Here is a 57,167-nt window from a genome sequence, read left to right on the forward strand (position 1 = left end):
ACCGACGTCAGGGCAGCGCCGGTGCCTCGGGGAAGCGGCGCCGGGGGGTTGCGCCGCTGGTCCTCAACGGTGGTCATGACACGGCCGGCACCCGTCGGTGCACGGCAATACGGGCGGATACGGGGGAACTTGGGCTTGTCCGGCATCGTGCTGGATGACCGTGGGCGCCCGCAACCGTTCGGCCCGGCCCTTATGAAATTTTGCATATATCCGGGTTCCTGGATCCAGGTTCCCGTCGGCCGGCCCCGGGCGTCCCCGGAGCCGGCCGTTCTCTTGGGTGACCGGGCTGCTGTCCCCTGCCGTCCGGTCACTTCCCTGGAGCGAGGTCCCACGACGCACGGCACGAGCCGTACGTCTCATCGCTCCAGCGAGCCACGCGTGGTTCGTTCGGGCCCGCCCCTGGCTGGCACGGACATCGGTACCAACGAAGCGGCCCGGCCCCGGTCACGCTCCGTACGGGTGAGAGCGGATGCGAACGCAGGAGCGACGGGCGACGCGGGGCTCAGATGCGACCCCGGCACAGTTCGAGCATCGTCATCGCGAGCGCGGTGCCCGGCTTGCCGAGCGCGTCCCGGTAGCGGCCGAGGATCTCCAGCTCGCGGGAGAGGTTCACACGGCGGCCGCCGGAGGTGATCCGGGCCTCCTGGACCACGGCGGAGACGGCCATGCGTTCCTGGATCAGGCCGATGATCCGGTCGTCGAGCGCGTCGATGCGCTCCCGGGCGCCGGTGATCACATCGGCGGCCTCGGCGGTGTGCGCGCCGGTGACGTCGGTGGCGGTGGTGGTCATAGGGGGCTCCTCGTCGGACGGGGTGTGCCCCGGAGCGGCAAGATCCGGAAAACACCAGGCGCCCCGGACCTTGTCGGCCCGGGGCGCCTGGGAAGTCGCTTGTCAGTTGCTCAAGCAGCACGACCATGGCAGCCGGCGGGCCGGTTGCCATAGGTAAAGACGAAGGTCTGGTGCTGGAGCATGGGGCCAGTATGCCGTGCCCGGCGGGGGTGTCCAACATCGCCCGGATCGTGAGATGCGCGACTGTCGCGCACGCAGCGGGCCGCGCGGACCGCTTCGCGCGCCCACCTCGGTAGAATTGGCCAGCACAGAGACCCCGCCCCACCGCCGGAAGGCTCCCGTGTCATCAGCGCCCCCCGCTGCCGCCGCCCCCGACACCGTTCTGGTCGTCGACTTCGGCGCGCAGTACGCCCAGCTCATCGCCCGTCGCGTCCGCGAGGCCCGGGTCTACAGCGAGATCGTGCCCGGCACCATGCCGGTGTCCGAGATGCTCGCAAAGAACCCGGCGGCGATCATCCTTTCCGGCGGCCCCTCGTCCGTGTACGAGGAGGGCGCCCCCCGCCTGGACCGCGAGATCTTCGAGTCCGGCGTCCCCGTCTTCGGCATGTGCTACGGCTTCCAGCTCATGGCGCAGGCCCTCGGCGGAACCGTCGACAACAGCGGCGCCCGCGAGTACGGCCGCACCCCGCTGCACGTCTCGCGCGCCTCCTCCACGCTCTTCGAGGGCACCCCGGCCGAGCAGTCGGTGTGGATGTCGCACGGCGACGCCTGCTCCGCCGCTCCCGAGGGCTTCACGGTGACGGCCTCCACGGACGTCGTCCCGGTCGCCGCCTTCGAGAACGACGACAAGAAGCTCTACGGCGTCCAGTACCACCCCGAGGTCATGCACTCCACGCACGGCCAGCAGGTGCTGGAGCACTTCCTGTACCGCGGTGCGGGCCTGGAGCCGAACTGGACCACGGGCAACGTCATCGACGAGCAGGTCGAGGCGATCCGTGAGCTGGTCGGGGACAAGCGCGCGATCTGCGGCCTGTCCGGCGGCGTCGACTCCGCGGTGGCCGCCGCTCTCGTGCAGAAGGCCATCGGCGAGCAGCTGACCTGCGTCTACGTCGACCACGGTCTGATGCGCAAGGGCGAGACCGAGCAGGTCGAGAAGGACTTCGTCGCCGCGACCGGCGTCAAGCTGAAGGTCGTCGACGCCGAGGAGCGCTTCCTCACCGCGCTCAAGGGGGTCACCGACCCCGAGGAGAAGCGGAAGATCATCGGCCGCGAGTTCATCCGCGTCTTCGAGCAGGCCCAGGCCGAGATCGTCGCCGACGAGGGCCCGGCCGTGGAGTTCCTGGTCCAGGGCACCCTGTACCCGGACGTGGTCGAGTCCGGCGGCGGCACCGGCACCGCCAACATCAAGTCGCACCACAACGTCGGCGGGCTGCCCGAGGACCTCGAGTTCAAGCTGATCGAGCCGCTGCGCAAGCTGTTCAAGGACGAGGTCCGGATGGTCGGCCAGGAGCTCGGCCTGCCGGAGGAGATCGTCCAGCGCCAGCCCTTCCCGGGCCCCGGCCTCGGCATCCGCATCGTCGGCGAGGTCACCAAGGAGCGCCTGGACCTGCTGCGCGACGCCGACGCCATCGCCCGCGAGGAGCTGAGCGCGGCCGGCCTCGACCGCGACATCTGGCAGTGCCCGGTGGTCCTGCTCGCGGACGTCCGCTCGGTCGGCGTCCAGGGCGACGGCCGCACCTACGGTCACCCGATCGTGCTGCGCCCGGTGTCCTCCGAGGACGCCATGACCGCCGACTGGTCCCGGCTGCCGTACGACGTCCTCGCCAAGATCTCCACGCGGATCACCAACGAGGTGCGCGACGTCAACCGCGTCGTCCTCGACGTGACCTCCAAGCCGCCGGGGACCATCGAGTGGGAGTAGTCCCCGCTTGAAAGAGCCTAGGTGCGCTTGATCGTGCGCAGGGGCTCACCGGGCTTCCAGACCTGGACGACGAGGTACTTCTCGTCCTCCACACAGGTTCTGACGACCTCGGTCAGCTCGGTACGGAAGAGGTGGAACGGCTGCGGCGGTTCCACCTCTTTCGTGTAGGCGGACTTCTCGGGCCCGTCCGGCACCTCGTAGGCCCGGCCGCTGATCCGTACGTCGCCGCCGCCCATCCCGGTGCCGTCCCCGGGGTTCGCCTGGAGCGCGAAACGCGGGTCGCGGTGCAGGTCACGCGCCTTGAGCGAGCCATGCATCATCCCCAGCCACAGCTCGCCGTGCCGGAAGTCGACCTCCAGGCCGGAGGTGCGCGGCGAGCCGTCCTTGCGCAGGGTGACGAGGACGTGGTGGGTGAAGGCGCGGAAGCGCTCCTCGACGGTCTCGGCGAGGTCCGGCTCGGCGGTGGTGAAGACACCCCAGTTCGCAGTCATGCCGCGAGTCTGACAGTCAAAGGCGACATCTTCTGTCGTCTTTCGGCAAGGTCTGTTCTCCTTGACCGACCGGCGGTAACTTCCCGCCGTACAGCAACCGAGTGCCGGAGGACCAATGCCCGGGCCCACTCCGCCCCCACCCCTGCCCACGGACCGGCTGCGGTTCGCCATGCCGCCCAAGCACGACTCCCTGGAGGACGAGCGCCGGTACCGCAAGGAGCGGCTGGCGGGCGCACTGCGGATCTTCGGCCGGCTCGGCTACGAGGACGGCGTCTCCGGGCACATCACCGCACGCGACCCCGAGTTCACCGACTGCTTCTGGGTCAACCCGTTCGGCCTGTCCTTCCGCCACGTCACCGTCAGCGACCTGGTGCTCGCCAACTCCGACGGCCAGGTCATCGAGGGCCGCTACCACGTCAACCAGGCCGCCTTCAGCGTCCACGCCCAGGTGCACGCGGCCCGCCCCGACGTCGTCGCCGTCGCCCACTGCCACTCCGTGCACGGGCGCGCGCTCGCGGCCCTGGGCGAGCTGATCGACCCCGTCACCCAGGAGAGCTGCGCCTTCTACGAGGACCACGCGCTGTACAACGCCTACACCGGCGTCGCCGTCGACGCCGACGAGGGCCGTCGTATCGCCGCCGCGCTCGGCACCCACAAGGCGCTCGTGCTGCGCAACCACGGGCTGCTGACCGTGGGGGACTCGGTGGACGCCGCCGCGTGGTGGTTCGTGACGATGGAACGCTCCTGTCAGGTGCAGCTGGCCGCCAAGGCCGCCGGGCGGCCCCTGCTGATCGACCACAAGCTGGCGACCGCGACGCGTGAACAGCTCGGCGGCGATCTGGTGGCGTGGATCAACTATCAGCCGATGTGGCAGGACATCAGCCGCAGCGAGCCGGACCTGCTCACCTGAGACCTGCTCACCTGAGACCTGCTCACCCGAGACCGCCGGCACCCTCGCCCGTGCTCACCGGAAGCCGCGCAGGACGGCCGCTTTCGTCATCGCGAACTCCTCGTCCGTCAGCACTCCGCTGCGGTGCAGCTCGCCCAGCTCGCGCAGTCTGCGCAGCAGCATGTCGTGGTGGTCGCCGGGCGGGGGCCCGGCCGGCTCGGCGAGGACACCCGGCCGGTCGCCGTCGGCCAGGGGGTGGGCCGTGCGGGTCGACGGGTGCGGCAGCCGCGCGGTGACCGCGGCGGCCACCAGCGCCGTCAGCAGATCCCGGCGGGCGCTGCCCCACAGGTCCAGGGCGTACGGATCCTTCTCCGGCGGCAGCTTGGAGAACGCCGTCTCCCGCGTGACGAACCTCAGGAAGCCGTCCTCGTAGCCCGCGTTCGGCAACCACTCGACCTGCACCAGGTCACCGACGGCGATGATGCGCGGGCCCGTGGCGCGTTTGACCCGGTCGGAGGTGTCGGCCCAGTCGATGCGCACCTGTGCCCCGTCGAAGGACACCGTGCCGTCGGAGGTGCGCACCGACACGGGCACCGGTGGCCCGGGCAGCAGAAAGGACGTCGCGGGCTCCTTCGGGACCTGGTCCAGCAGCAGCGCGTGACGGATCTCCTCGGCGACGTACTCCGCCACCCCGGAACGGTCGGGGTCCACCGCCAGCCGGTAGGGATCGGCGGGCTGCGGCAGCCGGCCGCCCGTCGCCTGCAACAGGGGATCGGCTCCCTCGCGCAGGGTCAGCCGCAGCCGGCCGCGCTTGCGCTCCGGCTCGTAGACGATCCCGGCGACGGCCTCCAGCGGCACGGCGATCTCCCCGTACGTCTGCCGGAACAGCGGCACGGAGCGGTGCAGGCCCGGCGTGATCCTGACCGTGGTGCCGTCGAAGGCCCAGGTCCCGTCACGCTGGATGATCTCGGCCATAAGGGAATTCTCCCAGCCGGGTCAACACGGTGGGGCGGGCTTCACCCGCGCTGACCAGAGCTGGTGCCGCGGACCGTGCCGCGTAGGGCACAATGCGCTGTCGCCGCGGGGGAGTTGTCCGCCGGCGGCCGGCAGGCCGACCCGGGCCGCCGGTCAACAGGGTGATGGGGAAGGCAGGCTCGACGTGGCGGTGCAGGAGGCGAGAGGCGGCGCGCCGGCGGGCGCGCACGAGGGCGGCTGCACCTGCGGGGACTGCCCGCACGGCGCCAGAGAGGGACATCGGCGCGCGGTCGCCGCGTTCCTGAGCAGGCGGGACGAGTACGCCGCCGGACAGGGGCTGCCGACGGCCGTGGCGCACTCCGCGTCGGCGTCCCGGCAGTGGGTCTCCGAGGAACTCACCCAGTCCGCCGCGCTCGTCGCCGAACGCGGCCGTGCCGAGGGCGAGGCCTGGCTGACCGGGCTGTGGCGCCGCAGCGTGTGCACGGTGTGGGCGGCGGCCGTCGTCCTGCTGCTGGTGCAGGCCCTGACCGCGATCGGCGCGGGCTGGAGCGGAGCCCGCACGGCCGGGCTGCTGGCCGCCCTCGCCGTCGCCGGTGCGCTGACGGCGGCGTCCTGGTTCCACCGGGCGCGCGGCGGCGTGCTGGCCCCCGTGATCGGCGAGGACAACCGGCTGTCGACCTCGCGCGCGGTGGCCGCCTGCTGGGTGCTCTTCGTGGCCTACGCCGTGCTCGTGCTGGCCGGGCGGCTGGCCGCGGCCTCCGGGCACCGGGAGCGGGACGCCCTGATCGCCGGTCTCGGACTCGCCCGGGGCGCGGGCGTGGTGACCGTCCTCGCCGTGGTGTGCGGGATCGCCGTGCTGGTGCGGCGCGTGGTCGCGCTGCGGGTGCTCGGGCAGCGGCTGCAGAAGGTCCGCGCGGACCGCCCGCGCGCCGCCGACCTGCTCACCGACGACTGCGGCCGGGGCTCCTTCACCGACCTCCAGTACGTCGCGATCAGCGCGGTCGCCCTGGTGTTCGCGGCGGTACGGCTGGCCCGGCGGCCCGACCGGCTGCCGGACCTGCCGTGGGGGCTCGCGGTGGTGGTGCTGGTGTCGGCGGCGACCTATGTGGCCGGCAAGTACGCCGAGGGCGGCCGGCCCGTGATCCTCTCCGTCGTACGGGCCCGGGAGGCCGGCGACCTGGACGGGCCGATCCGGCAGGGCGACGACATCGAGATCCGCGGCGCCGGGTTCGTCCCGCCGGGCGCCCAGGGCGCCGACAGGCTGTCGCGGATGACGGTCCGCATCGGAGCCGTCCATGTGCACGTGCCGCTGATCCCGGTCACGGGCGGCTTCAGCAACCCCACCGACACCGCCCTGACGGTGCCGGTCCCGGCGGACGTCGAACCCGGCCGGGTGGAGGTGCAGGTGGTCACGGCGGCGGGCGTGGAGACCAACCGCTACACGATCGACGTGACCGAATGACACGCCCCCGTCGACGGTCCGCCGCCGGTGGTGAGTCGATCTCCTTTTCCGTTCGCCGGAATTGAGCCGATCGCCGCTTGCGTACGTATCGTCGGGTGACGGCACCGGCGGGCGAGAGGCGGCTGGCAGCGATGACTCACAGCATGCGCACGGAAACACACACCCCCCACCTCGGCCGTGGCCCCGGCCGGCGGGAATCCGCCGCCCGCTACGCCCTGCTCCCGCTCCGCTTCTTCCTCGGCATCACCTTCATCTACGCGGGTCTCGACAAACTGACGGACAGCGCCTTCATGCACGCCTCCGGCGCCGGGTCCATCGGCGACACCATGCGCTCGGTGCGGGACTCGGCGGCCATACCGGCGCTGGTCGACCTGGCGCTGAAGAGCCCCGTCGGCTTCGGCTACGCCATCGCCCTCGGTGAACTCGCCGTCGGCATCGGCGTCCTGCTCGGCCTGCTGGGCCGTCTCGCCGCCCTCGGCGGCGCCCTGATCTCGCTGAGCCTGTGGCTCACGGTCTCCTGGGCGACCAGCCCCTACTACTACGGCAACGACCTCGCCTATCTGATGGCCTGGCTGCCGCTCGTGCTGGCCGGGACCCCGCTCTTCTCGATCGACGCGATGCTGCGACGCCGCCACCGGGACGGCGGCTATCGATAGGGCGCCCTGCGCGAGCGGCGCCCGGCGGCCGCCCCGCTGAGGGAGGGCGGTCGCCTCGCCGCCACCGGGTGAGCGCAAGGGTGGCCCGGGCCGGGGACCGGCCGGCACGCCGGCCGGCCCCCGCCTCAGCCGTGGTCGCGTCGGCGTATCGCGTGGGTGACCATTCCGACCGCACCCGCCAGGCACAGGCCGCCGACGACCCAGGGGATCGCCGTGAACCACGGGGTGCGCCACAGGCCGGCCGCGTCACCGGCGTAGAGGATCCCGGTGACGGTCAGGGCGAGACCGGCGACCAGCCGGCCGGGCTGGAACTCATGACGCAGCACGGGACACCTCCACCTGGCCGACGCCGACCTTGAGGTCCAGCTCCAGCGTGCCGGCGCTCCGGCCGGCGCCTGCCGGTCTCAGGGTCACCTGCTTGTGCCGGCCCGGCTGCACGTCCACGTCCTTCGCATCCTCACCCGGCAACTGGATGTCACCCACCCCCACGTCGATGTCCGCCTTCACCGTCACGCCCTGCGGCACGATCACCCGCACCCGGCCCACGCCCACGTCGGCCAGCGTGCTCACCGTGCCTCCCGGGGGTACGGCGACCCGGGACAGGTCGAGCGTGCCGACGCCGGTGCCGACGTGGTACTTCGGCCGGACGTCCGCCGCCGCGGCCGGCCGCCATGTCGTCTGCACCCACTGCGTGCCGATGTCGTGCGGCAGCGCCGCCGACGCCGTGAGCAGCGCGGCCGTCACGACCGCCCAGAAGACCGAGCCCGCTCCCGTGCGCCCGAGGAACGCGCTGACGGCGATGCCGAGCCCGAACACGGTCAGCGCGCCGGCCAGCCCCACCTGCAGACTGGTGCCGAGCGGATGGTCCCGCCAGGTCAGGCCCGTACCGAGACCGCCCGCGGCCAGGGCCAGCAGGAACACCCAGCCGCCGATCCAGCGCGGGCCGCGCGGCGCCGGCCGGTCCGTGCCGGCCGGCGGTGCCGGGCGCTGCGGGGTCACCCCCCGGCCGATGTCGACGGCCGCCGCGATGTCCCGGTCGCGGGGGTCGCCCGGACCCCACAGATATCCCGTGCCCCCGACATGCGTGCCGTCCTTGACGATCGGGTCGCGCCACCAGGACGGGTAACCCGCCGCGGCCGGCGGCGCCTGCGCTTCCGGTGGAGCGTCCGCCACGGCCTGCGCCGCCAGCGGGTCGGGGCCCGGCGCGTCGCGCCGCTGCTGCCAGTACCCGGCGCCGGCCAGCAGCAGGGAGAGGGCGACGGCGAAGGTCAGCACCCCGCCGTTGCGCAGCATCGACAGGAACACCCCGCAGCCGACCAGCGCGAACAGCACGGCGGCGAGCGCCTGCCCGTCCACCCGCCCGGTGAGCAGCTTGCGGACCTCGTTCTCCTCGTCGTCGTCGTAGGGGACGAACAGCCAGAAGAAGCCGTAGAAGATCAGACCGACGCCGCCCGCGGCGGCCAGCACCGCGAGCGTGATCCGGAAGATGACCGGGTCCATGTCGCACCGCCGCCCCAGCCCGGCGCACACCCCGGCGATCGTCCGGTGCCGGCGGTCGCGACGGAAGAGGTGCGGGCCATCGGCCGTGGCGGTGCCCGGCTGCCCGGACCCGGCCGCCACGCCGGAGACGGACGGGACACCCTCGCCGGGAACCCCGTCCGCCGCGTGCTGGTGATCGGTCATGCGTCCATGGTGACGGGCGAGGCGGCCCGGCGGCAGCCGGGACGACCCTGGCCGGACCCTGATATCGCCCCTGAGTCCGGCGGCCGCACCGGCCGTACCGGCCAGGGGCGAAGATCAGGGGCATCCCAGGGGCAGACCCTGATGCTCCGGGCCGCCCGCCATGTGACCATCGATGGCATGCCGGAAGCCGCAGCAGCGCCCCTCGTCGAACCGCGGCCGCCGCGCAAGCTCTACCGCAGCAGCGACGGACGCTGGCTGGGTGGCGTGGCGCGGGGGCTCGCCGGGCACCTCGGGCTGCCCGTGATCTGGGTCCGCCTGGTCTTCGTGGGCCTGTTCATGGCGGACGGCCTGGGTGCGCTGCTGTACGCGGCGTTCTGGTTCTTCGTGCCGCTCGGCGTCGGCGGAGTCGACCAGCAGAAGCCGCCGTCCCTGGTGAGCACCGAGGTCTCGCCCGACGGCCGGCGCAGACTCGTCGCCCGCAGACCGGACCGGGGCCAGATCGTCGCCCTGCTCCTCATGGTCGTCGTCGCCCTGATCTTCGTCGGCAGCGTCAACATCGGCAACGGCGCCAAGGCGTATCTGCTTCCGGCGGTGCTCGTCGCCGCCGGTGTCGCCCTGGTGTGGCGGCAGGCGGACAACGCCCGCCGGGCCCGCTGGGTCGAGGTGGGCCGCCGCAAGCGCACCCTGACGCTGCTGCGGGCCGTGGCCGGGGTACTGCTGGTGACGGCCGGCGTGTCCGGGATCTTCGTCCTCCAGGGCTCCGCCGCCCACCTCGGCTCGGTGCTGCAGGCGGCGCTGGCGGTCCTGGTCGGGATAACGCTGCTGGCCGGCCCGTATCTGGTGCGGATGACACAGGACCTGTCCGAGGAACGCCTGATGCGCATCCGTGCCCAGGAGCGCGCGGAGGTCGCCGCCCATGTCCACGACTCGGTGCTGCACACCCTGACCCTGATCCAGCGCAACGCCGACAACGCGGGCGAGGTGCGCCGCCTGGCCCGCGCCCAGGAACGCGACCTGCGCACCTGGCTGTACAAGCCGGAGGGCACCGGCAAGGACGAGGCCGACGAGCCGGCCACCCTCGCCGAGGCGGTCAAGCGCAACGCCGCCGAGGTCGAGGACAAGCACGGGGTGGCCATCGAGGTGGTCGTCGTCGGCGACTGCCCGCTCGACGAACGGATCGCCGCGCAGATGCAGGCCGCGAGGGAAGCGATGGTGAACGCCGCCAAGTACGGTGGCGAGGGCGGCCCGGTCCAGGTCTTCGCCGAGGTCGAGGGCAGGACGGTGTTCGTGTCCGTACGGGACCGGGGCCCCGGCTTCGACCTCGACGCGATACCCGCCGACCGCATGGGCGTGAGAGAGTCGATCATCGGCCGGATGGAGCGCAACGGCGGCACGGCGCGGCTGCGCGCGGTGCCGGACGGCGGCACCGAGGTCGAGCTGGAGATGGAGAGGGCGGAGAAGACGTCATGAGCGACCCGACCGAGGCGAACGGTACGACGCAGACCGGCGGCACGGGCGAGCGCCGGGTGCGTGTGGTCCTCGTCGACGACCACCGCATGTTCCGCACCGGCGTGCAGGCCGAGATCGGCCGTACCGAGGAGACCGGCGTCGAGGTCGTCGGCGAGGCCGCCGACGTCGACCAGGCGGTCACGGTCATCACCGCGACCCGGCCCGAGGTCGTCCTGCTCGATGTGCACCTGCCGGGCGGCGGCGGGGTCGAAGTGCTGCGCCGCTGCGCCCCGTTGGCGGCCGACGCCGAGCGGCCCGTCCGCTTCCTCGCGCTGTCCGTGTCGGACGCGGCGGAGGACGTGATCGGTGTGATCCGCGGCGGCGCCCGTGGCTATGTCACCAAGACCATCACCGGTACCGACCTCATCGACTCGATCTTCCGGGTCCAGGAGGGCGACGCGGTGTTCTCCCCGCGTCTGGCCGGGTTCGTCCTGGACGCCTTCGCCTCCACCGACGCCCCGCCGGTCGACGAGGACCTGGACCGGCTCACCCAGCGCGAGCGCGAGGTGCTGCGGCTGATCGCCCGCGGCTACGCCTACAAGGAGATCGCCAAGCAGCTGTTCATCTCGGTGAAGACCGTCGAGTCGCATGTCTCCGCGGTGCTGCGCAAGCTCCAGCTGTCCAACCGTCACGAGCTGACACGCTGGGCGACGGCCCGCCGGCTGGTCTGAAGCCGCGGGCGCCCGCCGGGTTCACACCACCCGCGTCGCCCCCGCGAACGGCATCTGGTCGATCGGGGCGAGGCGGACCGGTGCCGAGGGGTTGGGGGCGTGGATCATCTGCCCGTTGCCCACGTAGAGGCCGACGTGGCTGATGCCGGAGTAGAAGAACACCAGGTCGCCCGGGAGCAGTTCGGAGCGCGAGACGCGGCGGCCGGCGCCGATCTGCGCGTAGGTCGTGCGCGGCAGGGAGACCCCCGCGGACCGGTAGGCGGCCTGCACCAGGCCCGAGCAGTCGAAGGCGTCGGGGCCGGTCGCGCCCCACACGTACGGGCTGCCGAGCTTGCTGTAGGCGTAGGCGATGGCGGCCGCCGCACGCGCGTCGGGCGCCTGGGCGGTCGCGGACCCGGGTGCGGTCAGCTCGTCGCGGGCCCCGGCGTCCGCGGCCCGTGAGGCGCGGTGCGTGCCGGAGGCGTCCCCGGCGGGGGTGTCCGCGGCGATCTGCCGCCGCTCCTCGGCGGTCAGCCGGGACAGCAGCCGGCGGGCCTGGTCCAGCTTGCCGGTGACGATCTCCTTCTGCCGCTTCAGCTCGGCCTGACGGGAGTGCAGCGCGGCCAGCTCCACCCGCGCGGCGCCCCGCAGCCGCTCGATCTGGCGCAACTCGCCGCGGACCAGGGAGACGGCCTGCGCCTGCCGGTCACCCGCCCGCTCGGCGAAGGCGGCGCCCTCGAGGTACCGCTCGGGATCGTCGGACAGGGCGAGCTGCACCGCCGGGTCCAGGCCGCCGCTGCGGTACTGCGCGCTGGCGACGGCCCCCAGGGCGTCCCGGGCCTCGTTCAGCCGCTGCTGCTTGCGGGCCGTCTCGTCCTGCAGGTCCTTCAGCCGGCGCCCGGCGGCCCCCGCCTCCTCCTTCGCGCCGTTGTACTTCTCGGTGGCCGCCTCGGCCTCCTGGTACAGCTTGTCGATCTGCGCCTTGACCTGGGCCGGAGTCGGATCGGGCGCGGCGTGGCCGGTGCCGTCGAACGCCGTGGCCGCCGCCGCGCCCGCGAGGGCGACCGTGAACGCCGTACGAGCCGTCCGGCCGCCGGGCGGGCGCTGCCGATGCTTGCCGTGTGCTGCCACGGGGACCGCACGTCCTTTCCTGTGACGCCTGTGGCCGGCTCGGAGCCGGCCGCGGGGTGCGTGCCCGGCGGCGTCCCGACAGGGGAACAGGGCGCCACCGGGCTCTTCGGCGGATGACCGACGGCCGCCCCTGGCCCGGACGGCGGTGGGGAGCCGGTCATCTGGGGGAGGACGCTAAACCCGAAAGTGACGGGATGGTGACGGCCTGTACGGAAGTGATGCGAGCGGACCGCGAGATGACCGTATGTGACCGTGATCCCGTTCCGGTGACGGCGACTTCACACAGCGCACCGACCGAAGCGCCGATTCGGCCCACGGGAGGGGCGCCGGACTGCTACGGAACACCCCTGGCTAGGCTCCGGCCCCATGGACGTACTCATCCATCTCTTCGTCGGCCTGCACATCATCGGCATCGCCTCGCTCCTGGGCGGCTTCCTCACCCAGATGAAGGCGATGGGCCGGGGCACCGCCCGCTTCGTCCCGGCGATGCTGCACGGCGCGCTGACGATGCTGGTCACCGGTGTGATCCTGGTCGGCCTCAACCAGGCCGACGACCACACCGTCAACACGATCAAGATCGGCGTGAAGCTGGCGCTGCTGATCGTGATCCTCGGCCTGGTCTACGTCAAGCGCGACGACGAGAAGGTGGACAAGCCCCTCTTCGGCCTCGTCGGCCTGCTGACCGTGGCGAACATCTTCATCGCGGTGCTGTGGACCTGAGCGCGTCCCGGCCCGCCAGCACGGCACCGGCGGCCACGGCAAGCCACGCGGCCACCGAGAGCCACAACAGGGCCTGACCCGGGTCCAGCAGCCACGACACGTCGACGGCGGCGGCGACGGACAGCGTCGCCGCCGCCGTCATGCCCAGCGGGAACACCGTGGCCCAGCGGCGCGTGTCATAGGTGAGCCGGGGCCGGACCACCTCGGCGACCGCCAGCACGACGTACCAGGCCAGGTCCAGGACCAGCAGCGCGACGGTCGCGAAGCGCAGGACGCCGCGGTCGTCGTCGTTCCACAGGTACAGCCGCCCGCTGTCGGCGGCCAGCAGCTTCGCGCCGGCCAGCGCGGAGATCGCCAGCGCACCGCCCGCGATCCAGTGGTCGCCGGGCCCCTCAAGCACCTGCCGCAGATCGAACCGGGTCAGGGCGATGCCGTAGAGGACCAGGCCGAGCCCGAACAGCACCAGCGCGGCGTGCGCGAGCCAGGCCGTCGCCAGGGCGCCCGCGAGGACGGCGGCCAGCACCGCCAGCCCCTGCGTGGCCACGCAGGCGAGGAACACCGCCCCCGGCATCCGCGGCTGCCAGTTCCGTACGACGGTCACGATCAGCACCGGCCACAGCACCGCCGCCAGCGCCAGCAGCGCCTCGGCGAGCGTGATCCACCCCAGCAGCACGAACCGGGTGCCCAGCACCGTCGTCGCGGCCACGGACGTCAGCGCGCCCGGAGTCTGCGCCTCCGACACCCACCGCGGCCGGTCCGCCAGCAGCCGCGCGACGAACTGAGCGGCCAGGCCCAGCCAGAAGGCGCAGGCCGCGGCCAGCCAGATCCGGGACAGCAGCTCGTACCCGGTCAGCCGCAGCCCGACCGACACGATGCCGGTCGCCATCACGGCCGCCCCGGCCGCCGGGGTGCGCTGCGACCACCAGGCGCGCAGCGGGGGCGGGGAACCGGACGTGGCGTGCCGACGCGAGGAAACGGACATGCCGTCGATGCTATGAACCCGCCGTCGCGCGTCGGCAGGGCCACGCGCACCGACGGCCGTAAACCGTCAGGCCGGGCGTACGCGCGCGTGCGGCGTGGGGCGGCGGCTTCGCGCGCGTGGACCGTCAGGCCGGGCGTACGACGCTGTGGACGGCCGACTCGCCGTCGTAGTAGATGGACTCCTCGCGCACATAGGCGCCGGGCTTCGGGGCGTGGATCATCATGCCGCCGCCGATGTAGATGCCGACGTGGCTGATGTCGTCGTAGAAGAACACGAGATCGCCCGGCCGGGCCTGGGACAGCGGGACGGTCGTGCCGGCGTTCACCTGGTCGTAGGTGGTGCGCGGCAGGTCCACGTCGGCGGCCTTCCAGGCGGCCTGGGTCAGGCCGGAGCAGTCGTAGGAGCCGGGGCCGGTCGCGCCCCACACGTACGGCTTGCCGATCTGCGCGCGGGCGAAGGCGAGCGCCTTGTCGGCCTGGGAGCCGGTGCTCGTGCTCCCCGTGCCGGTGCCGGTTCCGGTGTTCGTGCCGCCGTTCTCGGTGCCGGTGCCGGTGCCGGTGCTCGTGCCGCCGGTCGAGGAGCCGGCCTGCTGCCGGTCCTGCTGTCGCTGCTGTGCCGCCTGCTGCCGGGCCAGCTCCGCCGCCTTGCGCGCCGCCTCCTCCTGCTGGTGCCGCTCGATCGCGGCGAGCCGTGCCTTCTCCTCGGCGGTCAGCTTCGACAGCAGCTCCCGCGCGTCGGCGAGTTTCTTCTGAACGGTGGCCTTGGCGGTGCGCAGATCGTTCTGCGAGTCGGTGAGCGTGCGCAGCCCGTCGGTGGCCTCGCGGCGCTGCTTCATCGTCTCCGACTGCTGGGTGACGTAGTCGTCGACGGCGTCCTTCTGGTGGCTGGTCAGCCGGTCCATCAGATGGCTCTGGTCGAAGTACTGCTGCGGAGAGTCGGCGAGCAGGAACGTGGCCGTGCTCGGGAGGGACGCGCCGCCGGTGCGGTACTGCGCGGCGGCGTAGGAGCCGAGCTGCTCGCGCGCCTCGTTGAGCTTCTCGGTGCGCCGGGCGACGTCGTCCATCAGGGAGTCGACACGGGTGCGCTGCTTGGCGGTGCGCTCCTTGGCCGCGTTGTACTTGTCGGTCGCGGACTCCGCCTGCCGGTAGAGGTCGTCGACCTTCTTCTCGACTTCCTCGAGGCTGGGCTTGTTCTCTGCGGGGACGGCGTCGGCCGTCTGGGACAGCAGGGCCACGGAGGTGAGGGCGGCCGTGGCCAGGGCGGGGGTCCGTATGCCGGCGAGGGTCCCCGCGGGACGCGACTTGCGGTGCGACGCCAAGGGAGGCGACTCCTTCCAACGCGCCGCCTGCCGGGTTGGCGATGGGGGCACCTCCCAGGCCCATAAGGCTCTGGGGGAGGGTTCGGGCGGTGGGAAGGGTCGCCCTACGGCTCCCGTCGGGACGGGTGGGCCGATTCACCCCAGGTCTCTCGGGTGGGTCCCCGGCTCCGGGCGCTGTGCGGGCGTTCCGGACTCGGCGGAGGCCGCGCGGCCCGGCGACGTTCGCCGGTGGAGTTCGTACGGCCTGGGCGGCACGGTAGCCAACTCGTGTGCCTGCTGTGAAGGTTGGTGCGTGATATGCCCGATACATTTCCGTGACCATCGCGTAGTGTCGCGGTCCGGTGATGGACGGTGACGTGTGATGTTTCCCGGACTGGCCCGGGTTGTCAGTGGGGCGCCCTAGACTCGGAGAGCGATGAGCAGCCTCTTTGACGACAGCTTCCTGGCGGACCTCCAGGCCCCGCGGGCCCACGCGGAGGAGCACCCGCCGCCGCCCGAGGACGAACACGCTCCGGAACCGTTTCCGGACGATCTGTTCGGCGGGAAGTTCGACGCGCCCCCACCGGACCGAGAGACGCACTACCGCGACGGCGCCCCGCGCCCCGCGCTCGACGCCGCCGCGCTGCTGGAAGGGCTGAACGACAACCAGCGCGCCGCCGTCGTCCACTCCGGCTCCCCGCTGCTCATCGTGGCCGGCGCCGGCTCCGGCAAGACCCGGGTGCTCACCCACCGCATCGCCCATCTGCTCGCCGAGCGGAACGTCCACCCGGGCCAGATCCTCGCGATCACCTTCACCAACAAGGCCGCGGGCGAGATGAAGGAGCGCGTCGAGCAGCTCGTCGGCCCGCGCGCCAACGCGATGTGGGTGATGACCTTCCACAGCGCGTGCGTGCGCATCCTGCGCCGCGAGTCGAAGAAGCTCGGCTTCACGTCGTCCTTCTCGATCTACGACGCCGCCGACTCCAAGCGTCTGATGGCCCTGGTCTGCCGCGACCTGGACCTCGACCCCAAGCGCTTCCCGCCGAAGTCCTTCAGCGCCAAGATCAGCAACCTGAAGAACGAGCTGATCGACGAGGAGGACTTCGCCGCGCAGGCCGCCGACGGCTTCGAGAAGACCCTCGCCCAGGCCTACGCCCTGTACCAGTCGCGGCTGCGCGAGGCGAACGCCCTCGACTTCGACGACCTGATCATGACGACGGTCAACCTGCTGCGCGCCTTCCCGGACGTCGCCGAGCACTACCGCCGCCGCTTCCGGCACGTCCTGGTCGACGAGTACCAGGACACCAACCACGCCCAGTACGCGCTGGTCCGTGAGCTGGTCGGAACCGGAGAGCACGACGAGGACGTCCCGCCCAGCGACTACGACCTGCCGCCCGCCGAGCTGTGCGTGGTGGGTGACGCCGACCAGTCGATCTACGCCTTCCGTGGTGCGACGATCCGCAACATCCTCCAGTTCGAGGAGGACTACCCGGACGCGACGACGATCCTGCTGGAGCAGAACTACCGCTCCACGCAGACCATCCTGTCCGCCGCCAACGCGGTCATCGAGCGCAACGAGTCCCGCCGCCCGAAGAACCTGTGGACCAACGCCGGCCAGGGCGCCCGCATCGCGGGTTACGTCGCCGACACCGAGCACGACGAGGCCCAGTTCGTCGCCGACGAGATAGACCGTCTGGTCGACGCGGGCGAGGCCAAGGCCGGCGACGTCGCCGTCTTCTACCGCACCAACGCCCAGTCCCGTGTCTTCGAAGAGGTCTTCATCCGCGTCGGCCTGCCCTACAAGGTCGTCGGCGGTGTCCGCTTCTACGAGCGCAAGGAGGTCCGGGACGTCCTGGCCTACCTGCGCGTCCTCGCCAACCCCGAGGACTCGGTCCCGCTGCGGCGCATCCTGAACGTGCCCAAGCGCGGCATCGGCGACCGCGCCGAGGCGATGATCGACGCCCTGTCCCAGCGCGAGAAGATCAGCTTCCCGCAGGCGCTGAAGCGGGTCGACGAGGCGTACGGCATGGCCGCCCGTTCCACGAACGCCGTCAAGCGGTTCAACACGCTGATGGAGGACCTGCGTACGATCGTGGAGTCCGGCGCCGGACCGGCCACCGTCCTCGAAGCCGTCCTGGAACGCACCGGCTATCTGGCCGAGTTGCAGGCGTCCACCGACCCGCAGGACGAGACCCGCATCGAGAACCTCCAGGAACTCGCGGCCGTGGCCCTGGAGTTCGAGCAGGAGCGCGGCGAGGGCGAGCCGGTGGGGCTCGCCGACTTCCTGGAGCAGGTCGCCCTCGTCGCCGACTCCGACCAGATCCCGGACGAGGACGAGGACGGCTCCGGAGTCATCACTCTGATGACCCTGCACACCGCCAAGGGCCTCGAATTTCCGGTGGTGTTCCTCACCGGCATGGAGGACGGCGTCTTCCCGCACATGCGGGCCCTCGGCCAGACCAAGGAGCTCGAGGAGGAGCGCCGCCTGGCCTACGTCGGCATCACGCGTGCCCGCGAGCGGCTGTACCTGACGCGGTCGACGATGCGCAGCGCGTGGGGACAGCCGTCGTACAACCCGCCCTCCCGGTTCCTGGAGGAGATTCCGCCGCACCACGTGGAGTGGAAGCGCACGGGCGGGGCCGCGCCCGTCTCCTCCGGTCCGGTCTCGGGGATCGCCGCCTCGCTGTCCTCGTCCCGCTCGCGTTCCTCGGCCGCCGGTGCGTCCGGGTTCGCCACGCGGCGCGCCGGGGACAAGCCGGTGGTCTCACTGGCGGTGGGGGACCGGGTCACCCACGACCAGTTCGGGCTGGGCAGCGTGGTCGAGGTGCGCGGCACCGGCGACAAGGCCGAGGCGACGATCGACTTCGGCGACGACAAGCCGAAGCGGCTGCTGCTGCGGTACGCGCCGGTGGAAAAGCTGTAGGGACACGGGAGTTCCGGGGGCTTCGGCCCCCGGGAACCCGGTCGCTCACGCCGGGGCGCTTGCGGTGGGCTGCTTGCGTCGGGTCGCTTCGGCCGGGTCGCTTGCGGCGGGTCGCCTACGTCGGGTCGAGGCCGTGGCTGCGCAGCCACGGCAGCGGGTTGATCGCCGCGCCGCCGCCCGGCCGGACCTCGAAGTGCAGGTGCGGGCCGGTGGAGTTGCCCGAGTTGCCGGAGTACGCGATCGGCTGCCCGGCCTTGACGCTCGTACCGGAGGAGACGCGGTAGCTGGAGAGGTGGCAGTACCACGTCTCCGTGCCGTCCGGGGCGGTGAGGATCAGCATGTTGCCGTAGGCGCTGTTCCACTGCGTGCGGACGACGCCGTCGGTCGCGGCCATCACGGTGGTGCCGTACGAGACGGGGAAGTCGATGCCGGTGTGCACCGACATCCAGTTGATGCCGGCCTGGCCGAAGTAGGCGCTCAGCCCGTGCTGGAGCACCGGCAGCGCGAACTTGGGGCGCATGCGCTCCTTGCGCTCCGCCTCCTCCGCCGCCTTCTTGCGCTCCCTCTCCTGCTGCGCCTTGAGGTCGATGCGCTCCTGCGTCCGGCTGGCCCGGTCGGCGAAGTCGTCGGCGCCGGCGGACAGGCTCGCGAGCTGGGTGTCCAGCTTGTTGTTGGCGGCGGACGGTTTCACCGCGTGCCCGTCGGCGGCGGAGGCGCTGGTGTCGCTGCCGCCGTCGCCGCTCAGCGAGCCGACGGAGGCAACCGCGATCCCGGCGACACCCATCACACACGCCGACGGTACGGCGATGGTCAGCAGCGCCGACCGCTTGGCGGGCGTACGGCGACGGGAGCGTCCGGAGTTCCGGGCCGCGGCGCGCGACGACGGGCGGGGGGCGGTCTCCTCCTGCTCCTCCAGCAGCGGCGCGGAGCCGGGGTCGACGGCGGGCAGCTCACCGGTGGCGCTCAACTCGCCGTCCTCGTGCCCGGGTTCCTCGTAGGAGACCTGGTCGAAGGCGGCGGTGGCGTCGGCGGCAGGCTGTTCCTCGAAGGCGGCGAAGGTGCCGGTGCCCTGTTCCTCGAAGGCGGCGAAGGTGCCGGTGCCCTGCTGGTCGAAAGGTTCCGGCTGGTGTTCGTAGCCGCCGGTCGTGTCGGCGGTGCCGCCGCTGTTCCACTGCGTGGCGTCGTAGACGCCGGTGTCGAAGCTCTGCGTGCCCCAGTCCCACTGCTGGGTGGCGTCGGCGGTCGCCTGGTCGGGCTGGAGCCAGGCGGACGCGTCCCACTCGCCCGAAACCTCGGCGGGGGCGGCCTGCGGCGGGATGGCCGACAGATGCTGGTAGTCGGTCGTCCAGGCCGTCGTGTCGTAGGCGCCCGTGTCATAGGCGGCGTGGTGCTGGGCCGCGTACGGGTCCTGGTGCACCGCCTGGTGGCCACCCGTGGCCCACTGACCGGTGTCGTAGCCGCCCTCGTCCGGGAGGCTGCCGAAGAGCGGGTCGGCCGCGAACGTCCCCGTGGTGTGCGCCGGGTTTGAAAAACCGCTCGCGTCATACCCGTTGGGGGTGGTGAAGTTGCCGTACGGGGCGTCCTGCGCGCCGTACGACGACGCGTACTGCGCCGAGGAGGCGTCGGAAGCCGGAGCCGGGGTGGTCGTGGTCCCCGACGGGTGACGGTCGTTCACCAACTTCTCTTTCGCCTCGACAACAGGGGCTGCCAGAGCAGTGCGGCGACTGTACCCGGCGGTACGCGGGCGCGACAATCTTCGTCAGGTTTCATGCGCGCAGGAAACGGGCATTCGGCCGTCTTTTGGCCGTCGCAGACCCGGGCTTGGCCTTGCGTTCGATGACTGTTCGACTTTGTGTTGCCGTAGAGGCGTTTGCCGGGGCCGTGCGGGGTGTTCCGGAACGGAGCGATCCGGTCACACCGTGTGACCGGATCGTCGGATGAGCCGGACGTCCTGCGGTCGTCCTGCGACGTCAGGCGACGGTCAGGCCGCCCGCGTGGGTGCCGGTGCCGGCTCCGGGGAGCTCCGCGTCGAGCGCCTGCCGTATGCCGGCCGCCACGGTCGGGTGAACCGGCAGGGCCAGATGGCCGATCCCGGTCACCCGGACGTTGTGCGCCAGCAGGTCGGGATGGTCGATGCAGGCGCTCTCCAGCGGGTCCATCAGATGGTCCAGGTCGCTCCAGAAGCTCACGAAGTGCGTACGGCAGCCGGGCGCCGGCTGGGCCAGCTCCTCGAGCACCGGCGAACCGGGCCGCATCTGGCGCACGATCGGGTGGGCATTGGCCAGCGGTGCCACCCGGGTGCCGGAGTGCGGTGTGCCCAGCGTGACCAGCGTGCGCACCCGGTGGTCGCCGCCGAGCCGCTGGACGTAGTACCGGGCGATCAGGCCGCCGAGACTGTGCCCGACGACGTCCACGCGGTCACTGCCCGTGCGCTCGCAGATCTCCTCGATGTGCCGGCCGAGCAGTTCGGCCGCGATACGGATGTCGCAGGTCAGCGGGGAGTAGTTCAGTGACTCGACGCGCTGCCTGCCGTGCTGGGCGAGATTGCGGCGCAGCAGCACGAACACCGACCGGTTGTCGATGAAGCCGTGCAGCAGCACCACGGGCGGCTGGACCGGTACCGGCAGCCGGGCCGGATCCGGGGCCTCGGAGGTCACGTCGTCGCCGGCGGGCCCGGGCACGGCGGCGGGGGAGACGCCTCGCCCGCGCACGGGCGGGGCGGGCAGGGGGCGGCTGCGGCGCTCCTGCACGATGCCGGAGGGATAGAGCAGGAGATGGCCGGTGAGGATCGCGACTTCCAGGGCGGTCGCCTTCAGCAGGGCCGCCGAGAGCCCGGCCAGCCTGCTCGGCAGGAGGCGCTGACAGAGGGGGAGAAAGGGGTAGAGGACCCTGGTGACCGTCATGGCCGACCTCCTGTCGGCACCTGGGAGGACTTCTCTGTCTTCCCTGTGCCCTAGTGGGAAGCCGGGGCCGAGGCCGTCGACGGCGTGTCCTGCGGCGTCTGCGATGTGCTCCTGTGTCGATACCGCCGTGCCCTCGCGTCGCGTGGCCTGCGGCGCGCTGACACGGCGACCTCGTAGCGGCTCCCGTGGCGCGTGTTCCTTCTGGGGTACGAGTGCCCCGGAAGTGTGCGGCGCATGGCTCCCGAAATCCGGGGACCGTGCGCGATGAACATGTCCCACTGTGTGATTTCCCCCTCCCTGTGCACCGCGAAACGGCCGGTTGCGGGATGCTGGCGATAACGTTCGTTCACTCCCCCGGCCGGTGTGGGTACCGCAGTCCTTGTCGGTAGGGATGGATGCAGTCGCTTCATGGAGGCAGTGATGGGTGTGGCAGCCGGTCCGATCCGCGTCGTGGTGGCGAAGCCGGGGCTCGACGGCCACGATCGCGGGGCCAAGGTCATCGCGCGTGCGCTGCGCGACGCGGGCATGGAGGTGATCTACACCGGGCTCCACCAGACCCCGGAGCAGATCGTCGACACCGCGATCCAGGAGGACGCCGACGCGATCGGTCTGTCCATCCTGTCCGGAGCGCACAACACGCTCTTCGCGGCCGTCATCGACCTGCTCAAGCAGCGGGACGCCGCGGACATCCTGGTCTTCGGCGGCGGGATCATCCCCGAGGCCGACATCCCGCCGCTGAAGGACAAGGGCGTCGCGGAGATCTTCACCCCGGGCGCGACGACGCAGTCCATCGTGGACTGGGTCCGCGCGAACGTACGGCAGCCTGCCGAGGCCTGAGCCGCGGGGCGGCCGGAGCGCGGCAGGAAGTCTTTGCCGGTCGGCCGGGCCTGCGAGGCGGGGCGGCCGGGGTCGTCTTCGTGCCGGCCCGGCTGTCCGCCCCCCGGTTGTGGTGGGCCGCTGTCACGGTCGTTGTGGTGGGCCGCTGTCACGGTCACGGTGCGTGGCCGGTGTTGCGATCCGGGGCCGTCCGTGTTGCGGTCCGTGTTACGGTCCGGGGCCGTCCGTGTTGCGATCCGGGGCGGTCCGTGGTTCCGGCCGGGGCGGTCGGCCGGACGGTGTTCCGGTTCAGGGTCGTCCGCGGTCCGGCCCGGTCGGCCGGCCGTTGCGGCCACGGCCGGCCGTTGCGGCCACGGCCGGCCGTTGCGGCCACGGCCGTTGTTTGTGGTCACGGGGCTTCCAGTTCCCTCAGCATCGCCGCGCGCAGCCGCAGGGTCGTCATGAGTCGCTGGAAGGCCTCCGCCCAGTAGCCCCCGGCCCCCGGTGACGCGTCCTCGGGTTCGTCCGGCACCGCGAGCAGCCCCTCGAGCCGCCCGGCCTCCGCGGGATCCAGGCAGCGCTCGGCCAGGCCCATGACCCCGCTGAAACTCCAGGGGTAACTCCCCGCGTCCCGAGCGATGTTCAGCGCGTCGACCACCGCGCGCCCGAGCGGCGCGGCCCACGGCACCGCGCACACACCGAGCAGCTGGAACGCCTCGGACAGACCGTGCGCCGCGATGAATCCGGCGACCCACTCGGCCCGTTCGGCGGGCCGGAGCGTGCCGAGCAGCTTGGCCCGCTCGGCCAGGGAGACCGCGCCCGGACCGCCCGCCTCGGGCGCCGACGGCTCGCCGAGCAGCGCACGCGCCCAGTCGCCGTCCCGCTGCCGGACCGCCGCCCGGCACCAGGCCGCGTGCAGCTCGCCCTGCCAGTCGTCGGAGACCGGCAGCGCCACGATCTCTCTCGGTGTGCGCCCGCCCAGCCGCCCGGGCCAGGTGCTCAGCGGCGCGGACTCCACCAACTGGCCCAGCCACCAGGAGCGTTCACCCCGCCCGGTCGGCGCCGTAGACTGCACGCCGTCGCGTTCCATGCCCGGGTCGCACTCGTGGGGCGCTTCCACGACGATCGTGGGTGTCGCGCGTGTGCGGTCCAGGGCCACGCACGCGCCGGCGCGCACCGCCATCCGGGCGGCCAGCGCCGACATGGGCAGCGCGGACAGAAGCTCCGCCGCCGTGGTCCGCACATTACGGCTGCGGTCGGCGAGGGCCTGCTCCAGGAACGGCTCGTCGTCCGGGCCGAGGCCCGTGCGCAGCGAGTCGAGGAACATCAGCCGGTCCTCGGCGCGCTCCGTGGCCCAGGTCGCCGTCAGCAGCGCGCGGCCCGCCTCGGGATCGCGGGCGCGCAGCGCCGAGAGCAGGGCGACCCGTTCGGCGAACAGCCCCTCCTGCCACAGCCGCTCGATCTCCTCCCGCCGACCCGGATCCGGCAGTGCCGTGCCACCGCCGGGTGCGGCCCGCAGGGCGAACCGCCAGTCGGGGTTGAGCCGGGCCAGCCACAGCGCACGCGGCCCGGCGAACTCCAGCACCGCGGGCCGCAGATCCGTCCGGCCGCGCGCCGCGTCCAGCAGTGCGGGCAGCGCCTGGGGCGGCGGCGCCCAGCCACGGGCGTTCGCCACGGCCAGCCACTGCGGCAAGAGCTCCATCAGATCCGGTGTCGTGCCTCTGCGGCCGGTGGCCGTGCCGGGGCGGTCGGCCAGCAGCATGCCGAGTCTGCGGGCGGCCGCCGCGGGCAGAGGGGGGCGCGGATCGGCGGGGGCCGGCGCGGGCCGGGGCGCGGCCGGGGCCGGCCGCAGCCCGGCACGGCGGCGGACGGTCGCCTCGGCCGCCGCGTCCAGCAGCGCCAACGGGGCCGCGCGGCCGCCGGCCGGCGCCGGTGGAGTACGCCGGTCCGTGCCGAGCAGCGCCGCCGTGACCAGGTCCTCCCAGGCACCGGGCGCGGTCCGGGCCGACCGGGTGCCGGAAACCGGGGTCGAGTTCATGCGCGTCCTTTCGGTGGCAGCCGTACTCAGCACAGGGGCACCGCCTCACCGGGGCCTTGGGGCCATGCGGTGAGCGGGGTGAAGCCGCGGTGGCCGCACTCACCGAAGACGGTGACCGGGTCGCCGCCGGAGAGGGCCACGAGCCGCCACAGGCCGGCGCGGGCCACCGCGGACGGGGTGAGCGGCAACGCGCCGTCACCGTCGGCGTCCGCGAGCTGCCACGTGTCCTCGCAGGGCGTCGGTATCACCGACTCCAGCGTCACCGGCACGGACTCCAGCCACGGATCGTCCCGCAGGGCCTCGCCGTAGCGGGCCGTCGCCTGCGCGACCGTCACCCCCTTGGGCCGCGCGGCCGTCGGCGCGGGCGCGGCGAACTGCTCGCCCAGCGCCACCCGCTGCCGGCCGCCCCCCGGATACGTGATCACCTCCGCGTCCAGCGCCAGGCCGACCGGCAGGGACAGCTCCGGGGCGCGGCCGGCGGCACCGTAGGACAGCACCAGCGCCGTACGGTCCGAGGCGACGCCGTGCAGCCATGTCCGGCGGGTCGTCAGCTTCGCGTCCCCCGTGTCGTACTGCGCGAGGACCAGCCACTGGTCGCGCACCGCAGGCCCGTCCGGCGCCACCGGCAGGCCCACCCGGGAGCGGACGGTCGCCGCCAGGCCCTCCGGCAGCCGCTCGCGGTGCAACCACCCCTGGTCCAGGAGGTGCACCAGGGCACACTCCTCCAGCAGCCGCACCGGCCAGCCCGGGCCGGAGCCGGGTACGGCACCCAGCTCCCGGAGCCGCGCGGCCAGCCCCGGCGCCTGCGCGTCGACCATCCGGGCCGCTGTCTCCTCCCACATCGCGTACCCCGGCTGCTCGGCCGTGGCCAGGCCCGAGCGCAGCAGGTCGGCCAGGCGCTGCTCCAGCTCCGTGGCTCCCGCGGTGATCCGCTCGGCCCGGCGCTCGGCCCGCCGCCGGGCCGCCTCCGGATCGGCGGCGGAAGACGCGGAACCCACCGCCCCCTGCTCCGCGGCCCGCTTCCGGCTCCCCTCTCTCCACTCCGCCACCCACACCGGCGGCTCTCGCAGAGGCACGGTCTCCTCGTCCCCCGACCAGAGCAGCAACAGCCCGACCACGTGCTTGCACGGGAGCTTCCGGCTCGGACAACTGCACGCATACGCGGGCCCGGAGACATCCGCGACGTCCACCACCGTCCGGTACGGCGCGCTGCCGCTGCCCCCGCACAGCCCCCACACCGTCCCCTCGCCGGAACTGCCCGCCTCCGACCACGGCCCGGCCACGCCGAGCCTGCTCCCCGCCTTGCGCGACGCGGCGTCAGGTGCCAGTGCCAGCACCCGGTCCGCACTCCAGCGCACCCCCTGCTCAGTCATGTCGTCGACGGTAGGTCCCCCCACTGACAATCGGTCCGGCGAGCGCGTTTGCGCAGGTCGGAACGCGTTGTCAGTGGTGTGGTGCACGGTGGTCGCCAGATCACCGACCGGCCCAGCTGGAGGGGGACTTCGCCATGCCTGTGACCGTGGACCAACCGACCGGGAAGCGACCGGAGGACGTGCTGCGACCGCACGCCGAGGTCGCTTACGCGCACGAACTCGCCGCGCTCGCCGCGCAGGACGACCGCCCGCGCCCGCAGCGCTGGAAGCTGTCACCGTGGGCGGTGGCGACCTACCTGCTCGGCGGCACCCTGCCCGACGGCACGGTGATCACACCCAAGTACGTGGGACCGCGCCGTATCGTCGAGGTCGCCGTCACCACACTCGCCACCGACCGCGCCCTGCTCCTGCTCGGCGTGCCCGGCACAGCGAAGACCTGGGTCTCCGAACACCTGGCGGCGGCCGTCAGCGGCGACTCCACCCTGCTCGTGCAGGGCACCGCAGGCACCCCCGAGGAAGCCATCCGCTACGGCTGGAACTACGCCCAGCTGCTCGCCCACGGCCCCAGCCGGGACGCCCTCGTGCCCAGCCCGGTGATGCGCGCCATGGCCGAGGGCATGACCGCCCGCGTCGAGGAACTCACCCGTATCCCGGCCGACGTACAGGACACGCTGATCACGATCCTGTCGGAGAAGACCCTGCCGATACCGGAGCTGGGCCAGGAGGTGCAGGCGGTCCGCGGCTTCAACCTGATCGCCACCGCCAACGACCGCGACCGCGGGGTCAACGACCTCTCCAGCGCGCTGCGCCGCCGCTTCAACACGGTCGTGCTGCCGCTGCCGGAGAGCGTCGAGGCCGAGGTGGACATCGTCTCGCGGCGCGTCGACCAGATCGGCCGCTCCCTCGACCTGCCGGCCGCGCCGGACGGCATCGACGAGATCCGCCGTGTCGTCACCGTCTTCCGCGAGCTGCGCGACGGTGTCACCGCCGACGGACGCACCAAGGTCAAGTCGCCCAGCGGGACGCTCTCGACGGCGGAGGCGATATCCGTGGTGACGGGCGGTCTCGCCCTGGCCGCCCACTTCGGCGACGGCGTCCTGCGGGCGGGCGACGTGGCCGCCGGCATCCTCGGCGCCGTCGTCCGTGACCCGGCCGCCGACCGGGTCGTGTGGCAGGAGTACCTGGAGGCGGTGGTCCGTGAGCGCGACGGCTGGACCGACTTCTACCGGGCCTGCCGGGAGGTGAGCGCATGACGCGTGGGGACGACGACCTCGGCTGGGGCCGGTCCGCCGGCCGCGACGGGACCGGCGGCTCCTCCGGGAGCGGTGGGGCCGGGGGCAATGGCGGCTCCCAGGGCAAGGCGTGCGCGCCGGAGACGGCGTTGTAGGGGAGCGCGGGGACCACGACCCGTGGTGCTCACGCGGATGAGGACAGGTGCCGTGCAGGTGAGGGGGATGCGATGACGGACGGTGAGGCGGGCCGGGGCGGGTGGCCGGGCCCGGGGCCGCTGCTGCTCGGGGTGCGGCACCACGGGCCCGGGTCGGCCCGGGCGGTGCGGGCGGCGCTCGACGCGGCGCGGCCGCGGGCGGTGCTGATCGAGGGGCCGCCAGAGGCCGACGCCCTCGTCCCGCTGGCCGCCGACGCGGACATGCGGCCGCCCGTGGCGCTGCTGGCCCACGCGGTGGACGAGCCCGGCCGCTCCTCCTTCTGGCCGTTCGCCGAGTTCTCCCCGGAGTGGGTCGCGATCCGCTGGGCGCTGGCCCACGATGTCCCGGCCCGCTTCATCGACCTGCCGGCCACCCACTCCCTGGCGTGGGAGAGGGACGAGGGCGAAGGGGGCCGGCCCGATCAGCCCCTGCCGGAGGGGGCTGGGCCGGGCGGGGCCGAGCCCGGTGGCGTCGAGCCCGTCGGGGCCGAGCCGGCCGGGGCCGTGCCAGGCGGCACCGAGCGGGATGGAACCGAGTCCGCTGGGGCCGAGCCGGGCGGGGCCGGACGGGGCCGGGCCGGGCGGGGCGGGGGTCTGCCGGGTGGGCTCGTGGCCGGGGTGCGGGTCGATCCGCTCGCCGTGCTCGCCGAGGTCGCCGGTTACGACGATCCGGAGCGCTGGTGGGAGGACGTCGTCGAGCACCGGGGGCCGGGGCGGCGGGACCCGTTCGCGCCGTTCACCGTGCTCGAGGAGGCGATGGCGGTACTGCGGGAGACCTACGGCAGCGGGGGACACGACCGGGATCTCGTGCGTGAGGCCCATATGCGCCTCCAGCTCCGGTCGGCGCACAAGGAGTTCGGCGACGACGTGGCCGTGGTGTGCGGTGCCTGGCATGTGCCGGCGCTGCGGCGGCGCACGACGGTCACGGCCGACCGGGCGCTGCTCAAGGGCCTGCCGAAGGTCAAGGCGGAGCTGACGTGGGTGCCGTGGACGTATCGCAGGCTCTCGCGGGCCGGCGGATACGGCGCCGGGATCGACTCGCCGGGCTGGTACGCGCATCTCTTCGGCGCGCCCGACCGGCCCGTCGAGCGGTGGATGACCAAGGTGGCCGGGCTGCTGCGGGCGGAGGACCGCATCGTCTCCGCCGCGCACGTCATCGAGGCGGTGCGGCTCGCCGAGACGCTCGCGGCGGTACGCGGACGCCCGCTGCCCGGGCTCGGCGAGACGACCGACGCCGTACGGGCCGTGATGTGCGACGGCTCGGATGTGCCGCTCGCCCTGGTGCACGACCGGTTGGTGGTCGGGGACGCGCTGGGCGAGGTGCCTCAGACGGCGCCGGCCGTGCCGTTGCAGCGGGATCTGGAGCGGCTGCAGCGGCGGCTGCGGCTCAAGCCGGAAGCGGCGGAACGGGAACTGGAGCTCGACCTGCGCAAGGAGACGGACGCCGAGCGCAGCCGGCTGCTGCACCGGCTGCGGCTGCTGCGGATCGCATGGGGCGAGCCGGTCGCCTCACGCGGCAGCACGGGGACGTTCCGGGAGACCTGGCGGCTTCGCTGGGAGCCGGAGCTGTCCGTGCGGGTCGCGGAAGCCGGGGTGTGGGGCACGACCGTGCTCGCCGCGGCCACCGGCAAGGCCGAGGCGGACGCGCTCGCCGCGCAGGCCCTGGCGGAGGTGACCGCGCTGGCCGAGCAGTGCCTCCTCGCGGAGCTCGGCGACGCGCTCCCCGCCGTGATGCGGGTCCTCGCCGACCGGGCGGCGCTCGACACCGACGTCGGGCATCTGGCGCAGGCCCTGCCCGCGCTGGTCCGTTCCCTGCGCTACGGGGACGTGCGGGGCACGGACACCGACGCGCTCGCGGAGGTCGCCACCGGACTCGCCGAGCGCATCTTCGTCGGGCTTCCCCCGGCCTGCGCCGCGCTCGACGCGGACGCCGCCGCCGAGATGCGGCGCCATGTCGACGCGGTGCACGGGGCGGTGGGGCTGCTGGGCGACGCCACGGTGACGCAGGTCGCCCCGGCACCGCCGAGCGGTCCGCCCGGCCGTCGTCGCGAGCTGCGTGTCCGCTGGCAGGGCGTGCTGAGGGTGTTGTCGGGGCGGGACACCGTGCCCGGGGTGATCCGGGGGCGTGCGGCGCGGCTGCTGCTGGACGACGGCGCGCTGGACCAGGACGAGGCGGCCCGGCTGATGGGGCTCGCCCTGTCGCCGGGTACGCCGCCCGCCGATGCGGCCGCGTGGATCGAGGGCTTCGTCGGGGGTGGGGGAGGCGGAATGCTGCTCGTGCACGACGAGCGGCTGCTCGCCCTGGTGGACGGCTGGCTGACCGGGGTGCCCGCGGAGGCGTTCACGGACGTGCTGCCCCTGCTGCGGCGGACGTTCGCGGCGTACGAGCCGGGGGTGAGGAGAACGCTCGGCGAGCTGGTGCGGCGGGGGCCGCGGGAGCGGGGGAGAGACGCCGTCGTCGCCGAGGGGGTGCCCGGCTTCGGGCCCGGCCTGGACGCCGAGCGGGCGGACGCGGTGCTGCCCGTGGTGCGGCTGTTGCTGGGCCTGGACGGCGACGGGGAGACGACAGCCGTCAACGACCTTGCGGAGGTGGGCGCATGACCAGGGAGCGGGACATGACGGGGCGGGACACGACGGAGCGGGACGGGGCGGAACGGGACACGACGGAACGCAGCACCATGGAACGGCTGCGGCGCTGGCGGCTGGTGCTCGGCGGGGACGCCGCGGACGGCACCGGATGCGCACTGTCCGGCCGGGACGCGGCGATGGACGGGGCGCTCACCGCGCTGTACGGCAAGGAGGACAAGGCGCACAAGAGGGGGGACCGTGCGGCGGGCCTGGGTGCGTCGGCGCCGTCCGTGGCGCGCTGGCTCGGGGACATCCGCACCTACTTCCCCTCCTCCGTCGTCCAGGTCATGCAGCGTGACGCCATCGACCGGCTCGATCTGTCGACGCTGCTGCTGGAGCCGGAGATGCTCGAGGCGGTGGAGGCCGACGTGCACCTGGTCGGCACGCTGCTGTCGCTGAACAAGGCGATGCCGGAGACCACGAAGGAGACCGCGCGGACGGTGGTGCGCAAGGTCGTGGACGAGCTGGAGAAGCGGCTCGCCGGCCGTACCCGGGCCGCCCTCACCGGCGCCCTGGACCGCAGTGCCCGCGTCCACCGGCCGCGCCACCACGACATCGACTGGAACCGGACCATCGCGGCCAACCTCAAGCACTACCTGCCGGAGCAGCGGACGGTCGTGCCGGAGCGGCTCATCGGGTACGGCCGGACCTCGCAGTCCGTGAAGAAGGACGTCGTGCTGTGCGTCGACCAGTCCGGTTCGATGGCGGCGTCCGTCGTCCACGCCTCCGTCTTCGGCGCGGTGCTGGCCTCGATGCGGTCGATCAGCACCCGGCTCGTCGTCTTCGACACGGCGGTCGCCGACCTCACGGACCAACTGGACGACCCGGTGGACGTGCTGTTCGGCACGCAGTTGGGCGGCGGTACGGACATCAACCGGGCGCTCGCCTACTGCCAGTCGCGGATCACCCGGCCGGCGGAGACGGTGGTCGTCCTGATCAGCGATCTGTACGAGGGCGGCATACGCGACGAGATGCTGAAGCGGGTCGCGGCGATGAAGGCGTCGGGGGTGCAGTTCGTGGCGCTGCTCGCGCTGTCGGACGAGGGGGCGCCCGCGTACGACCGGGAACACGCGGCCGCGCTCGCGGCGTTGGGGGCGCCGGCGTTCGCCTGTACGCCCGACCTGTTCCCGGAGGTGATGGCGGCGGCGATCGAGAAGCGGCCGTTGCCCATACCGGACATGACTACCCATCGGTAACGGGGGGCTTGCGCAACCTCGGGCGTCGCATGCGAGGATCGGTGCCGCGTATGCCCGAGGCCGTACGCCCTGTGAGTCACGGCTCGTCCGCCGTACCGTCCGCACGGGAGGACCCCGCACCTCTTGCTCCTGCAGCCCGCCTTCCCCACTGCCGCTGTGCGCGTCATGCGTACGGTGGCCGGGCGGCGCGCGCTTCAGGCGGCGCTGCTGCTGGGCGGGTTGTTCGTGCTCGGGCTGCTCTGCGGGCAGCGTGCGCAGGCGGCGGAGCCGGTGCCGACGGCGCCTCTGACGCAGAGCGGGGCCCCGGTGGCGGGCGCCGCGGCGGAAACGCCGTCGACTCCCTCAACGCCGTCAACTTCGTCAACGCCGTCAACTCCGTCGCCGCCGCACGCGGCCGCCCGTCAGGTGCTCACGTCCGTGGACGTACGCGCAGTGCGGCCCATCGGTGAGCCGCGAGACGTCGTGACGGCGGCCATCGGCGACAAGGCGCCCGTACCGTCGCTGCCGGCCCCGCAGCCGCTCCAGGCAGCCAGGCCGCTCCCGGCGCCGCTCACGCTGTCGGCGCCCCCCACGCTCCCGGCCCCGCACGCGTTGCCGCAGACGCCGTCGCTGCCGGTCCTGCCCGCTGCCCCGCGGTTGCCCGTGGCCTGCGCGCTCGGTGTTCACGGGGGCGGTGTCCACGGGGACGGCGGTGGCTCGGCCGGTCACAGTGCGGCAGCCGCGACGGCCGGACCGGTGCGGGCCGCCGGCGGTACAGCGTTCCACGCCCATCCCTACGGCCCGCCGGCTGCGTCTGCGCAGCCCCAGGCGCGCCGCGCTGCTCACCCCTTCTCCGCTCCGCACGCCCCCTCCGCTCGCCCCTCCCGCGACACCCTGCCGCAGGGGCCCGGGGAGGGTCAGGGCGGTGCCGTGACGGGCGGTTCGGCCGCCGGTGGCGGTACGCCCGGCCATGGCGACGCGCACGCCGTCACGCCGCGCCACCGGCTGCCGTTGCCGGTGCGGGCCGGGGTCGTGGCCCAGGGCGACGCACCTCGGATCCAGGACAGGTACCGGGACATCCCCGTCTTCCCCGCCTAGGCACACCTTCCCCCGCAGTGGACCTGCCGCGCGGGGGCGGAACAGGTCTGCCCGCTCCTCCGCACCGCGCCGCCCTGCGCGGCGGTGCCGACGGAGGATCCCGAACCCCAAGCCTCACCCCCGGCGCGACCCGTCTCCCGGCCAAGCGACCCGGAGATGCGTGGCCGCGCCGCCCCAAGAACCTGAAGGATCTGACGCACGCATGAACAAGAACATCCGCCGTTCCATCGTGATAGCCGCCGGTGTCACCGGTGCCTGGGCGCTCGGCTCGGCCGTGGCCAGCGCCGACGAACTGCCCGTGCCGTCGGTGTCCGCCCCGGACGCCACGGCCGACACCGGGGACACGCTCGGCGCGGTCACGGACACCGTCGGCACGGTCCTGGCCACCTCGCACGACACGGTCTCCTCGCTGACCGGCACCGTGCAGGACGCCGCCACGGTCACCGGCACGACCGCTCCGGCCACCACCCGGGCGACGTCCTCGGCGACCGGCCTCCTCGGCGGCGCGGCACAGGCGCCCGCGTCCGCCGCCGACCACGCCCGCCACTACGTCGACGCCGAGGTCGGCGCCCCGCACGCCCCCCGGCTGCACGCCGCTCAGGCCGTCGCAGGCGCCCACGCCGCCCAGGCGGCGCACACGGCGCACGCCGCGCACACCACGGCAGCGCACACCGCCGCGCACGCCGCCGACGGGCTGCCGCACACCCCGCAGGGCGGCATCGACTACCTCTTCGGTCCCCTCGCCGCCTTCGCTCCCGAGCTGGAGCAGGCGCTGGCCGCCGCGCAGACCAGGCTCCAGGACGTGCAGACGACGGCGCACGGCCGGGCGCAGGGCGTCGACGGCGTCGTACGGACGACGGCCGGGCAGACCGTGGCCGGCGCGGACCGGGGCTCGGCCGCCGCGCAGCGCGAGCCCGGGGACGTCCGGGCCGCCGCCCTGGCCTCCGTCTCCGCCGTCCCCGGTCATGTCACCGGTGCGGTCGACGGGGTGGAGCAGCGGGTGGTCGGCACGGTCGCCGAGGTGCCCGGGACGGTGACGCCGGCGGTGCGGGAGACGGCGGCCGAGGCGCTGCCGCCGGTGGCGGGCGCGGCCGTCGACGGTGCCGTGCCGCTGGCGGACCGGGTGGTGACGGGTGCGACGCCGCTCGCCTTCGATGCCGTCCACGGAACCGCCGGGGTCGTCACCGAGGCGGTGTACGGCGTGACGCCGGTCGCCCGTCACGCGGCGCAGGGGGTGACCGGGACGGCAGGGCAGGCCGTGGCGGACGCGTACCCCGTCGCCGGTGGCGTGCCGGCGTACGCCACCGGGCTCGTCGGGCAGGTGACCGGGGGCGCCGTGGACGCCGTGCTGCCGCCGGTGGCACACAACGCCGTACACGGTGCGGTACCGGTCGCCGGGCAGGCCGTCACGGACGCGGGGGCGCTGGCGTACGGCGCCGAGGGCGACGTCACGCCGTTCGCGGGCCGGGTCGCCGGGCAGGTGCCGGCGCAGGCGTACGGCGTGACCGGGCAGGCGGGTGACTTCGCGCAGGGCGTCACCGGACGGGTGCCGACCCTGGCCGCCGGGGTCACGGGCGCGGCGCAGCCCGTCGTGGACGTCGTCCGGCCGGTCGCGGACGGGGTGGCGGACAGCGTCACCGGGGCGGCGTACGGCGTCGGGGGTGACGCCGTGGCGTTCGCGGGCGGCGTGACCGGGCAGGCGGGTGACTTGGCGTACGGCGTGACGGGCGAGGTCGCGCCCTTCGCGCAGGACCTGTCGGGGACCGTGCGGGACACCGGCGTTCCGCTGGCCGGTCACGCGGCGCAGGGAGCCGGGGGAGTGGCGCGGTCCGTCACTCCCGGGTATGTCCATGACATTCACGGGGTATCGGCGCAGCAGGCACCGCGCCGCATCTGAGGAACGGACGCCCCGCCGCCCCCGGGGGGCAGGCGCCCGCCCGCATCCATGCGGCAGGTACCGCGCCCACGACCGCTGCACCGCGCCGCCACGCGACCCGCGCTCCGGGTGGCACGGCGACCGGCGTACCGGCCGCAGGCGACCCGCGCGCCGGGCCGCACCGGGTCCGGTGCGCCGGTCCGCCACGCGACCTGTGCCCTGGGCCGCACGGCGACCGGGCGTGCCGGGTCGCAGGCGGCCCGCGCTCGGCGACCCGCACTCCGGGCCGCAGGCGGACCGGCACACCGGCGCCGCCACGCGACCCGCGCACCGGGCCGCACGGCGGCCGGCGCTCCGGACCGCGGCCCGCGCTCCGGTCCGCCGCGCGGCCCGCGCTCGGCGGCCGCCAAGGCGGCCCCGGCCGGCGGCGGGGCCGATTGGGGCCCGGCGCACCGTGCCGCGTCGCGGACCGGCGCTCCGTGCCGCCTCGCGGCCCCGGCGAGGGGGCGCGTGCCGGCCGGCGTGACGGTTCGTCCGGCGCTCGTGGATCAACGGCTCCGTGGGGGCGACGGACCCGGATGGCCGAAAGCCGTCGGCCCGTCCGGTGGGACCCCCGCGGTAAGGGGGCCGGACGGTCCCCATTGGGGTGGGGACCGTCCGGCCTCACGCCCCGCACCCGGCCGCAGGGCCGGGGCCCCGGGGCTGCTCAAGGGCCTCACCGGGTCAACCCCAGCCCGGTGAGGCCCCGCACCCCATGGCACGCGGTGCCGTGAGGCGCGGCATCATGTGACGGGTATCACCGCTCAGGTGTGACCTCCGATTTAGAGCCGAAACGCGAGCGGGGATAACCTGCGAGACGGACATGCCGCGCGCTCGGACACCGTGTGCGCCTCCCTTGTGACAAGCGGACGTCACGTTGCCCTTCGCGGCACGCCCACGCATCCAACGAACCGCGAGATCACGATAGGGACGGAAGCGCGTGGACCTGTTCGAGTACCAGGCGAGGGACCTCTTCGCCAAGCACGATGTACCGGTGCTGGCCGGTGAAGTCATCGACACGCCTGAGGCGGCCCGCGCAGCCACTGAGCGCCTCGGTGGCAAGTCCGTCGTCAAGGCCCAGGTGAAGGTCGGCGGCCGCGGCAAGGCCGGCGGCGTCAAGCTCGCCGGCACCGTCGACGAGGCGGTCGAGCACGCGACCAACATCCTCGGCATGGACATCAAGGGCCACACGGTCCACAAGGTCATGATCGCCGAGACGGCTCCGGAGATCCTGGAGGAGTACTACGTCTCCTTCCTCCTGGACCGTGCCAACCGCACCTTCCTCTCCATCGCGTCCGTCGAGGGCGGCATGGAGATCGAGGAGGTGGCGGCCACCCGCCCCGAGGCCGTCGCGAAGATCGACATCGACGCCATCGACGGTGTGGACGAGGCCAAGGCCCGCGAGATCGTCGAGGCCGCCAAGTTCCCGGCCGAGGTCGCCGACAAGGTCGTGAACGTCCTCGTCAAGCTGTGGGACGTCTTCGTCAAGGAGGACGCCCTCCTGGTCGAGGTCAACCCGCTGGCCAAGGTCGCCTCCGGTGAGGTCATCGCCCTCGACGGCAAGGTCTCCCTGGACGACAACGCCGAGTTCCGTCACCCGGACTTCGAGGAGCTCCACGACAAGGCCGCCGCCAACCCGCTCGAGGCGGCTGCCAAGGAGAAGAACCTCAACTACGTCAAGCTCGACGGCGAGGTCGGCATCATCGGCAACGGCGCGGGTCTCGTGATGAGCACCCTCGACGTCGTCGCGTACGCCGGTGAGAACCACAAGGGTGTCAAGCCCGCCAACTTCCTCGACATCGGTGGCGGCGCCTCCGCCGAGGTGATGGCGAACGGCCTGGAGATCATCCTGGGCGACCCGGACGTCAAGTCCGTCTTCGTCAACGTCTTCGGCGGCATCACCGCCTGTGACGCCGTCGCCAACGGCATCGTGCAGGCCCTGGAGCTCCTCGAGAGCAAGGGCGAAGAGGTCACCAAGCCGCTGGTCGTCCGTCTCGACGGCAACAACGCCGAGCTGGGCCGCCAGATCCTGGACGACCGCAACCACCCGCTCGTGCAGCGTGTGGACACCATGGACGGCGCGGCCGACAAGGCCGCCGAGCTGGCTGCTGCCGCGAAGTAAGGGACGAGGTCACAGAACACCATGGCTATCTTCCTCACCAAGGAATCCAAGGTCATCGTCCAGGGCATGACCGGCTCCGAGGGCCAGAAGCACACCAAGCGCATGCTGGCGTCGGGCACCAACATCGTCGGCGGCGTGAACCCGCGCAAGGCCGGCACCACGGTCGACTTCGACGGCACCGAGGTCCCGGTCTTCGGCTCCGTCAAGGAGGCCATCGAGAAGACCGGCGCCGACGTCACGGTCATCTTCGTCCCGGAGAAGTTCACCAAGGACGCGGTCGTCGAGGCCATCGACGCCGAGATCCCGCTGGCCGTCGTCATCACCGAGGGCGTCGCCGTGCACGACACGGCGTCCTTCTGGGCGTACGCCGGCAAGAAGGGCAACAAGACCCGGATCATCGGCCCGAACTGCCCCGGTCTGATCACCCCCGGTCAGTCGAACGCCGGCATCATCCCGGCCGACATCACCAAGCCGGGCCGCATCGGCCTGGTGTCGAAGTCCGGCACGCTGACGTACCAGATGATGTACGAGCTGCGTGACATCGGCTTCTCGACCTGCGTCGGCATCGGCGGTGACCCGATCATCGGCACCACCCACATCGACGCCCTGAAGGCCTTCCAGGACGACCCCGACACCGACCTGATCGTCATGATCGGCGAGATCGGCGGCGACGCCGAGGAGCGGGCCGCGGCCTTCATCAAGGAGAACGTGACCAAGCCGGTCGTCGGCTACGTCGCGGGCTTCACCGCGCCCGAGGGCAAGACCATGGGCCACGCCGGCGCGATCGTCTCCGGCTCTTCTGGCACCGCACAGGCCAAGAAGGAGGCCCTCGAGGCCGCCGGCGTCAAGGTCGGCAAGACGCCGACCGAGACGGCCAAGCTCGCCCGCGAGATCCTGGCCGGCTGAGTTCCGAGGCACCGTAGGCAGGCCCGTCCCCTCGGCTGGGGGCGGGCCTGCCGGCGTTCACGCCCGCGGCGCCGACGGGGCCGTGGTGCCGACGGGACCGCAGCCGACCCAGGGGCGCGGGGAACTGCGCGACCGGCCCCCACGGACCCGCACCAGGAACACGACCCCCGGCGGCGGAACCCGCACCAGAACACGACCGCCCCCCGCGGCGGAACCCGCACCAGAACACACCCCCCCGCGGCGGAACCGCACCAGGAAGACGACGCCCCCCCGGCGTCGCGACCCGCACCCTCACCAGGCCGACGGTGCCAGCCGGGCAGGCCCGCTCTCGGCGGAGCCCCGCAGCTTCGCCCGCAGCTCCACCTCCGCCTCCGACAGCGGCCCCGGCGCAGCCTTGGGCGGCACCCCGCGCACCGCCTCCCCGGGCGGCACCGGCGGCTCGTACTGCGTCGGAGCCGAGCGGAGCGTGAGCGCCGTCGCCCCGATGATCGCGACCGTGAACGCGATCGCCGCCCGGGTCCAGAAGCGCGCCCGGCGTTCGCCCCCGGAGCGCACCGCCGTCGGCCGCGGAGCGCGCAGCCGCTCCACCGCGGCCACCTCCGCAAGCCGCCGGTGCAGCGCGTCCGGATCGCCCAGGTCCGGCAGCCTCGCGGTGATCGCCTCACGCGCGTGCATCAGCCGGTACGCGGTCGCGGGTGTGCTCGCCTCCGTCTCCGCCGCCGTCTCGGGCAGCCCGAGCCCGACGCCGTCGTAGAGCAGCAGGGTGCGCCGGTACGACGGCGGCAGCTTGAGCAGTACGTCCATCAGCGCGCGGTCGGCCGGGGCGGCCGGCGGGGGTTCGGGGTGGCGGTAGCGGGGGCGGAACCGGTGCCACGGGGAGAGCGCGTACTCGTACACCGCCATGCGCACCCAGCCGGCCGGGTCCCGGTCCCGGGCCACCTCGGGCCAGCGCTCCCAGGCCCGTTGGAAGGCCCGCTCCACGGACTCCCGGGCCAGCTCCCGCCGGCCGGTGAGCAGATACGCCTGCCGGGCGAGCGCCGGTGCGCAGAAGGCGTACAGCGCGTCGAAGGCCTGAGCGGGCGTCAGCGAGCCGGTGCCCTCGGCCCCGAGCGGGCCCGCGGCCCCGGCGCCCGCCTCCTGTTCCTGACGTTCCGTCACGGTCCGGGTGCGCGACTCCAGTGACGCCAGCAACGTCACGTACGCCTCGCGTTCCGGGCCGCGGGGAGCCCTACGGCCGGACTCCCAGGCGCGCACCGCGCCTTTGGACACGCCCAGCCGTGCGGCGAGCTGAGCCTGCGTCAGCGAGGCGGCCTCCCGCAGGCGTCGGCGTTCCTTCGGCGGGGGCAGCGGGCTGGCAGGGCTCTGCGTCACCGGACACCCCTTCGTGCGAAAAAGAACATAAACGTATATTGAGCGACACAACGGAGCTTCGCCTGTTACGCCGGGAAAGCGCGTGTCGTTGGGACCATGGCGGTCGTGATCCAGATGACCGACCGCCGAACGCCGTTGCCGCGCCTGCTCCGCCGCAGGCCCCGCCGCTCGTCCGGGCTGGCCGCGAGCCTGCTGGGCGGCGCGGTCGCCGCCGGCCTGGGCCTCGGCTCGCTCGCCGTGCTCGTGATGTCGCTGTGGATCAGCTCGCCCTACCCGGACAGCGGACCCGGCGGCGCCCTGCACATCGCGGCCGCCCTGTGGGTCCTCGGGCACGGCACCGAACTCGTCCGCACCGACACCCTCACCGGCGTGCCCGCCCCCGTCGGGGTGACGCCGTTACTGCTCATGGCCGTACCCGTCTGGCTGGTGCACAGGGCCGCCCGCGACGCCGTCTACGGCCAGGACGGCGTGCCGCCGGTCACCGGCCGCACCGCCTTCACCGGTGTCGTCGTCGGCTACCTCGGCGTCGCCGCGGCGGCCCTGCTGTACGTGTCCTCGCGCGGGGAACTGCGGCCGTCGTGGACCTGGCCGGGGCCCGCCATGCTGCCGCTCCTCGTCGTCACGGCGGCCGGCGCGGGGGTGTGGACGGCGCACGGCCATCCCCGCGGGCCCGTCGACAGCGTGCTGGTGCTGCTCCCGGGCCCGGTGCGGCGGCTGCTGCTCGGCACGCAGGGACGGGCCCGGCTGGGTGCGGCCGCGCGCGCAGCGTGCGCCGGTGCGGCGGTGCTGTTCGGGGGCGGGGCGCTGCTGGTGGCCGTATCGCTGGTGTGGCACAGCGGGGCGGCCCGCGGTTCGTTCCTGCAGCTGACGGAGGGCTGGTCGGGCCGGTTCGCGGTGCTGCTGCTGTGCCTGGTGCTGGTGCCGAACGCGGCGGTGTGGGCCGCCGCCTACGCCCTCGGCCCCGGTTTCAGCCTGTCCGTCGGGCATCTCACGAGCCCGCTCCACTCCGACCCGGCCCCGCTGCTGCCGCCGTTCCCGCTGCTGGCCGCGGTGCCCGCGGGCGGGCCCGGTACCCCGCTGCACTGGGCCACGGCGGCGGTGCCGCTGGCGGCCGGCGTGACGGTGGGCTGGTTCCTCGCGGTCGCGGCGACCGGCACCACCCGGGCCGCGCTGCCGGGCGGGGTGTGGTCACCGGGCCGGACGGCGGGGGCCGCCGCTCTCGCGTCCGTGCTGTGCGGGGCGCTGCTCGCCGGGCTCGCGGCGCTGGCGGGCGGTCCGCTCGGAGTCGCCGCGCTCTCGCGGTTCGGTCCGGTGGGGTGGCAGGTGGGCGCGGCGACCGTGCTGTGGATCGCCGTCGCGGCGATCCCGGTGGCCCTGGCCCGGCGCGCCTGGCGCGGCCGTTCGCGCAGGACGGGTGCCGGCGGCACGCGGACCGCTGCCACGGCGACTGATCGCGACGACCTTTCCGTCACGCCGGTACGGCCGAGGATCGGCGTCCCGCGCTCCGAGCCGGTCCCGGCGCCGGCCGGGACCGGCGCCAACCGGCGCTCCCGCGGCTGGCTGCCGTGGCGACGGCGGCCGGCCGGCCGGCAGCCCTCCACCGGCCGTCCCGCGCAGCCGGAGCCGGAGATCTACGACCTCGCGACCCCGAAGGACCCCTTCGCCCGCTACGACCGCGAGGACCCCGCGGACGACCCCTACACGGCGTACGGCGTGGACAACGCGACGACACTCCCCGGCCCGGGATACGGCACCACCACAGCCACGCAGGGCAAGGCCCCGGGCGCCCCGCCCACCGGGGGTGCACCGGCCAAGGCGGCCGGCGCCCCGCCCGCCGCGGGCAAGACCCCCGGCGTCACCCCCGGCCCGGGCACAGCACCAGGCACTGCGCCACAGGACAAGCCCGGCCACAAGGGCGACGACAGGCCCGACCACAACGGCGACGACAAGTCCGACGGCAAGCGCGACGACAGGCCCGACCACAAGCCCGACGACAACGCCGACCGACCCGCGCCGCCCAGCACCTTCACCGCGTCACCGGCGGCAGCGCCGGGGACGACGGACGCGGAGGCGCCGGCGGGACCCCCCGCCGAGACGCCCCCGCCCCCGCCGGAGGCACCCGCGCCGTAGATCCGGCCGTCAGCCCTCGCCCAGGAACCCGCGCAGCTCCGACGGCAGCAGCTGCTTGCAGGACTGCTTCGCCTCGTTGGTCAGGGCGTCGCCGGTGCACGTGTAGTAGTCGCGGTAGACGAGCTGCGAGGCGAACCCGGCGGCGACCAGGGCGAGGGCGAGGGACGCCGTGACGAGGCCGCTCACCGCGGCCGTGGTCTGCGGGCGGCCGCCTGCGTCGGAGGCACCGGAACGGGTTCTGCCGCGCAGGCCGCTGATGCCCCAGTACAGGGCGGGCGCGCCGAGCAGCAGGGCCACGTAGGGCCAGCCGAAGAGGGCGAAGAAGAAGGCCCACATGCCGGCCAGCAGCGAGTACCGGGCCCGGCGCTGCACCGGGTCGCTGGGGTCCCAGCGCGTCGCGGGACCGTTGCCGTCACCGCCGCCGGCCGGTCTCTCGGGGCCGCCACCGGGCCGCTCGCCGAAGCCGCCGGAGGAGCGGTCGGGCTGCCGGTCGCTCCACCGGCCCCAGGGCGAGCCGCCGCCCTGCCCGTCACCGCCCTGCCCGTCGCCGTTGCCGCCTTCGTGCCCGCCCGCCGGGTGGCGCGGCTGCCACGGGCGGTCCGGGGTGCCCTCCGGCGGCGGCGCGAAGGGGTTGTCGTCCTCGCGGCCCTGTCCGCCGCGCCCCTGTCCGCCGCGCCCCTGTCCGCCGCGCCCCTGTCCGTCACGCCTCTGTCCGCTGCCGCCGTCGGGCGCCTCGGGCGGGGACGTGGGCCGCTCCCGCAGCAGCACGGTGCCACGCTCCCCTGTCTGGCCCGTGCGGGCCGGGTGCGGTGGGAACGTGAGGAGTCGCAGGCTGCGGTCCGGCATCAAGAGAGCGTCTTCCCCTAGGTGACTACGGCTGTCCGACGGTCGCCCGCGAGGTACCCCCGCGCTGCTCCGGCGAGGGCTCCCACATGGGCTTCCACCCCGGAAACGCACCGCGCGTCCACCGCGTTCCCGAGTAGGTTCGTCCCAGACGCTACCCGCAGGCCCCGCCCCCGTCCCGTGGGGGCCTTCCCGTGTGCCGGTATCGTTGCTGACGGTCGGCCGCTTCGTAGACTTCCCCGTATCCCGGGGCGCGAAGCATTCGTACGAACGAACAAGTGCGGATGGACGGGCCGGCCGCGCACCGTCGCTCCCCCGAGAAAGGGCCCCACCGTGGCCGCCAACTCCGTGGCCAAGCGCCTCGTCGTGCTGGTCTCCGGCTCCGGCACCAATCTGCAGGCGCTGCTGGACGAGATCGCCGCCGTCGGGCCCGAGGCGTACGGAGCCGAGATCGTGGCCGTCGGCGCCGACCGGGACGGCATCGAGGGGCTCGCCCGGGCCGAGCGGGCCGGACTGCCGGCCTTCGTCGTCAAGGTCAAGGACCACGCCACCCGCGAGGAGTGGGACGCCGCGCTCGCCGAGGCGGTCGCCGCATACGAGCCCGACCTCGTCGTCTCCGCCGGGTTCATGAAGATCGTGGGCAAGGAGTTCCTGGCCCGGTTCGGCGGGCGGTTCGTCAACACCCACCCCGCCCTGCTCCCCAGTTTTCCCGGCGCCCACGGCGTGCGCGACGCGCTCGCGTACGGCGCCCGGGTCACCGGCTGCACCGTCCACTTCGTCGACGACGGCGTCGACACCGGGCCGATCATCGCGCAGGGCGTGGTGGAGATCCGGGACGAGGACGACGAGAGCGCGCTGCACGAGCGCATCAAGGAAGTCGAGCGAAGGCTGCTCGTCGAGGTCGTGGGGCGGCTCGCCCGCAACGGCTATCGCATTGAGGGACGAAAGGTAGTTATCCAGTGACCGCCGAGAGCAACAAGCGGCCCCTTCGCCGGGCGCTCGTCAGCGTCTACGACAAGACCGGCCTGGAGGAGCTGGCCCGCGGGCTGCACGAGGCAGGCGTCGAGCTGGTCTCCACCGGCTCCACGGCCGGCCGGATCGCCGCCGCCGGCGTCCCCGTCACCAAGGTCGAGGAGCTGACCGGCTTCCCCGAGTGCCTGGACGGCCGGGTCAAGACCCTGCACCCGCGCGTGCACGCCGGCATCCTCGCCGACCTGCGCCTGGACAGCCACCGCGAGCAGCTCGCCGAGCTGGGCGTGGAGCCGTTCGACCTCGTCGTCGTCAACCTCTACCCGTTCCGCGAGACCGTCGCCTCGGGCGCCTCGGCCGACGAGTGCGTGGAGCAGATCGACATCGGCGGTCCCTCCATGGTCCGCGCCGCCGCCAAGAACCACCCCTCCGTCGCGGTCGTCACCAGCCCGGCCCGCTACGGCGACGTCCTCGCCGCGGTCAAGGACGGCGGCTTCGACCTCGCCGCCCGCAAGCGCCTGGCCGCGGAGGCCTTCCGGCACACGGCGGAGTACGACATCGCCGTCTCCTCCTGGTTCGCCTCCGCCTACGCCCCGGCCGACGAGTCGCAGTTCCCCGACTTCATCGCCTCGTCGCTGCAGCGCGCCCACACCCTGCGCTACGGCGAGAACCCGCACCAGCCCGCCGCCCTGTACGTCTCCGGCGAGGGCGGTCTCGCGGCGGCCGAGCAGCTGCACGGCAAGGAGATGTCGTACAACAACTACACGGACACGGACGCCGCCCGCCGTGCCGCGTACGACCACGCCGAGCCCTGCGTCGCGATCATCAAGCACGCCAACCCCTGCGGCATCGCGATCGGCGCGGACGTCGCCGAGGCGCACCGCAAGGCGCACGCCTGCGACCCGGTCTCCGCGTACGGCGGCGTCATCGCCGTGAACCGGCCGGTCAGCAAGGAGATGGCCGAGCAGGTCGCCGAGATCTTCACCGAGGTCATCGTGGCCCCGGACTACGAGGACGGCGCGCTGGAGGCCCTCACCAAGAAGAAGAACATCCGCGTGCTGCGCTGCGCCGACGGCGGCCCGGCCCACCCGGTCGAGGTCAAGCCGATCGACGGCGGCGCCCTGCTCCAGGTCGCCGACCGCCTCCAGGCCGACGGCGACGACCCGGCCAACTGGACGCTGGCCAGCGGCGAGGCGCTCTCCTCCGAGGAGCTCCAGCAGCTCGCGTTCGCCTGGAAGGCGTGCCGCGCGGTGAAGTCCAACGCGATCCTGCTCGCCAAGGACGGCGCCTCCGTCGGCGTCGGCATGGGCCAGGTCAACCGCGTCGACTCCTGCAAGCTCGCCGTCGAGCGGGCCGGCGAGGAGCGGGCCCGGGGTTCGTTCGCGGCCTCGGACGCGTTCTTCCCGTTCCCGGACGGACCGCAGATCCTCATCGACGCCGGGGTGCGGGCCATCGTCCAGCCCGGCGGGTCCATCCGCGACGAGCAGGTCGTGGAAGCGGCGAAGAAGGCCGGCGTGACCATGTACTTCACCGGCACGCGCCACTTCTTCCACTGACAACTCCGCGTTCCTGACCGCAGCCTGACGGGCCGTCACGGACGGACCGACGGCCTCCGGCCCTCCCCCGAGGGGGCCGGAGGCCGTCGGCCGTCGTGGATCAGCAGGGGCGCAGCGACCAGATCGGGTCCCAGGTGGCGGTGCCCGCCTGGTAGGCCGTCGAGGTCCAGCGGACGCTGCCGTCCTGGTTGAAGAACCGGGCGACCGTGCCCGGGGTCTGGTTGTTGGTGAACGGGCCGTCGCCGGTCCAGTTGGTGACGTTCCAGGTCTGGCACTTGTAGAAGTCGAACTTGGTGCCCTTGACCACCATGCACAGGTGGCCGTAGTCGCAGGCCAGGTCCTTGAGCGCGGCCCTGCCCCGGGGTGCGGCGGTGACGGTCAGGCCGTCGTAGCGGACCTGGTCGGCGGTGACCTTCAGCGGCTTCGGGTGCCCGGCGAGCACCTGGTCGGCCGTCTGCTGGAGCGAGGTCACCCGGGTGCCGGCGGGGTCTGCGGCGGTGGCCGCGGCCGTGGAGCCGGCGACGAGTGCGGTGGCCGCGACGAGCAGCGCGGCGGGCTTGACGAGGTTCACGTGCGTTCCCCCTGAGAGACGAACGGTGTGGTCGCTCCGCCGGTGGCGGAGTGGTCCCACCGTCGCAGCGGCAGCCGCGCACCGGTACCTGGGAACTCTCAGGGTCACTGCTTCCCGGGTGGCGTGTACTCCTTGAGGTAGTGCGTGACACGGTCGGCGTAGGCGCGGATCGCCGGGGGAACGCCACCGGCCGCGTTCACCTTCTTGTACGACGTCCGGTACGCGGCGGCGAGCAGTACGCGCCGGTCGCCGTGCAGGCCGGTGGCGTTCAGCAGCGGTTCCATGTAGCAGAGGTAGCGGGCGACGGCCGGGATCGACTCGGCGGGGGAGAAGGGCGGTTCGGGGGTCGCCGTGGCCGGTACGCCGTCGGCGCGGATCCACCAGCGCAGCAGGCTCGGCGTCCAGCGGGCGATGCCGTACTCGCCCTCGCGGCCCGTGTGCGGGTCGGAGAGGTCCGGGTCGAAGCCGGTCTCCGCCTTCAGCAGGGCGGCGATCAGCGCCGGGGTGACCTCCGGCTGGACGCAGTCGTGCGCCGAGTCGACGATCAGCCGGCGGTAGGCGACGGGCACGCCCCGGTCGGTGCGCAGTTCGGCGGCGCCGTACGCGGCGGGCGTGGCCGGATGCTTGCCGTCGACGGAGCCGGCCGCCCAGTCGCTGACGCCGTACCCCAGCGCCGCCAGGGCCAGCGTGGCGACGACGGCCCCGGTGACCGTCGTACGGCGGGAGCGGCGGCGCAGCCGGGGGAGCCGGCGGGGGCGTGCGGTGCCGGCCGCCGCGCTCACCCGGCGCAGCAGTTGCTCGCCGCCGACGCGTTCGGCGTGGGTGCGGGCCAGGCAGGCGCGCACGATGTCCCGCCAGGGGTCGGGCAGTTCGGGGGCGAGACGTAACGCGTCGGTGCCGCGGGCGTAGGCGACGGCCGCGTCGCGGCGGGCGGTCGGGGTGCCGCCGGGCAGCGGGAAGGAGCCGGTGAGGACGAGATGGGCGAGGACGCCGAACGCCCAGATGTCGGCGGACGGGCGGATGCGGCGTCCGCGTTCGCCGATCTCCGTCCACAGCAGTTCGGGCGGGGTGTAGTCGGGGGTGGAGAACGCCGGGGTGTAGGCGTGGGTGCCCTCCAGTTCGGCCGCCATGTTGAAGTCGGCCAGGCGGACCGTGCCGTCCTTCATCAGCAGCACGTTGGCGGGTTTCAGATCGCCGTGCACCCAGCCCGCCGTGTGCAGTTGGTGCAGCCCCTCGCAGATCTGGGCGAGCAGCGCGGGACCGGCGGCGGGGCGCGGGGAGGCGGTGAGCAGCGCGGCCAGGGAGCCCTCCGCCTTCTCCAGCACCAGCACGGTCGCGCCGTCCAGCTCCGGCCGGCCGGGGTCGTCGACGGTGAGCGTCTCGTACAGCCGGATCAGCCGCGTGTGGCGCAGCCTGCGGTGCAGGGCGACCTCCCGCTCCACGAGGTCGCGCAGGTGCGACAGGCGGCGCGGGGTGTTCGTGCCGGTCGGCAGGAACTTCAGCGCCGCCGTGCGCGGCAGGCCGCCGTCCCCCGGCTCGCCGGTGCGCCGGGCCTCGTAGACGCTGCCGAAGGCGCCCGTGGCGAGCGGCGCGCGGACCTCCCACGGCCCGACCCGGTAGCCCTGCGGCACCGCCACGGCGAACGGCTCGCCAGGACCGCTCACCGGGCGGATCCGGAGGGCGCGCTCGCGCGCAGGACCACCAGGTCGTCCTCGCGGACCAGGTCGAAGCGGAGCGCCAGGGAGACCAGCGACTCCTTCTTGCCGTTCAGCCGGGGCCCGCTGTCGGCGGTGTCCGGACCGGGCTTGAGGCGCAGCTTCACCGCGAGGTAGTCGATGTTCCACTGCACGGTGGTGCGCGAGACGGCCGGCCAGGACGGGCGCAGACGCTCCACGACCTGGTCGACGGTGGGCGGAGGGGCGTGCGGCGCACCGCGCAGCCGCGGCTCGCACAGGGCGGCCAGGACCGCGAAGTACCGCTTGGTGCGGTCCAGGGAGAAGGCGGGCGCGGTGGTGTCGCCGTCGCCGCAGCCGTCGGGGTGGAGATAGTCGTGGCGGGGCGCCCACACCTCGAGCGGCAGCAGATCACCGGCCGCGGGCAGCACGATCCGCGCGAACTCGAAGGGGATCGGCGCGTCGAGCCGGCCCGGTCCGACCTTCACGTGCTCGCCGGCGCCCTCCGGGTTCTCGACGACGTACGTCTGGTCCCGGCTGAGGTTGCTCAGTATCCAGAAGGCGCCCTGCGCGGCGATCTCCCCGGCTCTGCGGGAGACCCCCTCGTGCGGGATGCGCAGGCCGCCCGCGTGCGCGGACCGGCCGAACGGGAGCCGCTCACCGGGGGCGAGACGGATCTGTCCGGCGCTGCTTCGCTCGTCCTCCGTGGTCGGCGGAGGTACCACGATGATGCTGTACAAGGTGCGTCTCCCCGTGCCTGACAGCTCGCGGTGCCAGAGTAGGGCGAACGCACCAGGGCCGTGTCCCCCTCGTACGGGTGAGACACGGCCCTCGGATGTGATTGGCGCGAACCGTATGGTCCGCTTCGCGTCAGTAACGCGGGCGGTTGAACCAGGCGGCGCCCGACGGGGCGATCATCGACGCGGCCATCACGCCGCCGAAGCCGATCCACAGCAGGGCCCAGACCAGGACCGCGCTGGAGTTGGCGCCGGCCGCGCTGATCAGGAGCAGCACGCCGAACAGGGCGCCGAGGATGCCGTACACCATGGTGGTGATGCGGATTCCCTGGCCGCCGCGGGTGAACTTCACGCCCAGCGTGATCGACAGTGCGGCGAGCCCCAGGAAGAGCAGCGCGACGACGAGGACGACGCCCGCGCCGGCGTGCCCGATGTCGGAGAAGTCGTTGTTGCCGAAGGTGTCCTCACCGGCGTTGGACACGTCGTTGATCGTCGCGGCGCCGAAGATGGCGAAGATGCCGATGAGGATCTGGACGGCCGCCACGATGTACAGCATCACGCGTGCGGTCACCATGAGCCCCGGCATCGACTGCGGCATCCCGTTGCCGCCCGGGTAGCCCGGGTACGCCGGCTGCTGCGGGTAGCCGTAACCCTGCGGCGGGACGCCGGGCTGGGGCGGGGCCTGCTGCGGGTAGCCGTAGCCGGGGCCGCCGGCGGGCGGCTGCTGGGGCGGTGGCCCGTAAGGGTTGTTCGGGTCGCCGAAACTCATGGCGCGGTCCTTCCTCCGTTTTGCCGAGTGCGGGGACGCGCGGCAACGCTCGGAGGAAGTTCTACAGATGCGGTTCGTCCCCCCGGTACTGCCCGCGGCACTGTGCCCCTCATCGTTCTTTAGATCCGCGTTACTTGTCCAGCCGGATTGCACAGGTGTTGTGCAAGTGCAACATCGTCGATCAAGGCGGCTGAACGGTGCGAAGGGTGATCTGCGCCCCCGGATTGGAACCGGGGGGCGGTCATCCGGGAGGATGGGGTCATGACCGCCCAGATTCTCGATGGCAAGGCCACCGCAGCCGCGATCAAGTCCGATCTGACCGCCCGCGTGGCGGCGCTGAAGGAGAAGGGCGTCACGCCCGGTCTCGGCACCGTCCTCGTCGGGGAGGACCCCGGCAGCCGCAAGTACGTCGCCGGCAAGCACCGCGACTGCGCGGAGGTCGGCATCGCCTCCATCCAGCGCGAACTGCCCGCCACCGCCTCGCAGGAGGAGATCGAGGCGGTCGTGCGCGAACTGAACGACGACCCCACGTGCACCGGTTACATCGTGCAGCTCCCGCTGCCCAAGGGCATCGACGAGAACCGCATCCTGGAGCTGATGGACCCGGCCAAGGACGCCGACGGCCTGCACCCGATGAACCTCGGCCGCCTCGTCCTGAACGAGCCGGCCCCGCTGCCCTGCACGCCCAACGGCATCCTCACCCTGCTGCGCCGCTACGGCGTCGAGCTGAAGGGCGCCGAGGTCGTGGTCGTCGGTCGCGGTGTCACCATCGGCCGTCCGATGCCGCTGCTGCTGACCCGGCGCAGCGAGAACGCCACGGTGACCCAGTGCCACACCGGCACCCGCGATCTGTCCGCCCACCTCAAGCGGGCCGACATCGTCATCGCCGCGGCCGGCTCCGCGCATCTGATCCGGCCCGAGGACATCAAGCCCGGTGCGGCCGTCCTCGACGTCGGCGTCTCCCGCAACGCCGAGGGGCGGATCGTCGGCGACGTCCACCCCGGCGTGGCCGAGGTGGCCGGCTTCGTCTCCCCGAACCCGGGCGGGGTCGGCCCGATGACCCGCGCCCAGCTGCTCGTCAACGTGGTCGAGGCGGCGGAGCGCAGTGCCGGCTGAGGACGGGGACGACCTCCAGGTACGGGACGCGGTCAGCGCGCCCGACGCCGACGGGCGGCCGCGGCGCACCACCCGGCGCTTCCCGCTGTTCACGCGGGACACCGCGCGACCGGAGGGCGGCGGCCGGGCCGCGGGCGGTGACGCGCCGGCGCCGGCCCGGCAGTGGCCGATGCTGGCGGTGCTCGGGCTGGTCGCGGTGGGCCTGCTGGTGACGGCACTGGGCGCGTTCCGGATCGGCACGCTGCTGATCGGTGCGGCGCTGCTCGGCGGGGCCGTGCTGCGCTGGGTCCTGCCGGGCGTGGGCATGCTCGCGGTCCGCTCCCGCTTCACGGACATCGTCACCTACGGCGTGCTGGGCCTGGCCATCGTCCTGCTGGCCCTGATGGCCCAGCCCGGCCCCTGGCTCCAGATCCCGTTCCTGAAGGACACCCTCCACTTCACGGTCAGCAGCAACTGAGACGACCCCCGGGCGCACAACACCGCGTGAGCCTGGGAGCCCGAGCCCTGCGCGCCCGCCTGGCGCGGGGCGCGCCCTCTTGGCCTCGTCGGCCGCAGCCCTGCGCGTGCCCGCCCGGCGCAGCCGCCCCGCCGGGCGCCGCCGTCCCGCCCGGCGTCCGGCCGCCACCGGCCTGGGCGGTCCGCACCCGGCGCCGTCGACGCGCCGGCCATCGGCGCGGCCGTGATGTGCGCCCGTGCGCGCAGGGGCGTGGCCTCTGTGCCGGGCGGGGCGGTCGTGGTGTGTCGGGGCCGCTCGGCTCCGGGCGTCGGGCGGGTGGCACGCGGGGCGCGCCTTGGGTGGTTCGTGGCCGGTGCTGCAACCGGCGGGGTACATCCGGCGTTTGACTCGCTGGGCGGGACCGCGGCGTTACGCTGCGGCGATGCGTTTGAGCATGGCCATGCCCCGTCCCTCTGTCGTGGATCCGCTGATCGCGCTCGGCATGCTCGCGGTGGCCGTGCTGCTGGGGCGGGAGTCGGTGGCGCAGGGCTGGCCGGAACTCGACGCCCGCGCCCTGCTGCTGGTCGCGCTCGCCCACCTGCCGGTCGCGGTGCGCGGCCGCCGGCCGCTCGCGGTGTTCGCGGCCGTCCTGCCGGCCGCGCTCGTCTACGTCAGCCTCGGCTACTGGCCGGTGGTGTGCACCTTCGGCCCCATGCTCGCCCTGTACACGGTGGCGTCGGCGCGTCCTGCCCGCGTCGCCGTCGGCTGCGCGGTCTGCCTGGCCGCGCTGTGGGTGTACGCCGGTGCCGTCACCGACGGCTCCGCCATGGGCTCGGTGGTGGGGCAGGCGCTGCTGTACACCTCCGTGCTGGTGTGGTTCGGCACGCTGGCGCGACGCTCCGCCGAGCTGACCCGGCGGCTGCGCGCCGAGCAGGCCGAGCGGGCCCGGCGGGCGGTGGCCGAGGAACGCGGGCGGATAGCCCGGGAGTTGCACGACGTGGTCGCGCACCACATGTCGGTGATCTCGGTGCAGGCGGGACTCGCCCGGTTCGTCTTCGACGCCGACCCGGCGACGGCCCGCTCCGCGCTCGGCACCATCGCCGGGACCAGCGCGGAGGCCCTGGAGGAGCTGCGCCGCATGCTCCACGTGCTGCGCGAGGAGGACCCCGAGGCCCCCGAGCACGCCGCCATCCCGACGCTGGCCCGGGTCGGCGACCTGGTCGAGCGCATCCGCGCCGGCGGCGTCCCGGTGGAGCTCGCCGTCGAGGGCACCGCACGGCCCCTGCCGCCCGGTGTCGAACTGTGCGCGTACCGCGTGGTGCAGGAGGCCCTGACGAACGTCCTCAAGCACGCCCGGCACGCCCACGCGCGCGTGGAGCTGCGCTACAGCCCGCACGAGCTGACGGTCACCGTCACCGACGACGGCCGGGGGGCGATTTCGGACGATGTCCCGGCCGGCCCGGGACACGGCTTGATCGGCATGCGGGAACGGGCCAAGCTCTACGGCGGGACGATCAGCGTCGGCCCGCGCGCCGAGGGCGGATTCCAGGTCAGGCTGAGCCTGCCGGCGTCGCACCGCACCAGCTGAGCAACGTCGGGGGGACGGCGGACGGATGACCAGAGTGCTCGTCGTCGACGACCAGTTCCTCATCCGGGCCGGCCTGGTGGGCCTGCTGGACGCGGCGCCCGGCTTCGAGGTGGCCGGCGAGGCGGGCGACGGCGCCGAGGCGGTGCGACTGGCCGCGCAGACGCGTCCCGACGTGGTCCTGATGGACATCCGCATGCCCGGCATGAACGGCATCGAGGCCACCGCGCGCATCCTCGCCGAGGCCACCGACCCCGTCCCGCGCATCCTGATCCTGACCACGTTCGACCTCGACGAGTACGTCTACGGCGCGCTGCGCGCGGGCGCGTCGGGCTTCCTGCTGAAGGACTCCGGGCCCGAGCGGCTGCTGGCGGCGGTACGGGCCGTGGAGGGCGGCGACGCGCTCTTCGCGCCGAGCGTCACCCGCCGCCTGGTCGAGGCCTTCGCCCGGCACCGCGACCCCGAGGGGCGCGCCGACGCCCCTCCGGACCTCGCCGCGCTGACGTCCCGGGAACGGGAGGTCCTCACGCTGACCGCCCGCGGCCTGTCCAACCTGGAGATCGCCGACCGTCTCTACATCAGCGAGGCCACGGTCAAGACCCACCTCAACCGCACCATGTCCAAGCTGGACCTGGACAGCCGCGCGCAGGCGGTGGTGGTGGCGTACGAGACGGGACTCGTCGTCCCCGGCCGCTGACACCGCCGTACTGGACTGCACTCGTCGTCCCCGGCCGCTGACACCGCCGTACCGCAGCCAAAAAGCGGCGGCGGACCGTCCTCTCCCCCGAGCGGGGACGGGCCGCCGCCGGGAGCAACGTTTGCGCACGCCGCGGGGGCTGTTCAACGGCTGTCAGCGCGCTGTGCCACGGAAGTGACCATTCCGCTACCGTGTCCTGAACCTGCCACACCCGCGGAACCGTTTCCGCGTCCGCTGTCGTCACCCGATCCGACCGGGTAGGGACGAGGGCGCGCACGGAGGTGGCGATGAGCGGCTGGCGGCCGCTGCCGGACGGGCTGCCGCCGGAGGTACGGCACTTCGTGGCGCAGCTCAGGGAACTCAAGGACGCGACCGGGCTCAGCCTGGCCGCTCTCGGCGCCCGCACCGCCTACAGCAAGTCCTCCTGGCAGCGGTACCTCAACGCCGTACAGCCGCCTCCCCGGCAGGCCGTCGCCGCGCTCTGCCGGGTCGCCGGGCTGACCGCGCAGGACGCCGAACGGGTCGCGGTACGCCACGAGGTGGCCGTCGAGGCCTGGCCGCGCCCCGAGCCCACCGCCGCCGCGGAAGGCGAGCCGTACCACGACGATCCGACGGTGCCGTGGTGGGAGCGCCCGGCGGAGCCGCCCCCGCCCCGCGCCACCGGGCGGCTGCCGCTGCTCGCCGCCGTCCTGCTGCTGTGCGCCTTACTGGTGCTCGCGGCCGTCGGGGTCCTCCTCGCCGCGTGACGATGCCGGCCCGCCGCGTGACACCGCCGGCCGGGATGCCCGGGACGGCCCACTGGACGGCGCGCCGCCGGCGTGCGACGGTGCACGCCCCGCTGCCGCACGCTCCCGTGCGCTCCCGTCCCGGGAACTGAGATCCTTGGTGGGCGCATCCCTGTGGGTAGCCAGAACGGGCACCACGGCACAGGGCGCCCGGCGCGGGGGAACGACCAAGCACGTCACGGGGGGAAGAGGGGGAAGCAATGCCTCGTTGGAGGGCCTTGCCGGACGATCTCGATCCGCAGATCAAGGAGTTCACGGAGCAGCTGCGGCGGCTCGTGGACCGCAGCGGCCTGGGCATTGCCGCGCTGGCCGACCGCACGGGCTACAGCAAGACGTCCTGGGAGCGTTACCTGGGCGGCCGGCTCCTCGCGCCCAAGGGCGCGATCGTGGCGCTGGCCGAGGTCACCGGCACCCACCCCGTTCACCTGACCACGATGTGGGAGCTGGCCGAACGCGCCTGGAGCCGTTCGGAGATGCGCCACGACATGACCATGGAGGCCATCCGGATCTCGCAGGCGCGCGCCGCCCTCGGCGACCTCGCGGCTCCCGAGGCCGGCGAGCGCGGCGGGCGGACGGCCCGCAAGGGCGGCAGTGCCACCGCCACCCCGGTCGCCGGACCCGCGGGCGTGTCCCCGACGGTGCCGCAGCAGCCGACGGGTTCCGACGCCGACGCCAACGCCGGCGACAGCGCGCGGCCGAACTCGTGGGGGATGGCCGGCTACCGCGGTCCGTCCCCGGTCGGTGGCCGCCCCGGCGCCGGGACACCCACGGCCGCCGCTGCCGCCCAGGGCGCCGGGCAGGGCGCGGGCCAAGGCGGCGCCCGTCCGAACGGCGGCGCGCCCAAGGGGCCGCGGCCGCCCGCGGGGAACACCGGCAAGCAGCGGCTGACGATGTTCCTCGCCGGGCTCGTCGGCGTCCTCGTCGTCATCGCCGCGGTGTTCTTCTTCACCGAACGCGGCCGCGATACGAAGAACGAGGGCAAGGACGCCTCCCCGTCACCGACCGCCACCGCCCCCGTGAACCTGCCGCCCGGCGTCAAGTGCAGCGGCGCGAGCTGCACCGGCAAGGACGCCGAGGCGATGGGGTGCAGCGGCAACCTGGTGACCACCGCCAGCACCGCGACCGTCGGCGCCACCGTCGTGGAGGTGCGCTACAGCAAGACGTGCGGCGCGGCCTGGGGCCGTATCACCCGGGCCGGCCAGGGCGACACCGTCCGGGTCAGCGCGGGCGGGGCCACCCAGGAGGGGTCCATCACGGCCACCGGGGACGCCATCGCGTACACCCCGATGGTGGCGGTCAAGGACGCGGCCGACGCGAAGGCCTGCGCCACGCTGGCATCCGGGCAGAAGGGATGCACCAAGTAGACGCACGGCAAGCTGGCGCACCGGGTGCGCGAAGCGCGCGGGCGGAACCGGCGTGCGGAGCGACCGGCCGGGCCGGGTGCGCGGAGCACGCGCCAGGACCGGGTGCGCCGAGCAAGCGCGCGAATGGGGTGTGCGAAGTGAAGAAAGAAGGGAAATCGGCGCGGAGGCGCATGGCTTCGGCCGGCGCGGGCAGGCGAACGGTATCCCCCCACGGGAGTCCGGAAACGGTACCCCCACCGGCGGCCGCCAGGTCACTCCTCTCCCGGACCGGCGGCCGCCCCCCTTTTCCCGCCGCTTTCGCCATCGATGTGCCACTCTGTGGGGTGGGCCACACGGACCCGGCCGTCCGGCCTGCCGGATGCGCGATAGCCTGACCGCTGGATCTCTCTTGATACCAAGAGATCGATCATCCGCCCGGGGCAGGGACGCCCCACCGCCAGCTGTCATACGGAGAACGCCATGACCCGCACTCCCGTGAACGTCACCGTCACCGGCGCGGCCGGCCAGATCGGTTACGCCCTGCTCTTCCGCATCGCCTCCGGCCAGCTGCTCGGCGCGGACGTGCCGGTCAAGCTGCGCCTGCTGGAGATCACCCCGGCCCTGAAGGCCGCCGAGGGCACGGCCATGGAGCTGGACGACTGCGCGTTCCCGCTGCTGCAGGGCATCGACATCACCGACGACCCGAACGTCGCCTTCGACGGCACCAACGTCGCCCTCCTCGTCGGTGCCCGCCCCCGCACCAAGGGCATGGAGCGCGGCGACCTGCTGGAGGCCAACGGCGGCATCTTCAAGCCGCAGGGCCAGGCCATCAACGCCCACGCCGCGGACGACGTCAAGGTCCTGGTCGTCGGCAACCCGGCGAACACCAACGCGCTCATCGCGCAGGCCGCCGCCCCGGACGTACCGGCCGAGCGCTTCACCGCGATGACCCGTCTGGACCACAACCGCGCGCTGACCCAGCTCGCGAAGAAGACCGGCACCACGGTCGCCGACATCAAGCGCCTGACGATCTGGGGCAACCACTCCGCCACCCAGTACCCGGACATCTTCCACGCCACGGTCGCCGGCAAGAACGCCGCCGAGGTCGTGAACGACGAGAAGTGGCTGGCCGAGGACTTCATCCCGACCGTCGCCAAGCGCGGCGCCGCCATCATCGAGGCCCGTGGCGCCTCCTCCGCGGCCTCCGCCGCCAACGCCGCCATCGACCATGTCTACTCCTGGGTCAACGGCACCGCCGAGGGTGACTGGGTCTCCATGGGCATCCCGTCGGACGGCTCCTACGGCGTCCCGGAGGGCCTGATCTCCTCCTTCCCGGTCACCTGCAAGGACGGCAAGTACGAGATCGTGCAGGGCCTGGAGATCAACGAGTTCTCCCGTACCCGCATCGACGCCTCCGTCCAGGAGCTGGTGGAGGAGCGCGAGGCGGTCCGCGGTCTCGGCCTGATCTGAGCCCGGCGCGCCCGAGTGGATCTTCGGCGGCCGGTGCGCTACAGTTGATCACACACCGGCCGCCGGGAAATCCGGCGCCAGGCTGTGCGTTGGTGGTCCAAGGAAAGACGCCCCGCTTCCTGCGGGGAGATGCAGGTGCAAGGCCTGCCCGGCGCTCCGTATGACGAGGCCCGTCCCGCATGACGCGGGGCGGGCCTCGTCGCGTCCTGGGTCACCGCCCACCCGCCGGCCGCTCAGCCTTCTCCTGTCAGCCGCTTCTCGAACCAGTGCCCCGCGTACACATGCTCCGAGTACGCCGGGATCTCCCGGTAGCCGCTCGCCCGGTACATCGCCTGCGCCTCGCTGAGCACGGCGTGCGTGTCCAGCCGTACGACGGTGAAGCCGCGCCGCAGCGCCTCGGTCTCCAAGGCGTGCAGCAGCCGGCGGGCCAGACCCAGCCGGCGGGCGTCCGGATGCACCCACACGTGCTTGATCTCCGCCACGCCCGGCTCCAGCCGTCGCAGCGCCCCGCAGCCGACGGGTCGGCCCTCCTCGTACGCCACGAAGAACGCGCCCGCCTCTCCGGACACCTCCTCGGGGGCGACGAGGTCGGAAGCGTCGAAGCCCTCCGGGAAGCGCGCGTCCAGGTCGGCGGCGTAGGCGGCCAGGCAGGCCCGGGCGTCCGGTGAGGCGCCGTCGACGCGCTCCACGGTGAGCGCGGCCAGCCGCAGCAGGCGGTGGGCGGTGTCCAGGGCCTCGGTGAGCCGCTCGCGCTGCCCGTCCGTCAGCCCGCCCAGCAGGCCGGTCGCGAGGGCGTCGGCGCGGCGGTTCTGCTCCTTGATCTCCACGCGTCCGGCGGAGGTCAGCTCGACCGTGCGTACCCGGCTGTCGTCCGGGTGGGTGCGCAGCCTGACCAGTCCCTGGCCCTGGAGCGCCTTGACCATCCGGCTCAGGTAGCCCGCGTCCAGGCCGAGCCGCGCCCGCAGGTCCCGCAGCGGGACCCCCGCCCCCGCGGCCCCGATCTCGAACAGCAGACGCGCCTGCCCGAGCGGGCGGTCCTGCCCGAGGTAGTGGTCGTCCAGGGCCCCGATCCGCCGGGTGTACGCACGGTTGAACCGGCGCAGGGCCGAGACGTGCTGCGCCGACACGGGCTCCATGTCCTCCATGTCTTTGACTGTAGTCAAAGAACGGCCGGATGTCCCGGGTTGGCCCGAGATCACTACTGAGTCTTTTGTCCGTTTATGTTCCTGATTTCCGTGAGGCAGCGCACTTTCGGCAACGGATTCCGCATGCCGTTCAGGGGTACGGGCATGCGCTCACGGTCCCCGTGGGGGACGCGGAAGTGACCCACGGGCACCGAACAGGAACGGAAGGCAAGTACCGATCATGGCGGACCACATACAGCAGAACGCGGGGCGGACCCATTACGTGGGCGGGGAATGGCAAGGCTCCGTCTCCGGAGCCACGCGCGAGATCCTCGACCCCGCGGACGGCCGGCCGTTCGCCGTGGTCGCCGAGGGCGACGAGAAGGACGCCGACCTGGCCGTCGCCGCCGCCCGTGACGCCTTCGCCGGCGGACAGGGCGCCTGGCCGCGCACCCCGGTCGCCGAACGCGCCGCCGTGCTGCGCCGCGTCGCCGACCTGCTCGTGCGCGACCGCGACGAGATCGGCCTGCTGGAGAGCCGGGACGCGGGCAAGACCGTCGAGGAGGGCCGCGTCGACGTCGACTGCGTCGCCGACGCCTTCCGCTACTTCGCCGACCTGGTCGCCGGCGAGGCCCCCGGCCGGGTCGTCGACGCCGGTACGCCCGACGTCCACAGCGTCGTCGTCCATGAGCCGGTCGGTGTGTGTGCGCTGATCACCCCCTGGAACTACCCGCTTCTCCAGGCCAGTTGGAAGATCGCGCCGGCCCTCGCCGCGGGCAACACCTTCGTGATCAAGCCGAGCGAGATCACCCCGCTGACCACGGTCGCGCTCATGGACCTGCTGACGGAGGCCGGAGTGCCGGCCGGTGTCGCGGGCCTCGTCACCGGCCCCGGGCACACCGTCGGCGCCCGCCTCGCCGAGCACCCGGACGTCGACCTGGTCTCCTTCACCGGCGGCCTGGCCAGCGGCACCAAGGTCGCCCAGGCAGCTGCCCCCGGCGTGAAGAAGGTCGCCCTGGAACTCGGCGGCAAGAACCCCAACGTCGTCTTCGCCGACGCCTGCGCCACCGACGAGGGCTTCGACACCGCCGTCGACCAGGCCCTGAACGCCGCCTTCATCCACAGCGGCCAGGTCTGCTCGGCCGGCGCCCGGCTGATCGTCGAGGAGTCCGTCCGCGAACGCTTCGTCGCCGAACTCGCCCGCCGCGCCCAGAAGATCCGCCTCGGCCGCGGCACCGCCGACGGCGTCGAGTGCGGCCCGCTCGTCTCCGAGCAGCACCGCGCCAAGGTCGAGGCGTACGTCGCCTCCGCGCTGGCGGAAGGCGCCGTGCTGCGCTGCGGCGGCAAGCGGCCCGAACCCTCCGACGTCCGCCCGGAGTCGGGTTACTTCTACGAGCCGACCGTCCTCGACGCCTGCCACCGCGAGATGCGCGTCGTGCGCGAGGAGGTCTTCGGCCCGGTCGTCACCGTCGAGACCTTCCGCACCGAGGACGAGGCGGTCGCGCTGGCCAAC

At 73.5% G+C, this 57,167-nt stretch carries 47 protein-coding genes (1 of these 47 cut by a window edge); 28 read left to right on the plus strand and 19 right to left on the minus strand.

The window, feature by feature from the left end; translation table 11 throughout:
- Positions 1–502: 502 nt before the first annotated feature.
- Complete coding sequence (locus ACZ64A_RS19930; RefSeq protein WP_469811733.1) at positions 503–790, minus strand: chorismate mutase; 288 nt, start codon at positions 788–790, stop codon at positions 503–505.
- A gap of 340 nt (positions 791–1,130) precedes the next feature.
- Between ACZ64A_RS19930 and guaA the strand changes: the two genes are divergently transcribed.
- Positions 1,131–2,711: a glutamine-hydrolyzing GMP synthase gene (gene guaA, locus ACZ64A_RS19935; protein WP_469811734.1), complete on the plus strand. Its 1,581-nt coding sequence runs from the start codon at positions 1,131–1,133 to the stop codon at positions 2,709–2,711.
- 17 nt (positions 2,712–2,728) lie between these two features.
- Here the strand turns inward: guaA and ACZ64A_RS19940 are convergent, their stop codons facing one another.
- On the minus strand, positions 2,729–3,202 hold the full coding sequence (locus ACZ64A_RS19940) for a pyridoxamine 5'-phosphate oxidase family protein (protein ID WP_469811735.1): 474 nt from the start codon (positions 3,200–3,202) through the stop codon (positions 2,729–2,731).
- Between the two features lie 115 nt (positions 3,203–3,317).
- On the opposite strand from ACZ64A_RS19940, the gene ACZ64A_RS19945 reads away from it, so the two are divergent.
- A complete protein-coding gene (locus tag ACZ64A_RS19945; protein ID WP_469811737.1) occupies positions 3,318–4,112 on the plus strand; it encodes a class II aldolase/adducin family protein in 795 nt (264 codons plus the stop codon).
- Positions 4,113–4,166: 54 nt separating this feature from the next.
- On the opposite strand, the gene ACZ64A_RS19950 is transcribed toward ACZ64A_RS19945, so the two are convergent.
- Entirely contained in the window at positions 4,167–5,066 is a 900-nt protein-coding gene (locus tag ACZ64A_RS19950) for a DUF4429 domain-containing protein (protein ID WP_469811739.1), read from the minus strand.
- A 184-nt stretch (positions 5,067–5,250) separates the two neighbouring features.
- On the opposite strand from ACZ64A_RS19950, the gene ACZ64A_RS19955 reads away from it, so the two are divergent.
- Positions 5,251–6,528, plus strand: coding sequence for a hypothetical protein (locus ACZ64A_RS19955; protein ID WP_469811741.1), 1,278 nt, complete (start codon positions 5,251–5,253; stop codon positions 6,526–6,528).
- Between the two features lie 131 nt (positions 6,529–6,659).
- Entirely contained in the window at positions 6,660–7,184 is a 525-nt protein-coding gene (locus ACZ64A_RS19960; RefSeq protein ID WP_469811743.1) for a DoxX family membrane protein, read from the plus strand.
- Between the two features lie 125 nt (positions 7,185–7,309).
- Here ACZ64A_RS19960 and ACZ64A_RS19965 read toward each other — a convergent pair whose 3' ends face one another.
- Together ACZ64A_RS19965 and ACZ64A_RS19970 are read right to left on the minus strand one after the other, a co-directional pair.
- Positions 7,310–7,510: a hypothetical protein gene (locus ACZ64A_RS19965; RefSeq protein WP_469811744.1), complete on the minus strand. Its 201-nt coding sequence runs from the start codon at positions 7,508–7,510 to the stop codon at positions 7,310–7,312.
- Positions 7,497–8,867 (minus strand): PspC domain-containing protein, encoded by a 1,371-nt coding sequence (locus ACZ64A_RS19970; RefSeq protein WP_469811746.1) that lies wholly within the window; start codon positions 8,865–8,867, stop codon positions 7,497–7,499. The genes ACZ64A_RS19965 and ACZ64A_RS19970 overlap by 14 nt, the downstream gene beginning before the upstream one ends.
- Before the next feature lie 177 nt (positions 8,868–9,044).
- On the opposite strand from ACZ64A_RS19970, the gene ACZ64A_RS19975 reads away from it, so the two are divergent.
- Positions 9,045–10,337 carry an ATP-binding protein gene (locus tag ACZ64A_RS19975; protein ID WP_469811747.1) on the plus strand — a complete coding sequence of 431 codons (1,293 nt, stop codon included), beginning with the start codon at positions 9,045–9,047 and terminating at the stop codon, positions 10,335–10,337.
- Positions 10,334–11,047 carry a LuxR C-terminal-related transcriptional regulator gene (locus ACZ64A_RS19980; protein WP_469811748.1) on the plus strand — a complete coding sequence of 238 codons (714 nt, stop codon included), beginning with the start codon at positions 10,334–10,336 and terminating at the stop codon, positions 11,045–11,047. The genes ACZ64A_RS19975 and ACZ64A_RS19980 overlap by 4 nt, the downstream gene beginning before the upstream one ends.
- Before the next feature lie 21 nt (positions 11,048–11,068).
- On the opposite strand, the gene ACZ64A_RS19985 is transcribed toward ACZ64A_RS19980, so the two are convergent.
- Positions 11,069–12,157, minus strand: a complete 1,089-nt coding sequence (locus tag ACZ64A_RS19985) for a C40 family peptidase (protein WP_469811750.1) — start codon at positions 12,155–12,157, stop codon at positions 11,069–11,071.
- A 366-nt stretch (positions 12,158–12,523) separates the two neighbouring features.
- Here ACZ64A_RS19985 and ACZ64A_RS19990 point away from each other — a divergent pair, with 366 nt between their 5' ends.
- Positions 12,524–12,877 (plus strand): hypothetical protein, encoded by a 354-nt coding sequence (locus ACZ64A_RS19990; RefSeq protein ID WP_361632229.1) that lies wholly within the window; start codon positions 12,524–12,526, stop codon positions 12,875–12,877.
- On the opposite strand, the gene ACZ64A_RS19995 is transcribed toward ACZ64A_RS19990, so the two are convergent.
- Together ACZ64A_RS19995 and ACZ64A_RS20000 are read right to left on the minus strand one after the other, a co-directional pair.
- Positions 12,855–13,859, minus strand: coding sequence for a tellurite resistance/C4-dicarboxylate transporter family protein (locus ACZ64A_RS19995; RefSeq protein ID WP_469811751.1), 1,005 nt, complete (start codon positions 13,857–13,859; stop codon positions 12,855–12,857). The two genes, ACZ64A_RS19990 and ACZ64A_RS19995, sit on opposite strands and share 23 nt — an antisense overlap.
- 124 nt (positions 13,860–13,983) lie before the next feature.
- A complete protein-coding gene (locus tag ACZ64A_RS20000) occupies positions 13,984–15,177 on the minus strand; it encodes a C40 family peptidase (RefSeq protein ID WP_469811752.1) in 1,194 nt (397 codons plus the stop codon).
- 415 nt (positions 15,178–15,592) lie between these two features.
- Between ACZ64A_RS20000 and pcrA the strand changes: the two genes are divergently transcribed.
- Positions 15,593–18,079, plus strand: a complete 2,487-nt coding sequence (gene pcrA / locus ACZ64A_RS20005; protein WP_469811753.1) for a DNA helicase PcrA — start codon at positions 15,593–15,595, stop codon at positions 18,077–18,079.
- Positions 18,080–18,194: 115 nt separating this feature from the next.
- Here pcrA and ACZ64A_RS20010 read toward each other — a convergent pair whose 3' ends face one another.
- Together ACZ64A_RS20010 and ACZ64A_RS20015 are read right to left on the minus strand one after the other, a co-directional pair.
- On the minus strand, positions 18,195–19,754 hold the full coding sequence (locus ACZ64A_RS20010; protein WP_469811755.1) for a M23 family metallopeptidase: 1,560 nt from the start codon (positions 19,752–19,754) through the stop codon (positions 18,195–18,197).
- Between the two features lie 295 nt (positions 19,755–20,049).
- On the minus strand, positions 20,050–20,982 hold the full coding sequence (locus ACZ64A_RS20015; RefSeq protein WP_469811756.1) for an esterase/lipase family protein: 933 nt from the start codon (positions 20,980–20,982) through the stop codon (positions 20,050–20,052).
- Between the two features lie 420 nt (positions 20,983–21,402).
- Here ACZ64A_RS20015 and ACZ64A_RS20020 point away from each other — a divergent pair, with 420 nt between their 5' ends.
- The gene (locus ACZ64A_RS20020) at positions 21,403–21,819 is read left to right on the plus strand and encodes a cobalamin B12-binding domain-containing protein (protein WP_469811757.1); all 417 of its coding nucleotides are present in this window, start codon (positions 21,403–21,405) and stop codon (positions 21,817–21,819) included.
- Positions 21,820–22,207: 388 nt separating this feature from the next.
- On the opposite strand, the gene ACZ64A_RS20025 is transcribed toward ACZ64A_RS20020, so the two are convergent.
- On the minus strand, positions 22,208–23,836 hold the full coding sequence (locus tag ACZ64A_RS20025; protein ID WP_469811758.1) for a DUF5691 domain-containing protein: 1,629 nt from the start codon (positions 23,834–23,836) through the stop codon (positions 22,208–22,210).
- Positions 23,837–23,862: 26 nt separating this feature from the next.
- Positions 23,863–25,209 (minus strand): SWIM zinc finger family protein, encoded by a 1,347-nt coding sequence (locus ACZ64A_RS20030; RefSeq protein WP_469811759.1) that lies wholly within the window; start codon positions 25,207–25,209, stop codon positions 23,863–23,865.
- A gap of 134 nt (positions 25,210–25,343) precedes the next feature.
- On the opposite strand from ACZ64A_RS20030, the gene ACZ64A_RS20035 reads away from it, so the two are divergent.
- The 8 genes from ACZ64A_RS20035 to sucD all read left to right on the plus strand — a co-directional run bounded on the left by ACZ64A_RS20035 (position 25,344) and on the right by sucD (position 36,479).
- Entirely contained in the window at positions 25,344–26,462 is a 1,119-nt protein-coding gene (locus ACZ64A_RS20035; protein ID WP_469811761.1) for an ATP-binding protein, read from the plus strand.
- Positions 26,459–26,596, plus strand: a complete 138-nt coding sequence (locus tag ACZ64A_RS20040) for a hypothetical protein (RefSeq protein WP_469811762.1) — start codon at positions 26,459–26,461, stop codon at positions 26,594–26,596. Before ACZ64A_RS20035 ends, ACZ64A_RS20040 begins: the two co-directional genes overlap by 4 nt.
- Positions 26,597–26,668: 72 nt before the next feature.
- Positions 26,669–29,236, plus strand: coding sequence for a DUF5682 family protein (locus ACZ64A_RS20045; protein WP_469811763.1), 2,568 nt, complete (start codon positions 26,669–26,671; stop codon positions 29,234–29,236).
- A 77-nt stretch (positions 29,237–29,313) separates the two neighbouring features.
- Positions 29,314–30,459: a VWA domain-containing protein gene (locus ACZ64A_RS20050; protein ID WP_469811912.1), complete on the plus strand. Its 1,146-nt coding sequence runs from the start codon at positions 29,314–29,316 to the stop codon at positions 30,457–30,459.
- Between the two features lie 417 nt (positions 30,460–30,876).
- Entirely contained in the window at positions 30,877–31,536 is a 660-nt protein-coding gene (locus ACZ64A_RS20055) for a hypothetical protein (protein ID WP_469811765.1), read from the plus strand.
- A gap of 202 nt (positions 31,537–31,738) precedes the next feature.
- A complete protein-coding gene (locus tag ACZ64A_RS20060; protein WP_469811766.1) occupies positions 31,739–33,433 on the plus strand; it encodes a hypothetical protein in 1,695 nt (564 codons plus the stop codon).
- Positions 33,434–34,391: 958 nt separating this feature from the next.
- Positions 34,392–35,573 carry an ADP-forming succinate--CoA ligase subunit beta gene (gene sucC / locus ACZ64A_RS20065; protein WP_469811767.1) on the plus strand — a complete coding sequence of 394 codons (1,182 nt, stop codon included), beginning with the start codon at positions 34,392–34,394 and terminating at the stop codon, positions 35,571–35,573.
- Positions 35,574–35,594: 21 nt separating this feature from the next.
- The gene (gene sucD, locus ACZ64A_RS20070) at positions 35,595–36,479 is read left to right on the plus strand and encodes a succinate--CoA ligase subunit alpha (RefSeq protein ID WP_103786589.1); all 885 of its coding nucleotides are present in this window, start codon (positions 35,595–35,597) and stop codon (positions 36,477–36,479) included.
- Positions 36,480–36,770: 291 nt separating this feature from the next.
- Here the strand turns inward: sucD and ACZ64A_RS20075 are convergent, their stop codons facing one another.
- Positions 36,771–37,850 (minus strand): helix-turn-helix domain-containing protein, encoded by a 1,080-nt coding sequence (locus ACZ64A_RS20075; protein WP_469811768.1) that lies wholly within the window; start codon positions 37,848–37,850, stop codon positions 36,771–36,773.
- A 96-nt stretch (positions 37,851–37,946) separates the two neighbouring features.
- Here ACZ64A_RS20075 and ACZ64A_RS20080 point away from each other — a divergent pair, with 96 nt between their 5' ends.
- Positions 37,947–39,980 carry a cell division protein PerM gene (locus ACZ64A_RS20080; protein ID WP_469811770.1) on the plus strand — a complete coding sequence of 678 codons (2,034 nt, stop codon included), beginning with the start codon at positions 37,947–37,949 and terminating at the stop codon, positions 39,978–39,980.
- A 9-nt stretch (positions 39,981–39,989) separates the two neighbouring features.
- On the opposite strand, the gene ACZ64A_RS20085 is transcribed toward ACZ64A_RS20080, so the two are convergent.
- Complete coding sequence (locus ACZ64A_RS20085) at positions 39,990–40,826, minus strand: hypothetical protein (protein ID WP_469811771.1); 837 nt, start codon at positions 40,824–40,826, stop codon at positions 39,990–39,992.
- 330 nt (positions 40,827–41,156) lie between these two features.
- On the opposite strand from ACZ64A_RS20085, the gene purN reads away from it, so the two are divergent.
- Together purN and purH are read left to right on the plus strand one after the other, a co-directional pair.
- Positions 41,157–41,786, plus strand: coding sequence for a phosphoribosylglycinamide formyltransferase (purN, locus tag ACZ64A_RS20090; protein WP_469811773.1), 630 nt, complete (start codon positions 41,157–41,159; stop codon positions 41,784–41,786).
- Complete coding sequence (purH, locus tag ACZ64A_RS20095; protein ID WP_469811774.1) at positions 41,783–43,348, plus strand: bifunctional phosphoribosylaminoimidazolecarboxamide formyltransferase/IMP cyclohydrolase; 1,566 nt, start codon at positions 41,783–41,785, stop codon at positions 43,346–43,348. Before purN ends, purH begins: the two co-directional genes overlap by 4 nt.
- 100 nt (positions 43,349–43,448) lie before the next feature.
- Here the strand turns inward: purH and ACZ64A_RS20100 are convergent, their stop codons facing one another.
- The 4 genes from ACZ64A_RS20100 to ACZ64A_RS20115 form a co-directional block, all read right to left on the minus strand.
- Positions 43,449–43,919 carry a hypothetical protein gene (locus ACZ64A_RS20100; RefSeq protein ID WP_469811775.1) on the minus strand — a complete coding sequence of 157 codons (471 nt, stop codon included), beginning with the start codon at positions 43,917–43,919 and terminating at the stop codon, positions 43,449–43,451.
- A gap of 104 nt (positions 43,920–44,023) precedes the next feature.
- Positions 44,024–45,583 (minus strand): protein kinase domain-containing protein, encoded by a 1,560-nt coding sequence (locus ACZ64A_RS20105; protein ID WP_469811776.1) that lies wholly within the window; start codon positions 45,581–45,583, stop codon positions 44,024–44,026.
- Positions 45,580–46,332, minus strand: coding sequence for an FHA domain-containing protein (locus tag ACZ64A_RS20110; RefSeq protein ID WP_469811778.1), 753 nt, complete (start codon positions 46,330–46,332; stop codon positions 45,580–45,582). Before ACZ64A_RS20110 ends, ACZ64A_RS20105 begins: the two co-directional genes overlap by 4 nt.
- 130 nt (positions 46,333–46,462) lie before the next feature.
- A complete protein-coding gene (locus ACZ64A_RS20115; RefSeq protein ID WP_469811779.1) occupies positions 46,463–47,098 on the minus strand; it encodes a hypothetical protein in 636 nt (211 codons plus the stop codon).
- A 261-nt stretch (positions 47,099–47,359) separates the two neighbouring features.
- Between ACZ64A_RS20115 and ACZ64A_RS20120 the strand changes: the two genes are divergently transcribed.
- The 7 genes from ACZ64A_RS20120 (at position 47,360) to ACZ64A_RS20150 (ending at position 54,530) form a co-directional block, all read left to right on the plus strand.
- The gene (locus ACZ64A_RS20120) at positions 47,360–48,214 is read left to right on the plus strand and encodes a bifunctional methylenetetrahydrofolate dehydrogenase/methenyltetrahydrofolate cyclohydrolase (protein ID WP_469811781.1); all 855 of its coding nucleotides are present in this window, start codon (positions 47,360–47,362) and stop codon (positions 48,212–48,214) included.
- Entirely contained in the window at positions 48,204–48,671 is a 468-nt protein-coding gene (locus ACZ64A_RS20125; protein WP_469811782.1) for a DUF3017 domain-containing protein, read from the plus strand. Before ACZ64A_RS20120 ends, ACZ64A_RS20125 begins: the two co-directional genes overlap by 11 nt.
- 421 nt (positions 48,672–49,092) lie before the next feature.
- Positions 49,093–50,238: a sensor histidine kinase gene (locus ACZ64A_RS20130; RefSeq protein WP_469811783.1), complete on the plus strand. Its 1,146-nt coding sequence runs from the start codon at positions 49,093–49,095 to the stop codon at positions 50,236–50,238.
- Between the two features lie 25 nt (positions 50,239–50,263).
- A complete protein-coding gene (locus ACZ64A_RS20135) occupies positions 50,264–50,932 on the plus strand; it encodes a response regulator (RefSeq protein WP_469811785.1) in 669 nt (222 codons plus the stop codon).
- A gap of 287 nt (positions 50,933–51,219) precedes the next feature.
- Positions 51,220–51,678, plus strand: a complete 459-nt coding sequence (locus tag ACZ64A_RS20140) for a helix-turn-helix domain-containing protein (protein WP_469811786.1) — start codon at positions 51,220–51,222, stop codon at positions 51,676–51,678.
- A gap of 257 nt (positions 51,679–51,935) precedes the next feature.
- Entirely contained in the window at positions 51,936–53,081 is a 1,146-nt protein-coding gene (locus tag ACZ64A_RS20145; RefSeq protein ID WP_469811787.1) for a helix-turn-helix domain-containing protein, read from the plus strand.
- A 459-nt stretch (positions 53,082–53,540) separates the two neighbouring features.
- A complete protein-coding gene (locus tag ACZ64A_RS20150) occupies positions 53,541–54,530 on the plus strand; it encodes a malate dehydrogenase (protein ID WP_469811789.1) in 990 nt (329 codons plus the stop codon).
- A 233-nt stretch (positions 54,531–54,763) separates the two neighbouring features.
- Here ACZ64A_RS20150 and ACZ64A_RS20155 read toward each other — a convergent pair whose 3' ends face one another.
- Positions 54,764–55,675, minus strand: coding sequence for a GNAT family N-acetyltransferase (locus tag ACZ64A_RS20155; RefSeq protein WP_469811790.1), 912 nt, complete (start codon positions 55,673–55,675; stop codon positions 54,764–54,766).
- Positions 55,676–55,895: 220 nt separating this feature from the next.
- On the opposite strand from ACZ64A_RS20155, the gene ACZ64A_RS20160 reads away from it, so the two are divergent.
- On the plus strand, positions 55,896–57,167 hold the 5' portion of the coding sequence (locus tag ACZ64A_RS20160; RefSeq protein WP_469811791.1) for an aldehyde dehydrogenase family protein. It continues 255 nt past the right edge of the window; only the first 1,272 of its 1,527 coding nucleotides appear in the window; the start codon lies at positions 55,896–55,898; its stop codon lies off the right edge, out of view.

The organism is Streptomyces sp. NPDC104814 (assembly GCF_055583185.1).

Bases quoted from the DNA above. Each gene is read 5' to 3' on its own strand.
- ACZ64A_RS19975 (WP_469811747.1), top strand. From the start codon at position 9,045: ATGCCGGAAGCCGCAGCAGCGCCCCTCGTCGAACCGCGGCCGCCGCGC.
- ACZ64A_RS20140 (WP_469811786.1), top strand. From the start codon at position 51,220: ATGAGCGGCTGGCGGCCGCTGCCGGACGGGCTGCCGCCGGAGGTACGG.
- ACZ64A_RS19945 (WP_469811737.1), top strand. From the start codon at position 3,318: ATGCCCGGGCCCACTCCGCCCCCACCCCTGCCCACGGACCGGCTGCGG.
- pcrA (WP_469811753.1), top strand. From the start codon at position 15,593: ATGAGCAGCCTCTTTGACGACAGCTTCCTGGCGGACCTCCAGGCCCCG.
- ACZ64A_RS20060 (WP_469811766.1), top strand. From the start codon at position 31,739: ATGAACAAGAACATCCGCCGTTCCATCGTGATAGCCGCCGGTGTCACC.
- ACZ64A_RS20015 (WP_469811756.1), bottom strand. From the start codon at position 20,982: ATGACGGTCACCAGGGTCCTCTACCCCTTTCTCCCCCTCTGTCAGCGC.
- ACZ64A_RS19990 (WP_361632229.1), top strand. From the start codon at position 12,524: ATGGACGTACTCATCCATCTCTTCGTCGGCCTGCACATCATCGGCATC.
- ACZ64A_RS20155 (WP_469811790.1), bottom strand. From the start codon at position 55,675: ATGGAGGACATGGAGCCCGTGTCGGCGCAGCACGTCTCGGCCCTGCGC.
- ACZ64A_RS20120 (WP_469811781.1), top strand. From the start codon at position 47,360: ATGACCGCCCAGATTCTCGATGGCAAGGCCACCGCAGCCGCGATCAAG.
- ACZ64A_RS20045 (WP_469811763.1), top strand. From the start codon at position 26,669: ATGACGGACGGTGAGGCGGGCCGGGGCGGGTGGCCGGGCCCGGGGCCG.
- ACZ64A_RS20030 (WP_469811759.1), bottom strand. From the start codon at position 25,209: ATGACTGAGCAGGGGGTGCGCTGGAGTGCGGACCGGGTGCTGGCACTG.
- ACZ64A_RS20050 (WP_469811912.1), top strand. From the start codon at position 29,314: ATGGAACGGCTGCGGCGCTGGCGGCTGGTGCTCGGCGGGGACGCCGCG.
- ACZ64A_RS19960 (WP_469811743.1), top strand. From the start codon at position 6,660: ATGACTCACAGCATGCGCACGGAAACACACACCCCCCACCTCGGCCGT.
- ACZ64A_RS20115 (WP_469811779.1), bottom strand. From the start codon at position 47,098: ATGAGTTTCGGCGACCCGAACAACCCTTACGGGCCACCGCCCCAGCAG.
- ACZ64A_RS20020 (WP_469811757.1), top strand. From the start codon at position 21,403: ATGGGTGTGGCAGCCGGTCCGATCCGCGTCGTGGTGGCGAAGCCGGGG.
- sucD (WP_103786589.1), top strand. From the start codon at position 35,595: ATGGCTATCTTCCTCACCAAGGAATCCAAGGTCATCGTCCAGGGCATG.
- ACZ64A_RS20040 (WP_469811762.1), top strand. From the start codon at position 26,459: ATGACGCGTGGGGACGACGACCTCGGCTGGGGCCGGTCCGCCGGCCGC.
- ACZ64A_RS20085 (WP_469811771.1), bottom strand. From the start codon at position 40,826: ATGCCGGACCGCAGCCTGCGACTCCTCACGTTCCCACCGCACCCGGCC.
- ACZ64A_RS19980 (WP_469811748.1), top strand. From the start codon at position 10,334: ATGAGCGACCCGACCGAGGCGAACGGTACGACGCAGACCGGCGGCACG.
- ACZ64A_RS20080 (WP_469811770.1), top strand. From the start codon at position 37,947: ATGGCGGTCGTGATCCAGATGACCGACCGCCGAACGCCGTTGCCGCGC.
- ACZ64A_RS19970 (WP_469811746.1), bottom strand. From the start codon at position 8,867: ATGACCGATCACCAGCACGCGGCGGACGGGGTTCCCGGCGAGGGTGTC.
- ACZ64A_RS19930 (WP_469811733.1), bottom strand. From the start codon at position 790: ATGACCACCACCGCCACCGACGTCACCGGCGCGCACACCGCCGAGGCC.
- ACZ64A_RS20130 (WP_469811783.1), top strand. From the start codon at position 49,093: ATGCGTTTGAGCATGGCCATGCCCCGTCCCTCTGTCGTGGATCCGCTG.
- ACZ64A_RS19950 (WP_469811739.1), bottom strand. From the start codon at position 5,066: ATGGCCGAGATCATCCAGCGTGACGGGACCTGGGCCTTCGACGGCACC.
- ACZ64A_RS20035 (WP_469811761.1), top strand. From the start codon at position 25,344: ATGCCTGTGACCGTGGACCAACCGACCGGGAAGCGACCGGAGGACGTG.
- ACZ64A_RS20150 (WP_469811789.1), top strand. From the start codon at position 53,541: ATGACCCGCACTCCCGTGAACGTCACCGTCACCGGCGCGGCCGGCCAG.
- ACZ64A_RS19940 (WP_469811735.1), bottom strand. From the start codon at position 3,202: ATGACTGCGAACTGGGGTGTCTTCACCACCGCCGAGCCGGACCTCGCC.
- ACZ64A_RS20135 (WP_469811785.1), top strand. From the start codon at position 50,264: ATGACCAGAGTGCTCGTCGTCGACGACCAGTTCCTCATCCGGGCCGGC.
- ACZ64A_RS20025 (WP_469811758.1), bottom strand. From the start codon at position 23,836: ATGAACTCGACCCCGGTTTCCGGCACCCGGTCGGCCCGGACCGCGCCC.
- ACZ64A_RS19995 (WP_469811751.1), bottom strand. From the start codon at position 13,859: ATGTCCGTTTCCTCGCGTCGGCACGCCACGTCCGGTTCCCCGCCCCCG.